A 57,671-nucleotide genomic window follows, 5' to 3' on the forward strand; every position below is an offset into this window, starting at 1 on the left:
GAGCGTACACCTAGCTTGTAAATTATAACTATAAATTCAAAACACTGTTTATAAATGAAGTGAAAAATTATTTTCTATTCATCAAGAAGTGATGGGAACCGTTGATACATTAATGTTTATAGAGGGAGGTTAGTTCAATAAGGGAACTCGACATATAAGATCAAGTGTTCTATAATGTATCTCCAATAACAAAAAAAATATTGAATGGACTTAGGAGGAATTATATATGTATGTAACGATTTCAGATTTTATCAAAGAATTGAATAAGGAATCTATGCTAACTCAAAACGTTTTGGATAGTTTGACAGATGATTCATTAGAACAATTAGTTTATCCAGAAGGTCGTACTTTAGGAAGAATTGCGTGGCATTTAACAACAAATATTCCGGAATACTTAGTTAATTTCGGGTTAAAAATCGATGTGGTAAGAAACGCGGAAAACGTCCCAACTACAGCAAAAGAAATTGCTGAGACATTTAAAAATGTAAGCTCGTATTCAGCAAAAATGATTGAAGAACAATGGACGGATGAAACTTTAAAGCAAGTGCAAATCGCATTTGGGAGAGAAGAATCAAATGCAATGATTATTATGGGACTAATCAAACACATTGTTCATCATCGTGGACAAGTTACAGTTCTTATGCGTCAAGCAGGAATAAAACCTTTTGGGGTTTATGGACCACCAAAAGAAGATTGGATTCATTTAGGTGTGGAAAATCCACCACTATAATCACATTGTGCTAATGCGTGCGTTAGTTACAGATCGTTGAGCTGCTTAGGCGGCTCTTTTTTCTTATTCAACTCCTATGAAAGAACTTAATCACCTTTCATATTTTGTGGTGAAGTGCTGATTTTTGCGCTTTATGGATGGCTTACGGAGGAGGATAGTTCGATAAGAAATAATATTAAAATATTGAAAATTTGTGGCAGCTAATATGCTATAATTAGGAAAAAAATAAGGAGTATTTTACAATGACTGTTATACTTAAAGAAGTTTTGGAATCAGAAAAATCTATTTTGCGTAACTTTTACTCATTGTATCTTCACGAGCTTTCGAATTTCACCACGAATCTAGATGTTGGAGAAGATGGTGTCTTTCATTATGAAGAATTGGATAAATTCTGGGGCGTAGATGGATTATCGCCCTATTTTATAAAGTTGGATGATGAAATTATCGGTTTTATATTACTATTAGAACGCCCATTTTTGAAAAAAAACAATGATTATGGAATAAACGACTTTTTTATACTCAATAAGTACAAAGGTAAAGGATTGGCTGTGCAGGCTGCAGGGAAAATATTTAAAGAGAAACCAGGGCAATATTTTGTAATGCAGGTTGTTGAAAATAAGCGTGCGGTTGCATTTTGGAAAAAAGTTTATAATGGATTAAATATTGAAACTCATGAAAGACAGGACCTAATTGATGATGAGCTATGTCTAATTCAAACGTTTAAAATTTAATTCAACTAATGGGTGCTTTACTTCAACAAGATTAAAAAAATCGGAATGTTTGTCAGTCGAAAATAAATATCGATGTCAAATTTACAAAAAAGACCGAATGAGATTTCTCAAACAGTCTTATATTTCCTACTAAAAACAAATAGTCAAACTACATAAAAGTAGGCATTCTTATCTTCTTTTTTTAATTAAGTCGAATATTTTTTTCAATTGAGCTTGCACTTGAGCTTCAAATTGAGCTTGTAACTGAGCTTGAGCTTCAAATTGAGCTTGCAATTGTGCTTGTAACTGAGCTTGAGCTTCAACTTGAGCTTGTGCCTGCGTGTCACGGTTTGTAATGTGTGGGTTTACATGAACTTTAATTTTAGGTTCATCATTCCAATCATTTGCTAGTCCCATTTTAAATCACCTCCTACAAAGTAATTGGTTTCAGTTAATTAAGGCATTATTGACAACTATCTAAGTTTGTCAATAATTTTTTTCAACTGAGCTTGTAACTGAACTTGGAACTGAGCCTGTGCTTCAAATTGAGCTTGCAATTGGGCCTGTAACTGAGCTTGAGCTTCAAATTGAGCTTGTAACTGGGCTTGTACCTGAGTGTCTACATTGTTAATAACTGGACTGACTATTACTTCAATATCTCTAGGATTATCATGCATATTAATCCCCCCTTTCTATAGTAATTTTTGTACCTCTTAACATAGTTAAGGAGGTATATCGGTGACTTTTTATCCAGAGGAAAAGTCTTTATATACTATGAGTTTTTAGAGAGTCGGACAAGGCTAATACAGTGTTTTATAAAAAAACAAACGATTATTCTTGAAGATAGGTTATAAACACCCATGAAAATAAAAGAACTCTTATTATTGATAATATCGCATAACAAAAAAGCTAAGAAAAGGTTTTTTAAAAAAGACTGAGCCTTGAGAATGTAATGTTGAATTGAAAGGTAAATCAAGAATCAGCTCGATTCTTCAGAGAATATAATCAAGGCTGGTATAGTAACCAGTATAGGATTAATCTCCCAAGTGCTACCCGTATTAGGTGCGACAGTCTGTGATGCGCCGTTGTCGTTGGAGTCAGACTAACAGATGGCTTCTATGGCACCATAGTTCATCGACCTTCTTCGCCAGCCGTAGTATCCAATACCCGATCTACACACATTTTTTTATCTTTTGAGCTACATGAATGGCTAACGGGGAGGTTAGTGAAATAAGGGATATTGTGAAATTAAAATAAAGGTCCGAATCCAATAAATTCTCGAGAATTCCTCTAAAGGAACTCGAGAATTTTTTCTTTTTTCAACACTAATGCAATTCTATTTATTTGTTGTAATTCGATAAATTTATATTGACTTACATTTTTATGAGCTTTATGCTGTAATCAGATGAAAATTTTGGAGGTGGATTAGGTTGAAAGTGAATATAGCGTCACTTATTTTAAAAATCTTATTAATTGTGTTTGCAATAGGGGTGATATTCTTTGCGGTATATGTTCTGCCGATTATTGCAGAACAGAATAGCGCTTTATATCCTGAACTTAATTATGCTAAATTACCTATCCTTATAACTTGTGAATTATTGTTAGCTCTATTATTAATCGGAATAGGAATCATCATGTATTTACTGATAATATTTGATCGTGGTTTGACATTTGGTTCAAGATTTATTAGTGGAGTAGAGATCTTAGTTGGCATGTGCATTGTAGCATCTATAGGAATCATCATTATATTCCAGTATATGAGAACTTTTGGAGGGCCTGGTCCATTGTTAGCATTAATTATGATAGGTATAACCTTTATCATTTGGATAGTAGCAGCGGTAATTATGCTCATTCGAGCTATAGTGAAAAAAGCCATTGTTTACAAAGATGATTATGATATGACAGTGTAGATGATCATAGTAAATGTAGATGTCATGTTGGCGAAGTGAAAGATGAGTGTCACTGAATTAAGTGAAAAAGTAGAGATTACTGTGGCCAATTTATCCATATTAAATAATGGTAAAGCAAACTTCGATGACCTCATCTTTATGGCGATGGACAATCAAAAAGCTAACTTATTTTTTCATTTGATCAATAGTAGTGGTGTGATTGCTGAACTAGCGGGGCATTTTAGTAAGAAGATTTTTTGGAGAACACCAGAACTTATAAACGGGAGGTAACTTAGTGGGAAGAAAGTATAATTTGTGGTCCTTCCTTTTATGTTTGTTAATAATTGTTTTTTCTTTACAGGCTTTATATGCGTCATATAACCGAACTTGGCAAGTGGCACCACCTGCTTTGACTTTATGGTTACTCACCGTAATTACTTTCGTCTCGGGTATTATTGGATTTAAAGACAAAAGTAGTAGGCGAGCGAGATGGAGAAGTTGGCTGACGGTACTAATTGCATTCCCACTTTCGGCAATTTTTCTATTAGGGGTAGCGGTAAATACTTTTGCGAGAGAACCTATTGAAACAGCACAATCACCTGACTCTAAAATTACCATCGACTTTTACACATTAAACGGTGGAGCCGCTACCTCCATTAGTGTAGAAGGAATAGTAAATGGTCCCCTTTGGTTTAAAAAGAGGATTTATTACGATGACAATATGGACAAAGCGGATGCGGCTTGGATAAATAACCATATTATCACAATCAACAATCACACTCTGAACTTAGATAAAGGGGAAACTTTTTCGGATTAATAGTTCTTTTTACTAAAGGGCAGGTAAATTCAATAAGGAAAGGTTAAATAGATAGAATAGAGTGGGGAGAAAAAATGGAAAGAAAGTTTAGTAAGTATTCGATCATGTTAGTTGTCATTGGAATTTTTTATTCCATATATGGCTTTCCCGCCGATTAATAACGATATTTTGGAGTATTGGGGAATATTTATTGGCTTTTGTGTCTATTTAACAGGCATTGTACTTGGTATAATCGCTTTCTTTAAGAAAGAAAAAGGGTTAATGAAGTATATCTCGTTACTTTCCATCTCATTAGGTATTTTATTGATTGCATTTCTTTATGCAATCGTTGGAAAAATTTAACGAACTTCATTGGATGACATAATTATACTAATGGGTGCGTTTCTACAACAAGTGGGGACGCTTTTTTACTACCGAGGGGGGAGTGGAAGAGTGTTATTGAATCGCGCAGGAGGTTATGGGGGGAAGATGAAGCGAACATGTAGAGCAAAGATGTTGGGCTTGTATGACTTGTTTTTGGCGACAGGTGCAATATGGATAGGGACTCAAATGGTTAGGTCAAGTAATGGAATCTTCGCCGAGGAATATCCTGCTAGTTGGGCAACCAGGCTCCCTTTTGATAGCTGGGTTATGCCTGGGGTTCTCGCAATTGTCATATTTGGACTGGGTAATATTATAGCGGCGGTGTTTAGTTTTAAGAAGAGACATAACAGTTCGTGGTATGCATCTGCCATTATGGGAGCAGTGTTCTTTTTCAGCTTGATTCTTCAGCGCATTATTTTAGAGGAATCCTATATCGTAACTAATCCGTTTTTAGCTTTGAGTGTTATTCAGTTATGTTTGAGTGGATACGTGTTTTGGGGTTCTAGAAAAGGGCTCTAATTGTGACTGGAAAATAAAATACGAAGGTGTTCACAAACTGCCGCACTTGTTTAATAAGAACAGGAGATGTGGTTTTCTTGTTGAATAAAGGAAGTAGCGTGGTTTTGAAGCAAATAGTGAAAGGGGTTATTACATTGACAGAAACTTTTCAGATACCCTATGGAGATCATCCGTCCCAATTTGGTGTATTGCGTATGCCTGAGTTTTCAGGGCGTTGTCCAGTAATTGTTACGATTCATGGTGGGTTTTGGCAATCAAAATACGGACTTGAAGAAAATACACCATTGGATGAAGATTTAACTCGTCGTGGTTATGCGACTTGGAATATAGAGTATCGACGAGTCGGAGAAGATGGTGGAGGTTGGCCAGGAACGTTTATAGATGTTATAGATGCTGTGAATCATTTCATCCAGCTAGAGGAACGCTTTCAGCTCGATCTCTCACGAGTGGTTATCCTTGGGCATTCAGCAGGGGGGCACTTGGCTCTCTGGTTGGCATCCCGAAGTAATAAAGTTCACATGGATGAAATCGGTAAAACTCTGCTTATACCTATACGGAGCGTAATATCTTTGGCAGGTGTCTTGGATTTGAGGAGGATGTGGGAAATCCATGAGGAAAAAGGGATGATAAGTCCCGTAGCTTCTTTTCTTGAGGGATCACCCCAAGAAGTATTTGAACGTTATAGGCTAGCTTCACCGATAGAATTATTGCCTTTGAAAGTCGAGCAAATTTTAATACATGGTGAATTAGACCGCCATGTCCCAGTTGAATTGAGCATCGAGTATTATCATAAGGCAATTGACAAGGGCGATAAAGTTCGCTTGGTAGTACTTCAAGATGTAGAACATTTTATGGTGATCGATCCGTCATCATCCGCATGGAAGTCAGTGATCGATTCACTGGAAAAGTTAAAAGAACATTCTTGTTGAACGAATGGGCGGTTGTTTTATAAGAGTTTGATAGCACATATGAATACAAGGTGTTTTTGGGGTAAGTTGAGTGTAATCATATTCATTGGTATATGAGCCACTTTCGAGGGGATGTACCGGGTTATCAGGTGAAAGTATCGTAAAAACTAGCTATTAAAAAAATGGAATACTATCTCTTCCTAATTTAATTATAGCAGATTAAAAATAGGTAATATAGACTGTTTATTCATATGTTCTACTGCTAAAATTCAATAGAACTTTACGTTAATCAGCAAGGCTGAGATACGACTGATTTATATTTGTTAAATGTAGTAAATATATCAAGGGGTATAAAAGAAATGTAATGGTTAGGGGAGAGATAGAATGAGTTCGTTGGTTCTCGGTTTTCAGGAAATGGAAAAAACGCAGCTTTTGCTCGTTGGCGGAAAAGGGTTGAATTTAGGGGAATTATCAAAAGTCGAGGGCATTCAAGTACCAGAAGGATTTTGTGTGACAACAGTGGGCTATCAAAAAGTCATCGATCAAAATGAAGCGTATCATGTTTTGTTGGATCAACTAACAGCCCTTAATGTAGAAGATCGCGATCAAATAGGTGTAATCAGCAGGAAAATCCGACAAATCATTATGGACGTAGAAATTCCTTCTGATGTTGTGAAGGCAGTTACTCACTATCTCACCCGCTTTGGTGAGGAACATGCTTATGCAGTGCGTTCTAGTGCGACTGCTGAAGATTTACCACATGCCTCTTTTGCTGGTCAACAAGACACCTATTTAAATATCATCGGCCTCGATGCTATCTTGCAGCATATCAGTAAATGTTGGGCGTCATTATTTACGGATCGCGCGGTCATCTACCGTATGCAAAATGGATTTGATCATAGTCAAGTTTATTTGTCCGTTATCATTCAAAGGATGGTTTTCCCACAGGCTTCAGGGATTTTATTTACCGCTGATCCGATTACTTCTAACCGAAAGCTGCTATCAATCGATGCTAGTTTTGGCCTTGGAGAAGCACTGGTCTCTGGCTTAGTCTCTACCGATTGTTATAAAGTACAGGACGAGAAAATCGTCGATAAGATGATTGCAACCAAAAAACTGGCTACCTATGGACTAAAAGAAGGCGGAACAAAGACCCTCCCGATTGATCCTGATCGGCAAAGGACTCAAACACTCACTGAACAACAAATTTTACAACTAGCGCGCATAGGAAGGCAAATCGAAGCTTATTTTGGTTACCCACAAGATATCGAATGGTGTTTGGTTGAGGATACATTTTATATTGTCCAGAGTCGCCCAATCACTACTTTATACCCGATTCCTGAAGCGAATGATCAAGAAAATCATGTGTACGTATCTGTCGGTCACCAACAAATGATGACCGATTCTATGAAACCACTGGGATTGTCTTTTTACCTATTAACGACTCCTGCACCTATGCGTAAAGCTGGTGGAAGGTTGTTTGTTGATATTACACATAGTCTGGCTTCACCTGCTAGTAGAGAAATGTTGTTGAATACTCTAGGACAATCCGATCCGCTCATTAAAGACGCACTTATGACCATAATAGACCGCGGAGATTTTATTAAATCATTACCGGATGATCACAATGAACTGGGTCCCAGCAAAAGTAATAAAGGTAAGTCATCTGCAGGTATTCAAGCACCAATCGAAAAGAATCCGACAATCGTTGCTGATTTGATTAAGTGTAGTCAAACATCGATAGAAGGGTTAAAACAAAACATCCAAACGAAATCAGGATCAGATTTATTTGATTTTATTCTAGAAGATATCCAGCAATTAAAGAAGATTTTATTTGACCCACAAAGTTTGGGTGTAATTATGGCTGCTATGAATGCTTCATCATGGATCAATGAAAATATGAACAAGTGGTTAGATGAAAAAAACGTAGCAGATACGCTTTCTCAATCTGTACCAAACAATATTACTTCGGAAATGGGACTGGCTCTATTGGATGTCGCAGATGTGATTCGTCCTTATCCAGAAGTAATTGCCTATTTACAACATGTAAAAGATGAGTACTTTTTGGATAACCTTGTGAAGTATGAGGGTGGACAGGAAGCCCAAGACGCTTTCTACGATTATCTCAGCAAATACGGCATGCGATGTGCCGGAGAAATCGATCTGACTAAAACGCGTTGGAGCGAAAGACCAACTACACTTGTCCCTATGATTCTGGGGAACATCAAAAACTTTGAGCCGAATGTCAGCAATCTGAAATTTGAGCAAGGGCGACAGGAAGCGTTAATTAAAGAACAAGAGTTATTGGAGCGATTGAAACAATTACCGGATGGTGAGCTAAAAGCCAAAGAAACAAAACAAATGATCGACCTAATCCGGAATTACAGCGGGTATAGAGAATATCCAAAATACGGCATGGTGAATCGCTACTTTGTCTATAAGCAGGCCTTACTGAAAGAAGCCGAACAACTCGTATTAGCCAGCGTGATTCATGAAAAAGAGGATATATACTATCTCACTTTTGAAGAACTTCACGAAGTCGTGCGCACAACTAAACTAGATTTCCCGGGTGGCTTGGTCAAGCAGCAAGCAGAGCTTGCGACCAGACAAATTATTAGCGATCGAAAAGACGAGTACAAATTCTATGAAAAACTATCTCCACCACGTGTACTCACGTCTGATGGTGAAATCGTTGTGGGTAAGTACAAACGAGAAAATCTCCCAGCTGAAGCTATTGTAGGTCTACCTGTTTCTTCCGGAGTGATAGAGGGACGAGCACGTGTCATCTTAAATATGGAAGATGCTGATCTAGAAGATGGAGACATATTAGTTACATCCTTTACTGACCCTAGCTGGACACCGTTGTTTGTATCCATAAAAGGTCTAGTCACTGAAGTTGGTGGACTGATGACCCATGGAGCCGTTATCGCACGTGAATATGGCTTACCAGCAATTGTTGGGGTGGAAAATGCTACCCAACTAATCAAAGACGGGCAACGAATCCGTGTTCACGGAACAGAAGGGTATATCGAAATCGTGTAATTGCTGAATGCCTTATCAAATTTTAATAAACGAACCTAGTATCGCTCTTCTTGAACTAATGCGTGCGTTTCTACAACTTGTAGAGACGCATTTTTACTATCGTGTAGTTCAGTTGAACAATCGAAAAAATATTGTTACAATAAAATAGAACGTACATTCCGTTCATTGGATAATCCTTCTTCAACGTGGCAGAAGAAGCAATAGGAGGTAGAGGTATGTCAACTAACGTAAAACAGAGAAGAATAATTTTAGATTTAGCTGTTACTTTAGATGGTTTTATTGAAGGGGAAAATGGGGAAGTTGATTGGTGCATTATGGACCCTGAAATGGGGTTCACTAATTTCCTAAATCAAATTGATACTATTTTCTATGGTAGAAAAAGTTACGATTTATGGGGACAATATATCCCGCAAACGGAAGAATCTGAAAGCGATAAAGAAATGTGGGAATTGGTTCATAGTAAAGAGAAATATGTGTTTTCCAGAACACAACTCGGGACTGATAATCGAGCAATATTTATAAATGAAAATATTCTAGAAGAAGTAAATAAATTGAAGAATAAGCCTGGTAAAGACATCTGGCTATATGGCGGAGCAAGTCTTATCACAACGTTTATAAATTTAGGGCTTGTTGATGAATTTAGATTATCTATTCACCCTGTTATTTTGGGGAAAGGAAAACCGATGTTCATGGATATCAAACAGAGGGTAAATTTAACAATGGTTGATAAAAGAACGTTCTCTTCTGGCGTGGTGCAATTAATCTATCATCAGGTTAATTATTAATACCATTGTTCATTACAGTGATAAATGGTAGTGAACAGAGCGGTTGCAATAAGAATGGGAAACCCTCATAAAAGGGTTTCCCTTAAAACGACCTTATTCAACTAACGGTTGTTCTAGTTGAAGTAGTAAACCTATTCAAAAATAGAAAGCATCGGTGCCAGTGTACCGATGCTTTTTTTGTCGTTGAAATAGTGTTTTTGTTCTCAATTACTCTCTTCGTTTTCAAAAATCTCTCGATAGTCATAGCCTTTTTGCACATATGAATCGATCGATAATTGAATGATGTCAAAGTCTTTGTCGTTCAATTCTCTCACGACTTTACCAGGGGAACCGACAACTAGTGAACGAGGCGGAATTTTTTTGCCGGGTGGAATAAGTGTATTGGCGCCGATAATACATTCTTCTCCAATTTCCGCATGGTCGAGAATGGTAGAACCCATTCCAATAATGGAGCGTTTGCCGACTTTGCAACCATGAAGGATAACGTTGTGGCCAACAGTGACTTCATCTTCAATCACGACGGGGGCATCTTCATATAAGTGGATGGTCGAATTATCTTGGATACTACATCGATTCCCGATGGTAATAGGCCCTTCATCGCCCCGCAGGACAGTATTAAACCAAATGGTAGATTCAAACCCAACTTGAACTTCCCCGATAATTTTAGCGCCCGGAGCGACGAAAACTGTCGGATCAAGTACCGGACGCTTCCCTTTAAATGTGATGATCAAAATGAAACCCCTCCCTCAACTATTAGATTTTTCTTAATCCTTTTTTAACTCTATCAAGCATACCATACTACCATAGGGGTGGAAGAAAAATGATAAACGTTTGTGAAATGCTACAGATTGCTTTTCCAATTATTCAAGGCGGCATGGGCAATATTAGTAATGCAAAACTGACAGCAGCTGTTTCAGAGGCAGGGGGGCTTGGCACAATCGGCTGCGGAACGATGACGCCGCGTGAGGTAGAACGAATCATCATTGAAACGAAACAACTCACCAAAAAGAAGTTTGCTATCAACATTGCGATCAGCGTTACACCATATGTAAAAGAGCTAATGGACCTCGTGATCCACCATAAAATTTCAGTTGTTTCGCTATCCGCAGGGAATCCAGCGCCTTATATTCCTGCATTCCACGACCAGGGCATCACAGTCATTGCGCTTGTTGCTTCGGTCAAACATGCACAAAAAGCGGAGGCAGCCGGGGCGGACATTCTAGTGGCTGAAGGTGTTGAAGCTGCAGGCATTAACTCTAATTTGGAACTGACGACATTCACGCTCATCCCCCAAATCGTGAAACATGTCCATGTACCGGTCATTGCGGCAGGAGGAATCGGTGACGGTAAAGGATTGGCAGCTGCGCTTCTATTAGGCGCAAGTGGTGTGCAAATGGGTACCCGTTTCATCGCAACAAAGGAAGCGCCATTTCATGACACGTACAAGCATAACCTTGTCAAAGCAAGTGATACGGAAACGTTACTCGTTGGACGCAGTGTAGGAAAACTGAGACGGATCTTAAAGACACCCTATGCCATGAAACTGTGCAACTTAGAAAAATCAGGCATGACTCCGGAACAATACGGTGAACTGACATCGGAAAAACAACATATCAAAGGTGCGATTGAAGGGGATATGGACAATGGATTTATCAATAGCGGTCAAATTGCCGGGTTGATCGATCACATTCCGACTGTGAAAGAGTTACTGGATAGCATGATGGAAGAAGCGGAAAGGCGGGTGAATGAATCGATAAAGGAGTTTAAAAAAATTCTGCACAACTAAGTCAAGTAAAGTAGTCACATAAATTGGTTTAAATTCTTTAGTCATTTTAGGCATACAGTAGAGAATACTAAACTATAAATTAGGTAGGGGATCAATCATGAAGCAAGGATTATGTGTGGGTCGAGAAGAAATGATAAAAATCATCGTGACAAAGGACATGTTTGCTTCGTTTGAAGGTGAAATTGTACATCCCGTCTATTCAACGGTAGCTATGACATACCATATGGAGTGGGTATCTCGGAAAATCATACTGCCATTTTTGGAAGACCATGAAGAGGGAATGGGTGCGGCCGTTCAACTGAAGCATCTTGCAGCCTCTCCACTTGGATCGACAGTGACCTTAACAGCCACTTTACTAGAATATCTGGACAATCGGGTAGTGACAGAAGTCGTGGCAGAAAATCATTTAGGGCTCATTGGCAAGGGTGTAGTGGTACAAGTAATCATGCCAAAGGAAAAAATAGCGGAAAGGTTGAAAGAGGCATCGTCTTAAAACAGACGTTGCATGACCTATCCTAAGGAGGAAATATACGTGATGCTAGCAGAAAAAGCGGCACTTACAAAGGGATTTGAAATTTTCGAACGGATGAGTGAACATGAGCAAGTTATTTTTTGCAATGACCCTTCAACAGGTTTGCGGGCAATTATCGCCATCCATGATACAACACTAGGACCAGCACTAGGTGGATGTCGAATGCAGCCGTATAGCAGTGTGGATGAAGCGTTAGAAGATGTTCTTCGCCTGTCCAAAGGAATGACCTATAAATGTGCAGCAGCTGATGTCGATTTTGGCGGTGGCAAAGCAGTGATTATCGGCGACCCCAAAAAAGATAAATCACCGGAATTATTCCGCGCATTTGGTCAATTTGTTAATTCACTAGGTGGTCGTTTTTATACAGGTACGGATATGGGGACGACGATGGATGATTTCATTTATGCAATGAAAGAAACCAATTTTGTCAATGGTCTACCGGAAGTATATGGAGGCGGTGGTGATTCGTCTATTCCTACAGCAGAGGGCGTTTTGTACGGGTTAAAGGCGACCAATCAATGGCTCTCTGGAGAGGACGACCTAGGTCAACATCGCTATGCCATTCAAGGTCTTGGGAAAGTTGGATTCAAAGTCGCAAGTGGTTTACTTCAAGCTGGCGCTCACATTTATGTCACGGATATTAACGCAGCCAGTCTGCGGGAAATTGAAGCAGTGGCCGCAAAAACAACGGGAAAAGTACAAGTTGTGGCAAACGAAGATATCTACGCGCAAGAAGCGGATATCTTTGTACCATGTGCATTTGGCGGGATTATTAACGACACGACAATCCCTCAGCTGACAGTAAAAGCGATTGTAGGTTCCGCTAATAATCAATTGTTAGAGGATAGACATGGAAAATTGTTGCGTGATAAAGGAATCTTATACGCACCAGACTATATCGTCAATGCGGGTGGGCTCATTCAAGTGGCAGATGAATTGTATGGCAGTAATCATGAACGCGTACTTGCGAAGACGAAGCATATCTACGACGCGATTTTAGAAGTATACAAGGAAGCTACGGGTAGTGGAAAAACTACGGAGGAATCGGCGAATGCGATGTGTGAGAAAAGGATAGCAGACGGGAAAAAACGCAATAGTTTTTACTCGGTCCCTGTCAAACCAAAGTGGTCGATTCGTACTCTATCTTGATTGGAGGCATGCCAAATGGAACAATCCTATCCTATAAAAAGAATAGTAGATGATGAAGGCTTTTTCGTAGATGCAAGTTTCGATAAGCAGATTGATGAGCAATTGGTTCAAGAGTTGTACTATCACATGCTGAGAATTCGTACGTTTGATAGAAAGGCGATTAACTTGCAACGACAAGGACGCTTAGGGACTTACGCACCTTTTGAAGGACAAGAAGCTGCTCAAGTGGGGAGCGCCCTTGCATTAAATGCCAACGATTGGGTTTTCCCAACGTATCGTGATCATGGCGCTACAATCACATTTGGAAAAAGTATGGCCACAACGTTTTTGTATTGGAATGGCAGAGTAGAAGGGTGTAAAGCCCCGGCAGATCGAAATGTTTTCCCGCCAGCCGTTCCAATTGCAACTCAATTACCTCATGCCGCAGGTGCCGCATGGGCAGAAAAGAAACGAGGAACCCCAAATGCAGCAATCGCCTACTTCGGAGATGGTGCTACTTCGGAAGGAGATTTCCATGAAGGATTGAATTTTGCGAGCGTTTTCAAAGTGCCAGTCGTCTTCTTTAATCAAAATAATGGATATGCCATTTCCGTTCCGATTGAAAAACAGATGAATTCTGCAACGATTGCACAAAAGTCAGTGGCCTATGGGATACCGGGATTTCGGATAGACGGCAATGACTGTTTTGCTGTTTATTTCACGACGAAAGAGGCCTTTGATAATGCTAGATGCGGAAATGGCCCGACATTGATAGAAGCGGTTACCTGGCGAAAAGGTGCCCATACGACCGCTGATGATCCGTCTAAATACCGGCCTGCACAACAAGGAAAGGATATCGTGGATCCTCTGACACGATTAGAATTATTTATGAAAAATTACGGCTACTGGAATGAGGAGTGGATTCAAGCAACTCAAGAGAAAACGACCCGTGAAGTCGAAGTAGCCGTTGAAGAAATGGAAAAGTTTCCTCCGCCAAACGTAGAAGATGTTTTCAATCATGTTTATGCTGAAATGCCAGCGCAACTAGCTGAACAAAAAGAAGCATACCTTGCACACTTGGGGAGGCAGTGATGGATGACACAATTGACAGAGACTGATCTACAAAACGTCACGACAAAAAAGATGACAGTCATTCAAGCGATTAATGATGGCATGCGTTTGATGCTTGAAGAAGATGATCGAACCATTATTCTCGGAGAAGATATCGGTAAAAATGGCGGCGTTTTTCGTGCGACAGAAGGACTTCAGGAAGCTTTTGGCGAGGATCGGGTCGTGGATACACCACTTTCAGAAGCAGGTATAATCGGCACATCAATTGGACTTGCCGTGAATGGTTTTAGACCAATTGCAGAAATCCAGTTCCTCGGTTTTATCTATCCTGCGTACGAACAGATTATGACGCATGTTGCGCGTATTCGTATGCGGTCGATGTCTCGTTTTACTGTGCCTATGGTGATTCGAGCTCCATATGGGGCAGGAATTCGTGCACCGGAAATACATTCTGACAGTACAGAAATTCTATTCACCCATATGCCAGGTATCAAGGTTGTCTGTCCATCTACGCCCTATGATGCAAAAGGGTTATTAATCGCAGCGATGGAAGATCCTGATCCCGTACTCGTACTCGAGCCGATGAAAAACTATCGTTCGCAGAGAGAAGAAGTTCCAGTCGGCAAATACACTGTCGAAATTGGGAAAGGGAAAATCGTACGTGAAGGTGCAGATGTCACGCTCATTGCTTGGGGCGCAATGGTGAGCATTGCGGAGAAAGCAGCTCAGCAAGCCGAAAAAAAGGGAATAAGTTGTGAAATTATTGATCTCCGCACACTGTACCCGATTGATCGTGACATGATTGCTGGGTCCGTTCAGAAGACAACAAGAGCAGTCGTCATTCATGAGGCGCATCATACGGGGGGACTTGGCAACGATATCGTTTCGATTATTAACGACACATCTTTTCTTTATTTACGGGCTCCAATCGAACGTGTGACTGGGTTTGATGTACCCGTTCCATTTTTTACATTAGAAGAACATTATCTTCCCACACCGGCACGCGTTGTTGAAGGAATCGAAAAAGTGCTTCATTTTTAAGGAGGAAATGAAATGCTCGAAGTAAAGTTACATGATATTGGTGAGGGGATGACCGAAGGGGAAGTCATCCATTACTTTGTCAAAGTTGGCGATGCAGTGATGACGGATCAGCCGCTTGTTGAAGTACAAACAGATAAAATGGTCGCAGAACTTACTTCGCCTTGCGCAGGTGTCGTGAAAGAAATTCGTATTGATGTAGGTGAAACCGTACAGGTCGGAACAAGTCTACTCTACATTGAACGTGATGAAGCCGTTCGGACAGAACAACCATTGCAAGTGGAACCGAAACAACTGGCCGAAAAGAAAGAAGATCCGGTTATTAAAAAAGATGGAAAACCGTCGCCCAACCCTTTTCAGCGGGTGCTCGCTGCACCTTACACGCGAAAACTTGCACGCGACAACAATGTAAATATTGAAGATGTTCAAGCCAGCGATCCTTCTGGAAGGGTTACGGAAGAGGACGTTTACCGATTCATAAAAGGGCAACAAGCTGAATTGGCAACGGTGAAGGATGTTAAGCAGGCAATGGATGGCCAAGAGATTTCACCTGATGAAATTCCTTTTAGAGGAATCCGAAAAAAGATTGCAGAAAAGATGACGAAATCACTCTTTACTATTCCGCATGTCACTCATTTTGATGAAGTCAATATGACGAATTTATTTACAGTGAGGGAGCAATTGAAAGCTGCGGGAGAATCGGTCAGTGTGCCAGCATTTCTCATTAAAGCACTCGTGATTGCATTGAAAGATTTCCCGATCTTCAATGCCGAACTCGATGTAGACAATAGCCGAATCCTCCTGAAGAAAAACTATCACATCGGTATCGCTACAAATACAGAAAGTGGACTACTTGTCCCTGTTATCCATGATGTAGATAAAAAATCAATTAAAGAAATTAACGAAGATGTCAAAGGGTTAATAGCAAGAGCAATCGCGGGTACCTTACAACCGTCTGACATGAAAAATAGTACATGCACGGTCAGTAATGTGGGACCACTTGGGAGTACAGGCGCAACCCCAATCATCAATTATCCAGAAACAGCCCTGATTGCTTTCCACAAAACGAAAAAACAACCCATTGTCAATGCGCATGACGAAATCGTTATCGGTCATATCATGACACTGTCCATGGCATTTGACCACCGCGTTGCGGATGGCGCGACAGCCGTTGCCTTTACGAACCGCTTTGCAAGCCTAATTGAACAGCCTCACAAACTGTTGATGGAGATGATATAAAATGGTCGTCGGGGAAATCAGCCAGCTCAGAAATCTGATCATCATTGGAGGGGGACCAGGGGGCTACACTGCTGCTATCCGTGGTGCGCAGCTTGGGCTTTCTGTCACGTTAATTGAACAGGCGGATATGGGCGGCGTTTGTCTGAATCAGGGGTGTATTCCCTCCAAAATCTATACACATGCGGCAGCTAAACGCTCGGAAACGCCGCATTTGCAAGAACTTGGCATGGGAAGCCCGGAAAACGGATTCAATCTGCAACAGCTACTTGCCTACAAGGATAAAGTCATCAGTCGCCTTAGGACAGGCGTAGAAAGGTTATGTCTAGACAACAAGATTGAAATCATCAAAGGGAAAGTGACATTTCTTGCAGTCGACAAAATCGGAGTGGAAAACGGACATCAATTCGATATTTTCGAATTTGAGCAAGTCATTATTGCGACCGGAAGCTCCCCAATGTTGCCTACTGCCATAAAAGAAAAAGGAGAACGAATTTTATGGCCGCATGAACTATTTACTTTGGAAGAGATACCAGAACATCTCATTGTAAGAGGTCAAGATTACATGGCACTGGAAGCTGCTTCAAGTTATGCAGCGTTGGGTGCGCAAGTCAGTCTAGTGATGGATGAACAAGGAGGCTTTCCCTTCGATGAATCCATTAATAAAGAATTAACTCGTTTATTTAAAAAACGTAAAATTAAGGTCTATAAAGAACGTGAATTCATCTCCATAAAGGAGACGGATACCGGTATTTCACTAACGATACAAACGGATAAAAACGTAGAAGAGACAATACGTGGATCACATCTATGTGTTTCCGGAACAAGAACCCCAAATTTGGATGCGATAGGTATTAGCCGATTCGGCATTGACCAAACAACTGAGGGTTTTATAAGAGTAGACGGAAATATGCAATCATCGATTCCTTCTATCTATTCAATCGGTGATGTAACGGAAGGCCCCATGGTAGCAGTGAAAGCGATTAAACAAGGGAAAGCTGCTGTAGCATCCATTGCTGGCGAACATGTAGAAGTCGATCTGACCTTTATGCCAGTTGTGGCCCATACGATTCCGCCGGCTGTTTCTGTGGGACTTACGGAACAACGTGCACGAGAAGCTGGGTTGGTGGTTCGTGTGAGTCAATTTACTCTTGGTGGCAATGGTTATGCAACCATTACGGGTAAAAAGGATGGGTTTATTAAAGTGATTGCTGATGCAACCACTGACATCATTCAAGGCATTCATATGATTGGGGAAGGAGCCATTGACATGTCGAGTTCCTTTGTCCAGTTGCTTGAAATGGCTGCGAAAGAAGAAGACATTACGTTTCCCCATTATGCACACCCAAGTTTTAGTGAAGGACTACTTGAAGCGGTAGAGGGGTTAGTTGGACAAGCGATTCATGCTGCGCCGGATAAAAAGAAAGATCTGTTAAGAATCTGACGACAGAACATACGGCGATTGCATGCATACCAAATGATGAAAATAACCTTGATTTTGATTCTAAGACATCATTATAAAGGGGGATATGGAATGAAAAACAGGTGGAAGAAACTATTGGCTGTTACTTTTGCTGCGACTCTATTACTTGGAGCATGTGGGGGAGCATCTTCGAAAAAATATAAAATCGGCGTCAGTCAAATTGTGGAGCATCCATCGCTCGATGCGGCTTATGACGGCTTTAAGCAGGCGATAAAAGATGCGGGGCTTGAGGTGGAATATGTTGTGCAAAATGCCCAAGGCGATAATAGTGCCAACACGACAATCGCCACGAATCTTGTCAGCGAAAATGTCGATCTACTATTCGCGAACTCCACTCCAAGTGCTCAAGCAGCTGCTAGCGCTACAACAGACATACCAATCATTTTCACATCTGTAACAGATGCAGTAGGCGCGGAACTCGTTAAATCTATGGAAAAACCCGGTGGGAATGTAACAGGAACGATCGATGCTCATCCGGATGCTATCTCGAATACGATGAAGTTTCTGAAAGAAGAACTGGGCGCTAAAAAAGTTGGAATGGTATTTAACTCAGGTGAACAAAACTCCCGTGCCCAAGTAGATGGAGTCAAAGAAATACTGGAAGCTATGGATATGTCGGTTGTGGAGGCGTCTGTTTCTACATCTGCTGATGTGAAACAAGCCACTGAATCATTGATTGGGAAAGTAGATTCGCTGTATATCATTACAGACAATACGGTTGTTTCTGCACTTGAATCCGTCATTTCAGTCGCCAATGATAACCAACTCCCAATGATGGTCGGTGAATTTGACTCCGTAAAACGAGGGGGCCTAGCTGCATATGGGTTCGAATACTTTGATATCGGTTATGAAGCGGGAGAGATGGCTGTCAAAGTCTTGAAAGGGAAAAGTAAACCAGCTGACTTACCTGTGCAAATTCCACAAAAATTAAAATTGATGATGAATAAAGACACAGCCACTACGTTAGGCCTCGATATTAAAGACCAATGGAAAGCCGAATTGAGTGAATAAATAGGGGGTGATTCTGTATGTTTGCAGCTATATTTGGCTCTGTAGAGCAAGGAATCATCTATGCCATTATGGCACTTGGGGTGTATATTTCATTCCGAGTGCTGGATTTTCCGGATTTAACAGTTGACGGAAGTTTTGTAACAGGTGCTGGGGTGGCTGCCATGATGATTATTTTCGGGTATCATCCAGTAGCTGCTACGGCGGTAGCCATCGTGATTGGTTTTCTCGCGGGTTGTGTGACGGGCCTTCTACACACCAAAGGGAAAATCAATGCGCTGCTAGCTGGAATATTAATGATGATCGCTTTGTATTCCATAAATTTACGCATCATGGGCCTGACGTCTGCCACTTCCATTGGTCGTCCGAATATCCCTTTATTAAATGCAGAAACGTTGTTTAGCAAGTTTCATGCATTTTGGGGATCCTTTGGAATTGACGCCGCCATGAAAGACTTCCTTAACACGCTAGGTATTCAACACCCACCTTCGACTTGGGGTACATTGTTCATCATGCTGATCATTGTGTTGCTCATTAAATTTGCAGTAGATTGGTTTTTGAAAACCGAAGTAGGCCTTGCGATAAGGGCTACTGGTGATAATAAGAAAATGATCCGAAGTTTATCTGCCAATACTGACACACTTGTGATTGTCGGCCTCGGATTTTCCAATGCGCTTGTCGCCTTCTCAGGAGCATTAATCGCCCAGTATTCGAAGTTCGCTGACATTGGAATGGGAATCGGGATGATCATCATTGGACTGGCTTCCGTTATTATTGGCGAGGCAATCTTTGGGACGAAAACGATTATGCGCACCACATTTGCTGTCATCGCTGGAGCTGTTATTTATCGAATTGTTCTAGGACTTGCACTGCGCGTGGACTTTCTCGATACAGGAGATATGAAATTAATCACTGCCGTTATCGTTATCGTCGCGCTGATATTGCCACAATTTGTTGAAAAAAAGCGTGAAAAAAACAGAAAAGCGAAGCGTCATGCCGAACGATTAACAGAGCATGAACAGTTACTAATGAAGGAGTGATGACTCGTTGCTGAAGCTCATTCAGATTAGTAAATTATTTAATGAAGCAACCCCTGACGAAAAAATTGCTTTAGACCAAATTAATCTGGAGTTGCATCCAGGAGATTTTATGACTGTGATTGGGAGTAATGGTGCTGGAAAATCGACGATGTTGAATATGATTTCCGGCGCTCTTTCACCCGATTTTGGTGTTATTAACCTTGCCAATAAAGACGTGACAAAATTGCCCGAATATAAGCGTTCGCAAATGATTGGCAGGGTGTTCCAAGATCCTATGGCTGGAACAGCCCCTACGATGACAATAGAAGAAAACCTTGCGATGGCCTATTCGCGAAATAAAAAACGTCAATTAAAAAAGGGTGTTGATCGGAAACGGCGCGAATTATTCCGTGAATCACTTGAAACGCTCCATTTAAACCTTGAAAACCGCTTGAATGCAAAGGTAGGCATGCTGTCTGGTGGAGAAAGGCAAGCACTTTCATTGTTGATGGCTACCTTTACACAACCTTCTATTCTCTTACTAGATGAACATACGGCCGCACTCGATCCATCGCGTGCCGAACTGATTACGAATTTAACAAAGGAACTTGTTGAAAAGGATCGCCTCACCACACTGATGATTACCCATAATATGCAGCAAGCATTGGACCTAGGGAACAGGCTTATTATGATGGATAAAGGACAAATCATTTTAGAAATAGAAGCCGAGGAAAAGAAAAAATTAACGATTCCACAACTGATGGATGAATTCCAACGCATTCGTGGAGAAAAATTAACGAGTGATAAGGCATTGTTATCCGTCTGAAAATGGGGTGACGGGCAGTATTTCTTGGGAAATAAGTTGTTTGTGCTATCGATAAATAGTCAAATAACTAAAGGAGTGAAACGTGTGAGCAGGGCAAGTTTGAGAGTGTTAGGAGCACGGGAATTAATTTCAGCGGATGTGAATATAGTCAACAATACAGTCACGATAGGTGAAGGTGTAGTCCATGCGAATGAACTACCACTAGATATCCCGGTGACAGGAATGGTGATAGGAACGTTGTTGAACTATAAAGGGGCACTTGAAAAACTAGGCGACACAGTACAAGCCAAACCCTATTGTTCGCCGCCAACCGCTCCTGTTCTTTATTTGAAGCCGGCTAATACCTTCAACCGTTATGGATCAACAATCCCTATGCCGGTAGGGGTATCGAAACTTGAAGTCGGGGCGGCACTCGGTTTGGTCATCGGAAAGCAAGCCATCGCTGTAGATGAAGAACACGCGCTAAATTATGTGGCGGGTTATACGATTGTCAATGATGTCAGTGTCCCTCATGTAAGTCTGTTTCGTCCAGCTGTTCAACATCGGGCACGAGATGGATTTTGTCCAATCGGACCATGGGTGATTGATCACCAGGAAGTACCAGACCCAGATAATTTAGTGATTCGTGTATTCATTAATGATGTACTGCGTCAAGAAAATACCACATCGAATTTGATTCGCCCAATTCGTCGTTTACTTGCGGATGTTACTGAATTCATGACGTTACGTCCGGGTGATGTATTGCTCGTGGGGGTTCCTGAGGCGGCGCCGCTCGCCGAGGTAGGCGATCACATACGAATCGACATTGCAGGTATTGGTAGTTTAGAAAATAGGATTGTGGATGAACAACAATTCAATTCGTGGGGGACAACATGAGAAAAGCAAGAATCGCATATGGGGGAGCCATTCATGAAGCTACTGAATGGCAAGGACAACTTCTAGTAGATGATGGACGAATCGTAGACGAAAACGAAGTCACTTGGCTTACGCCAATCGAACCGCGTACGGTGTTTGCGCTAGGACTAAACTATGCGGATCATGCAGCAGAACTTGCCTTTACTGCGCCATCAGAACCCCTCGTCTTTTTAAAAGGGCCGCATACATTTATTGGGCACCAGGGTTTTACGCGTCGTCCCGCCGATATCAGCTATATGCACTATGAGTGTGAATTGGCCGTCATTATCGGTAAAACAGCTCGAAATGTGAAAAAAGAAGATGCCTACAACTATGTAAAAGGTTATAGTGTTGCGAATGATTATGCCATCCGAGACTATTTAGAGAACTATTACCGTCCGAACTTACGCGTGAAAAATCGTGATGCAGCTACTCCTTTTGGACCGTGGATGGTCGATGCACAAGATGTTGTCGACCCGATGAGTTTAAAATTGACGACGCATGTCAATAACAAACTCGTTCAAGAAGGAACGACGTCGGATATGATTTTCGATATTCCGACGCTAATTGCGTATTTAAGTAGCTTTATGACGTTAAGTGAAAACGACGTCATACTCACAGGAACCCCTAAAGGGTCCGTAGATACGGCTGTCGGAGATGTTGTCGTCACCGAAATCGAGGGGATTGGCCGCTTAGTCAATACCATTATTGGGGATGAATCCTTTATCAATCGATAGTGTGGAAAGGAGGGCATCTACTTGCCACATTTTATTGTCGAGTATACGGATAATATTAAAAATGAAACCAATATCGCAAAGTTATTGGAAGAGATTCATAAAGTCCTGATTGCACATGACACGGTATTTCCGATAGGGGGTCTTCGTTCAAGGGCGATTGAGCTGAATGAGTACCGCGTGGCAGATGGGACGGAAGATGACGCTTTTGTCCATGCAACGTTGAAAATAGGGGCTGGACGCTCAGAAGCCATCAAGAAAGTGGTTTGCGATGCGCTATTTGAAGTTATCACCGAACATTTTTCTCGATTAATGTCCAAGCGTTATTTAGCTTTGTCAATGGAATTACACGAATTTAGTGAAGCAGGTACGTATAAGAAAAATAATATTCATGCGAGATTTAACAAGAAGTGAAATCTCCTTTATATATTATATATGAATATCTGTATGAACTGAGCGAAGGCGCCTTCCAAGGGGTAGCCGGAGCCATAAGACTGACGGCGAAGCTGTCTGGCTTGTGGTGGGAGGCAACCCCCTAGTGCCATAGCGGATTCAATGAAGATCCTATTTTTAAATTTATATAGTCAAGTAAACTTTCTAATTTAGAAGGAGGGAATAGAGTGGGCGCACGGACAGGGAAAGAATATATTGAAGGCATTAAAAAACGAAATACGGAAGTATGGATTCATGGTAAGAAAGTGGATGACGTTACCATACATCCTGCATTTAAAAATGTAGTGGAGAGTGTTGCAGGTCTTTACGATTTACAGCACGAGAAGCCAGAAAAAATGCTTTATACGTCTCCTACATCTGGGGAGAAAGTCGGACTTTCATATATTGCTCCTAAAACGAAAGAAGATTTGTTTAAAAGACGTGAGATGCATACCGAGTGGGCATCGTTTTCAGGCGGGATGATGGGACGTTCTCCTGATTATTTGAACACAAGTATTATGGCCTTTGGTACAGCCAGTCAGTTTTTTGCGCAAGTGGGTGGCGGAAGTGATCAATTTGCGAAAAACGCGGCGAATTACTATGAATATGCACGAGAAAATGACATTAGCTTAACCCATACATTAATCCACCCACAGGTAAACAGATCCATGCTCACGCAAGCCGAGCAAAAAGATCCATTTCTTTCTGCACGTATTACGAAAAAGACATCAGAAGGCATTATTGTCAATGGTTGTCGTCTGCTTGCAACTTTAGGAGGAATTACGGATGAGCTCGTCGTTTTCCCTTCCACCATTAACAAGACGCCGGGAACAACAGACGACCCCTTTGCCTTTGCCTTTGCGATCCCGAATAACACAAAAGGATTAAAATTCCTGTCCCGTGAATCCTTCGACTATGGGAAAAGCAAATGGGATCACCCACTAGGTGCTAGATTTGATGAAAGTGATGCCATTATTTCATTTGAAGATGTATTGGTTCCGTGGGAAAGGGTTTTTGTCAGTGAAAGTACAGATATCTGTAATCGGACGTATGCCGAGACAAATGCAGTTATTCATATGACGCACCAAGTCATCGCTAAAAACGTCGTAAAAACCGAGTTTATTTTGGGTGTTGTCATCAGTATGATGGAAGCAATTGGTATCGATAAATTCATACATGTCAAAGAAAAAGCAAGTGAAATCATGGTGATTTTAGAAGTTATGCGTTCTCATTTATATAAAGCCGAGCATAATGCAAAAATCGATCAATACGGAAATATGACGCCAGACTTTGGACCGTTAAATGCAGCGCGTAACTGGTACCCGAAAATGTACCAACGTATGAATGAAATCATCAAAATTCTGGGTGCTTCAGGATTGATGGCTCTGCCAACTGAAGCAGACTTTAGCAATACAGATGTTGGCCCGTTAGTGCATCGTTACACACAAGGTGCAAATATGAATGGCGAAGAAAAAGTACAGCTATTCCGCTTAGCTTGGGATATTTCCATCAGTGCATTTGGGAACAGACAAGCACTCTATGAGTATTATTTCTTTGGAGATCCCGTGAGAATGTCGAATGCTTATTATGATGGATTTGATAAGCAACCTTATAAAGATATGGTGACAAACTTTTTAAATCGAGCGAAAAAAGAAGCCGGCATAATAAATTGAAGATAAATCCACGTTTATTTCAAAGTAGGAAGGAGTATGTATGATGCAGCAAGCAAATCCCGAAATTGAAGACCGATTATTTCGAAATGCGATGGGCAGTTTTGCAACGGGTGTTACGGTTATTACAACAGAGATTGCTGAGGAGGTATATGGCATGACTGCCAATGCTTTCATGTCTATTTCACTCAATCCGAAGCTTGTTGCCATTAGTATTGGAGAACATGCAAGAATGCATCAATATATCAAAGATGCCAAACAATTCGCGATTAACATCTTATCGTCAGATCAACAAATGGTGTCGAAGCAATTTGCAGGCCAGGTCAACTTGGAGTCTAAGATACCGTTTGGTTCCTATAAAGGATTGCCAATTTTAGAAGATGCGCTAGCGGTTGTGACCTGCCAACTGCATTGCGATTATGTAGTCGGTGATCACACGATTTTCATCGGCCAAGTGACTGGCATTAAGCTCGAACAAAAGGAACCATTAGTGTTTAGTCAAGGTAAGTATCGAAAACTACAAAAACTTGAAGACGAATGACTTTAAAGGAGTAGATTCTATTGGCATATGAAGAAGCGAAAAAGAAGTTAAGAGGTTCCATTTGTCCGGTTGTTACACCTTTTACCGAAAGTGGTGTGATTGACGAACAAGCATTCATCGAGTTGATCAATTGGCAAATTGCCAGCGGAAGTCATGGTATTTCTGTGACAGGAACGAGTGGTGAACCAAGTTCATTAACGATTGCTGAAAGAAAAAGGGTGATGGATCTCGCGAAAAAGACGATAGATGGACGTGTGTTTTTTGCACCTGGGACAGGGTCTACCAATCACGATGAAACCATGGAACTTACGAAGTATGCAGAAGAAATTGGTGCTGATGCTGCGATGGTGATTGTCCCTTACTACAATCGACCGAATCAGGAAGCCCTTTACCAGCACTTTAAAACGGTTGCGGATTCCGTTACAACGCCAATCATCATTTACAATATACCAGGCCGTTCCGCCGTCAACATGGAAGTAAGCACTATGAAACGATTAGTAGAAGATTGCCCGAACATTATCGGTGTTAAGGAAGCCAATAAAGACTTTGAACATGTCAATCGTGTGCTGCTAAACTGCGGAAGAGACTTCCTGTTATATTCGGGAATTGAACTACTTTGTTACCCGATGCTTGCCATTGGCGGCGCTGGATTTATCAGTGCCACTGCGAATGTTGAGCCAACAAAAGTAGCAGATTTGTACAATGCATGGGAAGCCGGGGACGTGGCAAAAGCACAAGATCTGCATTTTGAATTAATGCCATTAAATGATGTCCTCTTCAAAGATACAAATCCCTCTCCAGTTAAAGTAGCACTAGGCATGATGGGGAAAATCACGCCGAAACTTCGCTTACCGTTAGGACTACCTTCAGCAGGCATACAACAAGAAGTTCGAGAGTCACTGATTGAACTTGCTATTTTACCTAAGGAATCCACTGTACTGTAATTAAAAATTTCAAAGAGAAAATGGGTGACAAATATGGTTTCTTCTCACGAGTTATCTTCTTATAAACATGAAACACAAAAGAATATTTCCCTCTATATCAATGGAGAATTCGTTCCTGCAGTGGGTGGGACGACTATTAAAAACATGAATCCTTTTACAAATGAACAAATTAATGAAGTAGCGGAAGGGCAATCTGCGGATATTGATAAAGCGGTTGCTGCTGCACGGCAAGCCTTCGATCATGGTCCTTGGAAAACAATGAAACTGACAAAAAGAATGGCATATATGTACCGTATTGCAGATTTGATTGATGAGGAAATAGAAAAAATTGCTTATTTGGAATCACTAGATACGGGACTGCCAATTAGTCAAACTAGGAAAATGGTGAGCCGTGCCTCAGAAAACTTTAGATTTTATGCCCGTATGGTAGAAAGCCGCCTGGTTGGAGATGTCTATCAAGTAGATGATGAATTTATCAACTACACAGTCCATGCACCTGTAGGCGTTGCGGGATTAATCACGCCGTGGAATGCGCCTTTCATGTTAGAAACATGGAAAATTGCACCTGCGCTTGCGACGGGCAATACCGTTGTGTTAAAGCCAGCAGAACTTTCTCCACTATCAGCGAATCTATTAGCGGAGGTGATTCACAAGGCAGGTCTTCCTAAAGGTGTGTTCAACGTTGTTCATGGCTATGGTGAGACGGCAGGGGATGCGCTTGTCAAACATCCGGATGTCCAACTGATTTCATTCACCGGTGAAACAACGACAGGTTCCACGATACTAAAAAATAGTGCCGATACACTGAAAAGTTGTTCGATGGAACTAGGTGGGAAATCACCCATCATCGTCTTTGAAGATGCTGATTTTGACCGGGCGTTAGATGCGTGTGTTTGGGGGATCTATTCATTTAATGGTGAGCGCTGCACGGCGAACTCGCGATTATTTGTACAAGAAGGGATCAAAGATAAATTTATTGATGCGCTAAAGATGCGTGTGGCGAATATTAAAGTAGGTGACCCACTCGATACGGATACGGAAGTGGGGCCGCTGATTGATAAAGGCCATTATCGTAAAGTGAAAAGCTACTTGGAAATTGCTAAAGAAGAAGGCACGGAAGTCATTACGGGAGACATCCCGAGTGCATTGGCAAAAGGGAACTTTGTAGCACCGACACTGATCCTGGGCGCTGACAATAAGATGCGGGTTGCACAAGAAGAAATCTTTGGCCCGGTGCTCACCGTGATGACATTTAAAGATGAGGAAGAAGTCATTACGATGGCAAACGATATCGATTACGGTCTTGCGGGCTATGTATGGACGAATGATATAAAACGAGGTCATCGCGTTGCGCATCAAGTTGCAGCGGGAATGCTGTGGGTGAATGCGCAAAACGTACGTGATTTGAGAACGCCGTTTGGTGGATCGAAATCCTCTGGAATCGGTCGTGAAGGTGGGCATTATGGCTTTGATTTTTATACGGAACAGAAAATTATTCATGTGTCCATTGCCGATCATCATATTCAACAGTTCGGGAAAAAATAAGGAAGGGGATGGTGAACGCGATGGACTTTTCAATCATACGAATCGCGAGAACGGTTCTACATGTAGTGGATTTGCAGGCGTCTCGTGCGTTCTATGTAGATGGATTAGGCATGATTGAAACCGAAAGTGATGAAAATCATGTTTATTTAAGAGGGTTAGAGGAACATTCGCATCATAGTTTATTATTGAAAAAAGCAGATAAGGCCGTTGTTGAAGTGCTGGGATATAAGGTAGAAAAAGAACAAGACCTCGATGAATTGGAAAAGCTATTCATCTCACAAGGGCTGAAAACAAAATGGGTGTCGAAAGGGGTTCAGCATGCAATGGGAAGGGCGCTTCGCGTACATGATATCTCCGGCATTCCATTGGAGTTTTTTGCGGAAATGACCACGGTTGACCGGATGCTCCAGCGCTATGAACTGTATCGCGGGGCGAAAGTTCAGCGGATTGACCACGTAAACTGCGCAGTGCCTGATGTGCAGAAAGCTTATGACTTTTATGTAAATCACTTGGGGTTTTCGTGTTCGGAATATACGGATACGGAGGATGGAGATTTGTGGGCGGCATGGCTTTATCGTAAGCCAACGGTTCATGACCAAGCATTTATGAGTGGTCCTGGACCCAAACTCCATCATTTCGCATACTCATTGACAGATCGATTGAGTATACTTGATTGTTGCGATATTTTAGCGAGTATGGGGTATGCAGATTCGATTGAACGCGGACCTGGTCGCCATGGCTTATCCAATGCCTTCTTTCTCTATTTACGGGATCCAGATGGCCACCGCATTGAACTGTATACGGGTGATTATCTGACTAGTGACCCTGATTTAAAGCCGAAACGTTGGGATTTAAATGATCCGCTCCGCCAAACGTTTTGGGGACACCAAGCACCAGATTGTTGGTTTACGGAAACAAGCACATTTATTGATATTGAAACGGGCGAAGAGATAGACTGTAAGGAACCGCTATTGAAACAAAGAAAACCTAGAATCATGGCTTAGTAGTTGTAAATAATGTAGAAATAAGCGCTCACGTGGTGGGGTGCTTTTTTTATTGTTTTGTGACACGTTCGTTGATCAACCAGTTACTTGCATAAAACATTGGCGGAAATGCCTCTACTCTTCATATTCCCTGAACGATATCCGGTCCGCTATCGGTACATGCTTCACGAAAGCCTTAGGGGAGGAATCAAATGCGATTCCTCCTGTCCGAGGGGCAAGCATTTCTAGACATGCTCGTTTTCATAATGCTGTTGTGCCTCATTACCTGTCGCGTACCTCCAATAGTTAAGTGAAGAATGCGGTTGCTTGGAAAGAAAAGAATAGTTGACTTTCTATAGGGAGAGTAAGTGCCCGAAGATACAATTTCGGGCACTTTTGTCCATTGTACAATGCGTTCCTTCTTTACTTGTAGCAAGGCTTAGACCTCTTAATATGGAAATCCTGGTAGAAAGTGAACCTTTCCTACAATAACAAAAGAAAAGACCATGGCGAAAGCTTCTGCGGCCAAAATTGTATCTTTGGCCGCCTCTCTAAGTAAGAGGTAGACTGCTCTTTCATCCCAAAAAGCATTCGCACTTTGTGTACTTGAGATTTTGGAGCGCGACGGATGAACAAAGACCATAAGATTAACTGGAAAAATGTGTCAGGACGCGACGAAGTCGCATCCTGACACATAGAAACATTTCGATCATAATGATATGGAAGTTTGTTTAATCCAAAGCCATCCAAAATGATTGTACACAGTATGCTAGTGCTAAATTTAGTTATTTTTTGGTTAATCAACAGACGTGGTTTTGTGAGATAGAAATGTGAATACCAATGGGGTACGAAGTCTTCGACAACTTTTGTGACCAAATGTAATATGAAGTAAAAGTGGTTTCGATTATAGTTTTTATAAGGGGGAGCTTGTTATGTTGGAGAGCAGGAGCTTGAATACATATGATCAATTAATGAAACTACAGCCCGTGCAGCTATCCTGGTTTATTGACATGCTGAACTTATCAGAGCGTCAGTTTCAATATGATGTAGAAAAAATTAATAGCTTCTTAATCAGTAAGGGGTTGTCCCCTATTCGAATTTCATCGGATCGAATTTTGATACCAACTGAGGTTATTGATTTTTGGAGAGAAAATAGCACAGGTTTTGCGGCAAATCAATTTTCATTTGACCAAGATGAACGTGTAATTGTTATTTTGTTATACACCTTTATTAGACGTGAACCTCTCTCTAATTTTCATTTTCAAAACACGTTTGGCATAAGTAAAAATACCGTTAGTGCAGATGTGAAACGGGTTAATCGATTTTCTATCGATTTCCGAGTTGAAATGCGGTATACACGTGAGCAAGGCTATCATTTAAAAGGATCGGAAGAGGATAAGCGTAATTTGATGCTGAAGGCAATTTCGATGTTGAAGGGTAAGCCACATGCACATGAGAAATTCACTTTTATCTTTCAGCAGCAACAGTTTGATAATCAATACGATCTTTATCAGCAAGTTTTGAAGGACTTTGAACGGGAATATTCATTCACATTTATTGAAGAAAGATTGGATGAATTTATTTACTTACTTCAAATGGTCCACATTCGCCAACAGCAACAAAAATGGGTGCGGATCTATCCGGATACGGTTAGTTTTTTAGCAAAGAAAAAAGCTTACATTGTTTCAGGATTGATTCAAAAGCGTTTAGGGTATACAACTCATACTGAAGAAGTTTCCTTTCTTACGATTCAACTACTAGGTATCTGTCAAGGGGAAGTGAGTCCTGCTGGGACTGATACGCTACTTGAGATTACAGAACAAATTGTTGTGAATTTTGAACGGTATGCTTGTATTCAATTAGGAGATCGAAACAAAGCCATTGAAACGTTATTCTTACATTTTAAACCGGCGTATTACCGAATGCTCTTTAAAATACCCATAACAAATGCATTGCTGGCGGATATCAAGGAAAAGCATCAAGACTTGTTTACGGTTGTCAAGGAAGTACTTAAACCGATTGAAGAAATGCTGAATATCAAAATACCAGAAGATGAGATTGGCTTTCTGACCCTTCATTTTGGAGGACTACTAAAGTTAGATAATGAAAGCCAAAGCAAAGTGTTCAGAGCGCTAATTGTATGTCCAAATGGGATTAGTTCAAGCATCATGCTGGAAAATCAATTAAAATCACTTTTCCCATATTTTCAGTGGACTTCATCGCTTTCGTCTTATGATTTTCAACATCTCGATGAAGCGAAGTACGATTTAGTATTTTCCACCGTTTTACTTAAAACAAACAAACCGTTGTATATGATTAGGCCGATTATGAACGAAATGGAAAAAAATGAACTCGTCCAATCTGTAAAAGGGATGACATCTCAACAGTCACACCATTATCCAACATCAGATGAGTTAATGAAAATCGTTCGTCAATATGCGGATATCAAACAGCCAGAGTTGTTGAAAAGCGCATTGCAACAGGCATTATTTCAAAATGATAGCGTGAATACAAGGAGGAAACAACCGGTGTTAAAAGAATTATTAATCGAAGAAAACATTCAATTTGTCGATAAAATCGACAATTGGAAAGAGGCTATTAAGAAAGTAGCAGAGCCATTATTGTTAAACGAGTCTATTACCAATCAATATGTTGACGTAATGATTGAGAACGTCGTAACAACTGGCCCGTATATTATCATTGGCGAGCAAATTGCCATCCCACACGCGCGTCCTGAGTTCGGCGTTAACAAATTGGGCATGAGCTTGTTAAAACTTAAAGAATCAACGCATTTATTAGATAGTGAAGCTAATGAAGTTGAAATATTTGTTTGTTTAGCAGCAATTGATAATCAGACACATTTAAAGGCGTTGGCACAATTGACAACGTTGTTGAGTGAACCTAGTAAATTACAGCTATTAAAAGAGGCTGAAACAAAACAGGATATTCTTGATTTAGTTTCAGAGTTCTCAGTTCATTAAGTTTGTAGCGTATTTTAATAGTAATTAGGAAATACAATTATATAAACAAACCTAGGAGGAATAGTAGATGAAAATTTTAGCAGTGTGTGGAAACGGTTTAGGAACGAGTTTTATTTTATCAATGAACGTAAATAAAGCACTAAAAGAAATGAATATTGACGCTGAATGCAAAAACATGGACTTAGCGAGTGCAAAAACAGAAGTGGCTGATTTCTACATTGGTACGCCTGAAATTATGGAACAATTGCAAGATGGTAACAGAAAAACAATTGGTATCGTCAATATGGTGAGTGCGGACGAAATCCAGAAAGCGCTAGCTGCAAATATCTTAGGGGAGAACTAATATGTTTGATTTGATCATGAAGGATATATTAGGAACGCCTGCCATTTTGGTCGGTTTGTTCGCTTTATGTGGATTACTGTTGCAGAAGAAAGCAATTACGGATGTTGTTTCTGGAACATTAAAAACCATAATGGGCTTCATTATTCTTGGAGCAGGAGCGACTGTATTAGTAGGCTCACTTGATATCTTCGGGAATATGTTTGAAAAAGCATTCAATATTCAAGGAGTTATTCCAAACAACGAAGCAATTGTAGCGATGGCGCAAAATGCTTTCGGTGCTGAGACAGCCATGATTATGTTAATCGGTATGCTTGTGAACATTGTTGTAGCGAGATATACGAAGTTTAAATACATTTTCTTAACAGGGCATCATACGATGTTCATGGCTTGTTTGCTTGCTGCTGTCCTTTCAACATCAGGCATGAATAGTGTATTAATCGTCATCGTAGGTTCCCTGATCTTGGGTACATTAATGGTTCTACTACCTGCAATGCTACAACCTACAGTAAGAGAAATTACGGGTTCGGATGATATCGCCGTAGGTCATTTTGGTTCATTCGGTTATTTCGCGGCGGCTAAAGTTGCGAAATGGACGGGTGATAAATCAAAATCGACTGAAGATGTGAAAGTACCAAAATCACTTGGATTCTTACGTGATTCTTCTGTAGCATTGGCACTAACGATGGCGATTATGTTTTTTGTGGTTGCTATGGTTGTTGGTCCTACATACATTGAAGAAAACTTAAGCGATGGCGCAAACTTCTTAGTGTTCTCATTGTTACAGGCAATTACGTTCGCTGCGGGTGTATTCATTATCTTGGCAGGTGTACGTATGTTAATTGCTGAAATCGTTCCTGCATTTAAGGGAATTGCCGATAAAGTGGTTCCTAATGCGAAACCTGCATTAGACGTTCCAATCGTATTCCCGTTTGCACCAAACGCAGTCATCATTGGATTCTTAGCAAGTTTTGCAGCAGGATTACTGAGTATGTTTTTACTTCCACTTGTAGGGTTAGCGGTTATCGTGCCTGGTCTCGTACCACACTTTTTCTGTGGAGCTGCTTCTGGGGTATTCGGTAACGCAGTGGGTGGACGTAGAGGTGCCATAATTGGTGCTTTTGTCCAAGGTTTATTAATCAGCTTCCTTCCAGCCATGTTGATGCCAGTTTTAGGTTCACTTGGATTTGAGGGGACAACGTTTGGAGATGCTGATTTCGGCGTCGTAGGTATTTTAATTGGATTTATCATCAGTTTTTTTAACTAATTTATTGTATAGCCCAAAGTACTCCTCTTATGGAGCGCTTTGGGCTATTTTCATTATCAAACATTTTTTGACTGGATAGGTAAATCAGGAGCAGCCTATACAAGCTATTATCATTTTCCCCAGTCATCTGTCAAGAATACTGAATCATAAATAAAAATTCTACGGGCATACTTTGAGTATTATTTCAAAATAGGAGGATTTTATTATTGAATAAAATAGAAAATAAATTATCTGTTTTCGCTCTTGGTGGTATTAATGAAATCGGGAAGAATATGTATGTTTTACAATATGAAGAGGATATCTTTGTCATCGACTGTGGTTCCAAGTTTCCTGATGAAAGTCAGTTAGGAATTGATTTGATTATCCAGGATATTTCTTATTTAAAGCAACATAGGGATAAGATTCGGGGATTAATCGTTACGCATGGACACGAAGATCATATTGGGGGTATCCCGTACTTTCTGAAACAATTAACTATACCGGTCTATTCAACAGGATTAACGCTGGGGTTAATTGAACTGAAGTTAAAAGAACATGGACTTCTTAGGCAAACCGAGCTCGTTCTGGTAAACTCGGAATCAAATTTGGAGTTTGGGTCGGTAAGCGTATCATTTTTCAAAGTAAACCACAGTATTCCTGATTGTCTAGGCGTTGTATTTCATACACCAGAAGGCTCGGTCGTACATACTGGTGATTTTAAGTTCGATTTAACTCCGCTGAATAATGACTATCCAGATATTCATAAAATGGCTGAAATCGGTAATAACGGTGTGTTACTTTTATTATCGGAAAGCACCAACGCGGAACGTCCGGGTTTTAATCCGTCTGAACGACTTGTCGGAGGGCATATTGAAGAAGCATTTCGTAAAGCTCGTCGAAAAGTGTTTATTTCCACTTTCGCTTCTAATGTTCACCGTGTCCAGCAAGTGGTCGATGCCGCGCAAAAAACAAACCGAAAGCTTGCGTTGTTGGGGAGAAGTATGGTGAATGTCGTAGCGGTTGCATCGGAACTCGGCTATTTGAAAATTCCTGAGGGGATGTTAATTGAGAAAAATGAAATCAAGGGTATGGATCCGGAGAAAGTTGTTGTACTTTGTACGGGAAGTCAAGGAGAGCCAATGGCAGCATTGTCTCGTCTGTCCACTTCAAGTTTTCGTGAGGTAGAAGTCCATCCTGAAGACACAATTATTTTTGCTTCAACCCCCATCCCGGGGAATGAAAAAAGTGTTTCACGTATCATCGATAATCTATTTCTTTTAGGTGCCAATGTCATCTATGGATCAGGGACTGTCACAGGGATGCATGTGTCAGGACATGCTTGTCAGGAAGAACTGAAGTTAATGTTAACCTTGATGAAACCGAAGTATTTTATTCCGATTCATGGTGAATTTAGAATGCTTTATCAACACCGCTTATTGGCTGAATCTGTTGGAGTGAAACGAGATAATATTTTCATTATTAACAACGGAGATGTCGTTGATATTACGAATCAAGTTGCTCGACAAACACGAAAAGTTCAATCGGGAAAGATTTTCGTAGATGGTATGGGTATTGGCGATGTTGGAAACATCGTATTACGTGACCGTAAACTACTTTCTGAAGAGGGGATGCTGGTCATTGTTGTGACCTTGAGTAAAAGGGATGGTCAGCTCATTTCAGATCCAGATACAATTTCCCGTGGATTCGTATATAGTCGCAATTCAGAGGAACTGATGAAAGAAGTGAACCAGTTAGTCATAGCTTCCATTAACAAATTGCAAGCAGCTAATGGAAATAAAAAGAATATCTTAAAACAGGAAATAAAAAAATCGACAGAAGCACTACTATTTACTCGAACAAAAAGAAAACCGATGATCCTTCCCATCATTATTGAAATTTAACATAGACTCACATGTGTTGATTAACCAAAATTAACCAGGGGATAATTTAGTCAAACACCGAGCGCTCCGTGTGTAGTGCTTTTGCAACACTTTGATTGAATGACTTCTATACGATTACCGAGATGTTTGGATGTGTAAGGATGCGACAAAGTCGCATCCTTACACATTTTTTTCGGTAATCGTATGGTGGTCCTTCATCCGTCGCTCTGCAAATGCACAGATACAGGAATTGCTGAAGCTTTCTCTATGGTTTTTTTTATTAATAAAATGTCGCTTTCTAAAAGGCATCATATTCCTAGCCATACTGGGCTCTCGGTAAAACTGACGAGCATATTTCGCCGAAAGTGGACCAGAAATGGTCAAGTGAAGCTGGAGGTTTTCATGTCTTCTTACTGGTGTTTCATGCATGGGCGCTCCAAATGACGATGAATCAGGATTTTTTGCGCATCGTATTCATAGAATGTCGAGAGGGGGGATCCTTTTGTCGGCATGGATCTGGGGATTGTTAATGATTCAATCACTACTGGGCGTTATCACCTATAGGTACCTATACAAGCGAAGAAAAAAGATTGATTTTCATCTTGGCATGAACATCGCCATGGTAGCGGGGGGAGCATTGGCGCTTGGAACGGGTGTACTTTTGATTTATGAGTTTCGACTCTATTATATGGAAGTTACTGTAGTCGCAACGTTAACAGGGATCGTAGCTGGGGGGTTATTTGGCAGGATGTTTGATAACCAAACGTTGCTGACAGGCTATATTAGCGGATTTATGACGGGCATGATGGCGCCGATGATTGGAGCGGCCGCGTCTTACAGTATTCCATTTGCCTTCATGATGGAATTTTTTGTTCTATGTTCATTTGCCATGCTCATCTTCGCCTCAAAGTCTTCTCAAAAAGTAGGGAGTGGCGGGCAATGAACATATTTGGGGTGTTGTTGCTCGTACTTAGTAGTTTGATGGGTGGCTATATGTATAGGTTAGTCTATCTTTCGCGGCATAGAATTAGTGAACGTGTCAGCTTTACTGTAGCTTTAGCCGCAGGGCAGTTGACCAGTTTCGTCATTGCAATGACTTTATACTGGGTTATACCAATGAGCTTCACAGTTATTTGTTCTGTGAACCTATGGCTAGGTATTGGAATAGGTGTTACATATGGTTCGATGACGGGGATGCAGTCAGTCGTTGCTGGTTTTTTTTATGGAGGAGTTGCTGCAATCATGGGGACGATGGTGGGCGCTGCAGCTTTCGATCCCACCCTTTGTGGATTGCCGGCATCGACCTTGGGTATACAAAATACAGGATTTGCTGTTGGAATCATTGGATTGTTGTTGCTTGGTGTCACTACATTGTTCGTGCGATTTTCGTTCACCCGTTAATGATGGGTATTAGGGATCAAAATTGTATCGTTGACGGCTGTCACTATATTCTATCTAGTCAGTTAAATGATATACTGATAGAGATGAGCGATTTCGATTGATGTATAAACGAGGAGGCCCACGATGATTAATTTTCCAAAACCGACTGTTGAGCAATTTTTTCGTACGTATGCTATTACAAACTTTGCAGTGAGTAGCGATGAAAAATGTTTAGTATTTAACGCCAATTTAAATGGGAAAATGAATTTATGGGCATTGGATTTGCCAGACACGTATCCCTATTTGTTTGCGCAGCGCGATGAATCATGTGATTTCATTAAATTTGATCCAGAGAACCGCTATGTGCTAGCAGGATTTGATAAAGACGGAGATGAAAATTATCAAATCTATGCGATTCCGAGTGATGGTGGACTGCCGCAGCCAGTTATTACAGGGGAGTCATCTGAGAAGTACTTTTTTAGTCATTTGAGTGCAGATGGCAAGCGGATTTACTATGTAACTTCTGAAGATAATCCATCCTTCTTGAATACACGTGTCCGTAACTTGGAAAATGGGGAAGATACGCTGTTAAATGAAGGCGAGAAATCTACTACTGAACTAGCAACTGTCTCCGAGAATGAACAAGCATGTGTTTATTTACAATCATTTGCTAACACGTATGTCGTAGGTTTTGTTAAGGTGGGAGAAGAAATAATTTACCTTACACCAGATTCGCAGAAGACCCACGTGGTAGGCGAGCCAGTCTTCACGGATAATGAAACAATTTACTTTGTGACGGATTATGATAGTGATGATATGTATTTGGCGAAGTTCGATTTGACAGCCAAAACGTTTTCAAAAGTCTTTGGTGTCGATGGTGAAAGTATTCAATCAATTGGCTGGGATAAAGAAAATGAACTGTTTTATTTAACTGCTGTCAAAGGGGTTACAGATGTGCTGTATCGATATGATATAGCCAACGACAGCGTTGAAAATTGCTTATTGCCAGTTGATATCATTGAACAACTTCATGTGGCGAAATCCGGAACGCTATATATGTTAGGACGAAGTGCAACCGTCCCACATAATATTTATCAATCGGCTAATGGACTAGAGTGGAAGCAATTAACGAATAACCGTGTCTTAGGTCTAAGTCAGGAAGATTTGGTGGATCCAGACATCGTTTCTTATACAACATTTGATGGAATGGAAATCGAGGCATTATTGTTCAAGGCAAAGCCAGAAAACGATAACGGTTATACGATTTTCTGGCCACATGGTGGACCACAATCAGCTGAGCGGAAAATGTTCCGTTCGATGTTCCAATGCTTTACTAACAGAGGCTATACGATTTTTGCTCCTAATTTCCGTGGAAGTACTGGTTATGGATCAGCCTTCACCAAGCTAGTGGAACAGGATTGGGGCGAAGGACCGCGGCTCGATTGTGTCGCCGGGATTGAGTGGTTGTTCGAGAAAGGGATAACGGAGCGAGATAAGCTATTCCTTGTCGGCGGCAGTTATGGCGGGTATATGGCACTCCTCTTACATGGTCGTCATCCAGACTACTTCAAAGCGGTTATTGATGTGTTCGGGCCATCTGATTTATTCACATTTGTCAACTCCGTGCCGCCACATTGGAAGCCAATCATGGAACGTTGGCTTGGGGATCCTGAGCGCGATAGAAAACGTTTTATCACCGATTCACCTGTTACGTATTTAGACGGTATGGTCAAGCCAATGCTCGTCATCCAAGGGGCAAAAGATCCGCGAGTCGTTAAAGAAGAGTCCGATCAAATTGTTGCCAAATTGCAAGAAAAGGGTCGCGATGTCGAGTATCTCGTTTTGGAAGATGAAGGACACGGATTCTCGAAAAAAGAGAATGAAATTAAAGTATATAGCATGATGTTGGATTTTTTGGAAAAGCATCAGGCATAGGATATTGATTCCATACGGATATCCGCCCTGAGAGAGGGGAAATCCAATCTCAGGGCGGCTATTTAATATGAAACTTTAATGTGGTACAAAAGAGACATACATATAATTGAGGTAGGATTTAGGAGATGATTTCGTGATTGAAGTTAAACGCTTGCAGTTAGATCCGACAAAACGTTCGATTGTCATTTCAGATATCCATGCAAATCTAGCGCTTTTTAAGCGCCTATTGGACAAACTAACCTATACACATGACGATTATTTATTTATCAATGGTGACCTTTGTGAAAAAGGGCCGGCAAGCCTAGAAGTAGTTGAGTATGTACGTAATTTATCAAAGGAGCCCAATCAAGTTTTTATCACAAAAGGAAATTGTGATGTTCTATTTCGTGCCGTTTTTAACGAAGTGCAAGGAATTATGTCATATATGAATAGACAAAAGCATTCCATTTTAAATGAAATGCTAGCGAAATACGATCAAACGCTCGATGATTTCTCCGATATGCAAGAGCTAGCACAATTTTACCGTCACTATTTTGGGGATGAATTGGAATGGCTCGAATCACTACCGGAGGCATTTGAAACCGATGATTTTATCATCATTCATGCAGGCATTGAAAATGTTGAAGATTGGAAGCTAACTGATGAACAATTTGCATTATCTACACCAGCATTCTATGAAAAAGAACATCAAGCTGAGAAACCAGTCATTGTAGGACATTGGCCAGTCGTTAATTATCGAGCAGAACAGATCAGCTCCAATAATCCATTGATTGATTTGGATAAAAATGTGATCGCATTGGATGGCGGAAACCAAATCAAAGAAGATGGCCAGCTAAATGCCTTAGTGATAGAAAATGGAAGCTATTCCTATACATATGTTGATGCGTTAACGCATGAAATGACTGTGCAAAAAGAGTATACGGATCCAATGAAAAGAATTGGAACTGTTACCTATCCAAATTACGAAATGAACATTATCGAAACAGAGGCCTATTTTACGCTTTGTGAAAATAGTAAACTCGGCATTCAACAATGGATTAAAAACGAATACTTACTTATGGAAGATAAGCAGGCACGATGCAAAAATGACTTGAGTACGACCTTTTTATCTGTTAAACAAGGGGAAACAGTGTTTGTCGTCGATCATACATGCGAAGGATATACGCTAATTAAAACATCAAACGGGGAAGTTGGCTGGATACCTAAATTTTGTTTGGATGATTAAATGAGCAATCCCCATAAGAAACACCTTTTATTTCGGTTAAGTAGAGTCCTACTTTAGAAATAGAAGGTGTTTTTCTATCCTGCGTTGTAATTCCATGATCATTATGATTCAGTAAATTTTAATTGATAGTGAGTGAGGGCAAGCAAAGGAAAGATATATTGATAGCTATGGTAGTGGACGTAGAAACCACCACCCATTAGCTGGCCAACTGGATAAGAAAGGGTCCAATCATCTTTATCATAGGCTTCGAGCAAATAAGCAATGCCCTTATTGATTTCCGGAGTTATCGTATTTGAAACCGCAATAAGCGCATCAAGTGCCCAAGCAGTTTGTGTTAAGTTGCTGGAGCCAAGAGGGACGTACTTAGAAGCGGTATCACTTTTGCAAGACTCTCCCCAACCACCGTCAGGATTTTGAATGGCGAGTAGCCAGTGTACTGCTTTTTGGATCATTGGTTTTTCCGCGCTTATACCTGCTGCCATGAGACCGGTAATAGCCGCCCATGTTCCGTAAATATAGCAAATTCCCCAGCGGCCGTACCATGACCCATCTTTTTCTTGATGATGAACTAACCACTCGATTCCACGTGCCATGACATCATGATAGTTAGACAAGTCGGTGTGTCCTCCAAAAAATTCGAGCGTCCTGCCGGTTAAATCCGCACTGCTTGGATCTGTCAATAAAAATTGTCCACCTTCAATGGGCAGCAAATTCAATAACTTATTATCTACATCTTTCTCAAAGGCTGGCCATCCACCATCGCTATTTTGCATCGACAGTACCCAACGAACGCCTCTACTCCAAGCTTCGTAATAGTGGTTATTCTTTTGAACGGCCTGTGAAATAGCTCTAAGTGAGGCTGTAGAGTCATCTATATCAGGGTTCATCGTATTACTATCTGAAAATCCCCATGCCCCTGGTAGGACACCGGGACTATGAATCGCCCAATCGCCATATGTCGTCTGTTGTCGCTCAAACAAGTATCCATTTGCCTTTTCGATTACGGAATCAGTGGAAGGAACGCCTGCTTTTTGAAGCGCGTAGCTTATTAAGGACGTATTCCAAACCGTCGCAGTTGTATATTGTATATGGGGATGGCCATTAATCGTACATTTCATCCCTTTCAGCCCTTCAACCGCCTTTAAAATGATGGGGTCGTTGGTAGAATGACCAAGTGAAAGAAATGAAAATATCATTAAGAACGTAGAACTAAAATAACTGTATAACGTTCCATCGGGCTCGATGTGATCAAGCATATATTGTTTTGTTCGATTGATGGCTAAAGAATGGATTGTTTGAGGGAAGCCCAGCAAACTTGTAAGGTCATGTTCAATCAATGAAAGAAATTCTTGGATATCCTGTAGGTTGAAAAAGTTATCTGCGGCTCCTGAAAGGGAAAGAGCAGATAGATTCGGGCTTCTTTTTGTTGTTCTTACGTATTTCTTATCGGCGACAATCATAATCGGCGCGAGATTAGCTCTTCCATATACGGAAAAATCATAGAAATTGATAGGGAAATGGAGTGGCAAAAGGATCATTTCAACGGGGATTGGAAAATGAGCCGGCCATGGATATTGACCCGTTAAAGCTAGCATGATTTTTGTTAACATATGCGTTTTCTCAAGACCGCCATTTGCCAAAATAAATTGTTTTGCTGCCAGTAATCTACTGTCTTCCTTGCTCACATAGCCAGAGTAGAGAAGGGAGTAATAGGCCTCCACCGTAGCTGATAGATTCCCATCGTCTTCATCATGAAAAAGTTTCCACGCGCCATTTGCTTGCTGCTTGCTCAATATTCGTTCCGTTAAATCATGAACTAATTGCTCATCATTCATTTCCAATGACCTGACTAAAATAATCATATAGGCATCAGTTGAAATACCAGTGTCAAAGGGATATGTCCATGTACCATTGGGGTTCTGATCATTTTTTAGCTGTTGAACTATTTGGCCGATCAACTGTTCTACACGATTTGTCAACGTATCACATCTCCTTCGTAGAGGTCACTCATATATGTATATCCCTCTTCATACTCCTATATGAAGAGGAATTTCGAGTAGGGAGGTGACCCGTGCTTAATTTACTGAGGAAAATAGGAGGGAAACAGCAACTCCCTGAACATTTGCTAGTTATTAAAGCTGAATTGAAGTACTATGTACCCGAAACTGCCCTGGAGGAACACTTATCCATTGAAGATCAGCAACGGCTTCAACGTATTCGATTAAAAACAAGGGAATTGAATGTAAATAACGTAACGAGAACAAAAGCTTATCTTGACTTTTATAGGCGCCATTCAGAAATTCACTGGGCATTTCTTGGACATATGGTGTCGAGAAACGGCGGATGGAATATGACAGATTTAAAAGGAGAATTCCTATCTAGACTCATGAATGAACAATCGCAACAAGATTTCTTTTCTTTCTTAGAACGTGGGAACTGGCTTATATTCCAGGATGCCTATCCGCAGTTTTTACTCTACGAAGAAAGCCTATTTCAAGGTCGAAATTTGTTTTATCTATTGCCTTACGTTCATGTTTCTACATTCATGGAGGTGATTTGGAGTTACTTTTGGGAGGTGGGGGATTCAACTCTGCTTGCGATAGCGCTCATTATCAATGAACAAAGTTATTTAGAAAACAGGATCGTGCAAAATCCTCTCTATAAGAAAAAAGTGTTTCAAACGTTTGAGTTCGTACTCCAGGATCTCCTTTCGTTTAATCAAATATTATTTCCGTATAATGCAGATGGGGAAGGGTCAAAAAAGGCGTCACTTACGGGGTTAACGCTCCATCGCTTTGGATCGTTACACGAGCGAATTATGCTTGGAAAGGATTTATATCGATTACTCTTTCGTGAGGCGGACCTGTTAGAGAAAGTGTACCGCTGGGCAATTCGACATCCGCATACAGGTTCACGAAAAGATTACTGGCCAGCTATTTTTAATGATGTCCATGAAGGGATACCGGGATTAGCTTTTACTAGGAGGCTAAAGTCTTGTCGGCTAAAAACGGGCGCACCAAGGTTGTATAGCCCTAGACTCGAGTATGCTTGGGGGAATGTTGCCCACTCAGCGGCGGAACCACAGGATTGGTTTAAACATTGGGATATTATCACTTATTTAGTGGAAGAAGAAGGTCCGATTAATGGAAAGATAGTAGGTGAATATTGTGAAACACTGGAAAACCTCGAACTCGCTGCCATCGCGAAAAAGGCGATTTTCACATAAACTTTTCGTGTATTTGCCCGCAATTTTGCTCGCCATGCTGTTGGCTACCTATTTAGATTTATATTTTGTTGGCAAACAACTTTATGAGTTCCCCGTTCGTCCTTTCTCTGACGTTTTTTCCATTAATATTGCATTTACAGTCATTGCACTTCCCTTATTCATGTGGATATTCCTTTGTTTGGTAGATAAAATGTCGAGATGGAGTAGGCTCGTTTTTACGTTATTCCTTAGTGCACTCGTGCCGTTCATTGAGATCATGTCGGAGCAATTAGGATTCTTCCAGCATGGAGATCAATGGAACCATATCTATTCTTTCATCGGGTATTTCCTTTTTCTGATGCTGATTTGGAAGATGTTTAAATGGCGTGAAAATGGAACTAGGTATACGAAGTAAGATCCGCGTGCCCGTCGCTAATCAATTATAATAGTGCCTGCCCCTCGCTACATTAATGGAGCGGGGGGCAGGGACCAAGCTACGGTTGATATAAACTAAAAACCTCATCCCATTCCCAGTGCTCGTAGTACCAGGTACCTAAATCAATTTCCTCAATCCATTTTTCCTGATTTTCGCCATTCGAATTCGCGATTAAAACACTTGCTTTATCACGATCAGTTCTTATCCATAATAACTTATGTCCATTTCTTATCCATTTAGGATAAAAGTCGCCATCTTTTGAAGGTGGTGAAGTTATTTTACTTTGTTTCTTAGTTTGTAGATTAATGTGGTAAATGCTGGGCATCGGTCTGAGTTCAACATCTACCCAATCGCTTTCCAAGGAGCGTGATACGAAAATTTGATTATCAGTTTTCCATACCAAATCACGATCAACATATCCATTCGGTGTGTATAGAAAATTAGAATTATTAAAGATGTTCTTGACCTTTAATTTCTTATTTTGTATCGAAAAACGATTGGATCCTTCTATATATCCTAAAGAATTAGTAGTTGGTGCCCACTGAAACCATTCATCATAATTTAACATCTCATCAATTTTATCGAAAAATATCCCGTCATTAGAAAGAATACTTATAGTATTACTATCGGCAGACAAAGATGCTGTTGGAACTAACTGAAAAGCGATCCATCTATGATCGTATGACCATTTAAATTGGCTTGTTCCATAAAAGTAATCATTCTTTCCAACGGTTATTGTGTAAAAATGATGAGGCTGATACTGGTTCTTTTCCTGGTTAAGTAAAACTTTGGATAACAAAATATCTGAAAAAACACTTTTACCTGCTTTAGAAGACGTTAAGAAGCCACTCCCATCCGGTAACCATGAAAAATTTTCAATACCAGATGTTATATTTTGAAGCAAATTTAACGATTGGACATTAATTGTTTTTAAATCGGCATCCGATTGCAAAGCAATGACATTGTTATTTGGTGCCCATTGAAAATTCTTGTTAACATGCGGTGAAACCTTAAAATGACGATTTTTCTTAACGTTATAAAGCCAAAGATCTCCTTCATATAACGGTACATATAGCTGGAGTTCAGTTTTTTTGGCCCCTCTAATATATGCAATCCAGTTACCATCAAAAGACCATTGCGGATATCTTATATATTCACCATTGGTAATTCTCGTTTCTTTTTCCCCAATTTGAATCCATAAGTCATCATTTTTTACAAATGCTGCTTTTAATACCTCGTTTGATTCTGCTGAAATAAGTGGGGAATATTGTATGCTGATAATAACAATAGTAAAACACATCAGAATCATTTTCATCATTGACTATATGATCTCCTTTCTAGTTCAAAACAAAGTGCACATAGTATCCCCAAAATAATCGTTTTTACAAATATTTTTCATTTCAACAATCGTTTTCATCCCGGATGTAAGGAGCGTCAATGCATAAATTGGAATAGCGAATCTAAGTGTGTAATGGTTGTCTGGTCTATGAGGGTTAAAGACTCGGAATACGATGAAAGGCAATTTGTTAAACGCGAAATTTAAATCAATTGTATTTGTTCAAAGTAACAGCGTTAATTTAGATATCTTTGTAAATGCACAATAATTGTATAGAGGGACTATGAAATCAGTCGTGTATGCAAGTGACTGATTTTTTTATTATGTTGATTTAACAGAACGAATCGTCCATCAGTTAATCCCTATTTTTCGGCATCAACTGGGCCTAATCCGGGACTTTTGCATACCATGTAAACAAGGCATTCCCCTTATCGTGCAAGTCGAATCTATGAAAATAAGGAGTAGATGTAGTGATGGGTAAAACAATACTGACAGGCCGGATTGTCTTGCCAGGCGCCACTGAATACAATCAAGCACGTATGGTCTATAATTCTCGGTTTTCTAAGTACCCGCTAGTGATTGTTTTTTGTCAATGTATGGAAGATGTCCTGAACGCTGTGAAATGGTCACGAGAGAATGATATTCCACTCCGTTCTCGGAGCGGCAGACATAGTTTTGCAGGGTTCTCTACAGTGGATAAAGGAATTATTATTGATGTGAGTGAAATGACACACGTGCATGTCGATAAACAAAAAGGAATAGCAAGAGTACAAACAGGCATTGCGCTTGGCGACTTGTATACGGAGTTATTTCGGTATGGTGTCACAATTCCAGCGGGTACTGCGCAAGATGTCGGTGTTGCCGGGCTAACACTTGGTGGAGGAATCGGTTTTTTACATCGTATGTGGGGTCTGACAATTGATAATTTAGTGGAAGTTGAGATGGTTGTCGCTTCTGGTGAGTCTGATGCTAAGGTCATTACAGTGAACAACTGTATGAACCGAGATCTTTTCTGGGCGTTGCTTGGTGGAGGGGGAGGGAATTTTGGAATCGCCACATCTTTTATTTTTAAGGTGCATCCGATTTGCGATGTTTCTATTTACGAGATTAGATGGGATTGGGAAGATATCAAAACAGTCTTCCAAACATGGCAAAATTGGGCGCCATTTATATGTAGACGACTCACTTCCGACATTACACTTGGTTCAAAATTGAATGGTACAATCATCTCAACAGGTCAACTACTTGGCCCGAAGGAGGAGTTAAAGGATTTTTTACAACCGCTGCTCCAAGCCGGCACACCGACAGAGGTAATGATTAAAACCGTACCGTTTATTGATGCTGTGAAGTTTTTCGCTGAGCCCGACGACCCAGAATTTCACAAATTTAAAAATACGGGTGCTTTTGGATTTCAGCGATTACCCCTTAAAGGTATTGAAACGATGATCGATTATTTAACAGACGCACCCAATCGTAATTCCGATGTCTGGGGGCAGAGTCTAGGTGGAGCGGTCAGTGAAGTAGCGCCATCGGAAACGGCCTATTACTACCGAGGCGCGAAGTACATTTTAGAGTTTGCATCCCGTTGGGAAAATGATCAAGAAGAAGCCGAAAATATTCAGTGGGTCAATCAATTTCGAAAAGCCATGCTGCCTTATATGAAAGGCAATTATGTAAACTTTCCTGATCTCGCCATAAAGGATTGGGAAAAAACTTATTATGGAACCAACATAAATCGACTAATAAGGGTTAAACGACAATATGACCCCTGTAACGTATTCAACTTCCCACTGAGTATTCCACTAAACTAGTCCGCTGTTATTTCAATTGTTGCCGTAATGGAGACGCCATTCAACGACTGTGTCGCCAGTCGATCTGCTTCTGCATTTAATTTTCGCTGGACCAGTTCGTACGTTGGCTGGATTCCAAGCGCCTTCAGCTTCACTTCTATACGGTCGGCCCAACCTGACAGAATCTGCTCAACTACTGCCCATTCCCCAGTCAGTTGGTTAATGACCACCTGAGAATCGCCAATGAACCGGACGGGCAAATGATGGACATTCAACAGCTCAAGCTCTTGAAGGCACAAGTGAAGTGCCGCATATTCTGCTTCGTTATTCGATGTAAGTTCGGCGGAGGATGCATTTCTCCGCAATCTGTAAGATTTCCCACTCTGCTCATAATAGATGACGCATCCCAAACCTGACCTCTTAGAAGCGTGGTCGAAGCCGCCGTCAAAATACACCTTGACATTATGTGGTTCGGTTTCGATTCCTTTTAAATAGCCCTTCATCTCCTTGACAGTCCACGTGCTGTCAAACTGGTCGATGAAGGCGATGTTTTTGGCTCGTCCAGTCCGAGATAGGTCATCCGCAAACAGCAGTGCTTGTGCAGCTGGCATCATCTCGGAACGAAAGATGGTTTCCGCGCCTTTTGGTATTTTGTATATCCATTCGATTAGTATGTTCATTTCTCGTCCTCCTACATTAGTGAGTCTATGTATACATGTCACTTAACTCTCGACAAATCAAATACAAGATGAGTGTGCCCAATGCTTGCCATCTTTATGAACCAGCAAAAATCAATAATGGCATCATTGATTTTACCTGTAAGAAGTGAAGGGTACCAGTATTTTCATGGAACGCTGAACTGTTTCATTCACTTCCAAGGATACGCTGGTACCTTTCAACGTTTCAATTCATAAGAATGGTAATAGTGATTCCAAGAATAAGCCCGACAATAATGGCGGCACCAAATATGAATACTCGTTTCAATATGTCATCCTTTCCGTTAGCTGATACTTGAAGTTTATGGGCAAGGGATGAAACATATTCGGTGAAAAAATACGTTCTTGGTTCTGGCTCCCTTCAGACCAGCTAGGAAGATGATATACCGCAAGTAGAATAGTAGGTGGGGATTTCTGAATTCTTATTTACTCCGGCGACTCTACGATGCCCTTATGAAACAAAGTACCTATGGGGGTTAAATAAAATACAACTAAACTATCAATTTGGATATTTTAGAAGATTACTGAATGAATACTCGAATATTTTTGGTTGATGTATGCTATATTACATTTACTACTAGATTCTCCACACGTAAAACTATTTTGCGCCCTACATTTCAAAAGAAATCTCCTCTTTGTGCAAGGAATCTTCCACATCACAGATTTACAAAAATTAGTTTCTCAAACAAAATAAGTTTTGCTATTGAATCTCTGATTAAACTGAGCATAAGCGTCTTACATATGGGAGTCTCTCGTCAAAATAGACTCAATGGAATTCTTTATTTCAACATATCTAGTCAACCAAGCTAGGGCATGGGGGGATGGAGTTTTTTTCGATTACACTACTCTCCTCACACGTAGTAGTTATATTAATATAACGATGCGTAGCCGCACCTTTTGAAAACTGTTGTAAAACTCTACTAGGAAACTTACGAGAGAGCAACCAATTAAGGAGGTGATACAAATGGATTAGAAAAAAGAAAAGCACTGCTTGAGCTGAACACTTATATGGAAAACCCATAAAAGATAAGCAGGCTTCAGTCTTCAGTCTGAAGTTAATTAAAGTAATTAACTTTAGATTCTACATGGCAATTTTAGATTCTACATGGCAATTTTAGATTCCACATTCTTCTTAGTCTTGTTTATGTCCATATCAAACGCTCTAGTAACATCCGATATGTAGAAAGAACCGCATTGACATACTACAAGCAGTTATTCCAATCTACGCTCAAGTAAACGGAACAATCCACTTTGGAAGCGTTGTCTTTCAGTGTGGGAATTACAGAAAAGAAAAAGAAGATAGAAGTGGGTGGGTATATGTTGAAAAAGGGTGGTTTCACACGCATGGCAAGAAAGGTTTTTGTGCCTGGATTGGCCATAATTATGTTAGCATCGATGGGCCTGAATAGTGAAAAGGTCAGCTATGCAAATGAAGGAGACAAGCTTGGGATTAACCCAACGCCACAAAGTGTGACTGAAAAAGGGGCAGGGTTTTCGCTCACGCCCGTCGTTAGTCTTGTGATCAGTAAGGAGACAGACGCTGCAGCGATTCGCGAAGTAGAGGCGGCATTACTGGCAGCAAATGTCGAGAAAGTTGAGCGTATCAATGCCGGCGAACCTCTGCCAAAGACAGGCGTAACTATTTGGATTGGGGGCCCATCCGAAAACCAAGCAACAGTTGAGGCATTGGAAAACTTGAACACTCCAGGGCCAGAAGAACTAAAAGACGAAGGGTATGTCCTTGTGTCTAAGGCTAATCAAAATGGCCATAACCAGATTATCCTTGCTGGTAAAGATCAGGTAGGGACATTTTATGCGGCACAAACATTTAAACAAATGATCCAGGAACGTTCCGGGGACAACTGGATTCCAGCGGTAGAAATACGTGACTGGCCGGAAATGCCAATTCGAGGTACGATTGAAGGCTTTTACGGTCCACCATGGTCACATGAAGACCGACTAAAGCAACTTCAGTTTTACGGAGAAAATAAAATGAATACGTACATCTATGCACCGAAGGATGATCCTTATCATCGAGATAGATGGCGCGAGCCTTACCCAGAAGAGGAGTTAAAGGCACTCAAAGAATTGGTGAAGAAGGCGAATGACGATCGCGTTAATTTTACATTTGGAATTTCACCAGGAAATACAATCTGTTTCTCAGATGATCAAGACTTCGAGGCGTTACTTGATAAAGCAGAGGCAGTTTGGGAACTAGGTGTTCGCTCTTATGCCATTTTTCTAGATGACATTGATCCGACTCTACGTTGTGCAGCAGACATTGGAAAGTTTCAGGGGATGCATAATCCATCAGCTGCCGCTCAGGCTTACTTGTTGAATCGTTTTAACGAGGAGTTTCTACAAACGCATGAAGGAGCCGAGCAATTGATTACGGTGCCAACGGATTATTCCGGCAATGGGACAACTGTTTATCGTGAGCAATTTGCTGAGTCAGTTCAGGAAGACATCATTATCATGTGGACAGGCGAGAAGGTGGTCTCTGATGAGATTACATCTGAAGGGGCGAAACAAGTGTGGGACGTTTTTCAACATGATTTGTTGGTATGGGACAATTATCCCGTAAATGATTTCGATCGTGAAAGCTTGTTCCTTGGTCCACTTGTTAAAAGAGATAAAGATTTAACAGATTTTGGTGTGGTAGGCTTGACGGCAAATCCGATGAATGAAGCGGAAGCCTCTAAAATCTCTTTATATACAATTGCTGATTATACATGGAACCCGATGGACTATGATCCAGACGAATCTTGGGAGCGTAGCATTCAATCATTGGGTGGAGATGCAGCAGAAATGTTAAGAACATTTGCAGAGAATTCTTTTTCTTCACCTATTAATAGAAAAGAATCACTAACGTTAACACCATTAATTAATCGATTCTGGGAAGCTTATCAATTAGATGGTGGGGAGGATGCAGCCACGCAGTTAATTGCTGAATTTGAAAAGCTTCAACGTATTTCGGATGATCTCAAACAAAACCTGAACAATGAAAAATTCTTGCTTGAAGTCGAGCCTTATATGGAAAAACTTCGACTGTATGGTGAGGCTGGTGAAGTGGCTGTCCGCTATTTGCAAGCAACAAAGGGCAATCAAACAGCAGAGGCAAGCGAATACTTGAAACAGCTCATTACTCTGTACAATCAATCGGAACAAATTCCGCAAAAAATGGGACAGGGTGTTATCAAACCATTTTTATTAGAAAGTGCATTAACTTTGGCACCGTTAGAAATGACATTACAGCCGTCCATTGATGCGTTTTGGACAGCATATGAATCCGGTAACATAAATGATGAAGCGAATCAGTTAATGACTAAATTTGAAGAGTACCAACAGATCGCTATCACAATTCGCAAGGATTTTGATAACAAAGAATTCCTACAAGCGGTTGAGCCATATCTACGCAATCTCGAAGTATATGGGGAAGCCGGTGAAGTAGCTGTTCACTATTTAATGGCTATCACTGAAGAGCAAACAGACAAGGCAGACGAATATAAAAGGAATTTACGAACTTTGATGGTACAAGCTTATAAAATGCCACAACAAATTGGTGAGCAAGTCATCAAACCATTCTTGATTAAAAGCATGTGGGATCCAAGTGTTTCTACTTATAGAATGCTAGATGGTGTTAATCGATCTCGTGGCGGTGGTCAGCTCATCCAATATACACCTTTCTTTGGAGAGCGTACACGCACAAACAATTGGGGTTATGAAGTGACTGTCGTGGATGATATTGTCGTCAGTAGTGGTGGCAACGACTCAGCGATTCCAAAGAACGGCTATGTGCTCAGTGTCCATGCAGATGATTGGTTAAGGGACTACGCAGTGATTGGTGCCCATATCCAAATTGAGGACGGTATGGTGCTAGTCAGAAGAGCTTCTGAAGAGGTCGATGTTGAACTCAGTTTGAAGATGAACGGCGAGGTAATGCCAGACGATGTAACCTTAGTTGATACGGAAACTGTTGAATTTACTTGGGAAGTCATAAGTGGTGGCAACGGTTCGGAAAAGGTGACCGCAACATTCGATGGTGTAGCGTATGAAGAAGGGACAATCGTCGACTTAGCAGGCAAACCAGGTGAACCCAAGTTGGTTGTAACAGTGACGGACAAGGCGGGGAACAAGCAGGAAGTGACTTACGTGATTAACGTGACAACGAGTGCAGCTGATATGAAGACACTCGTAAATCGTTATGAGGAATCTGGTGATTTCAAAAATTCTGAGGCTGCACGTGCCTTGAACATCCATTTGGTAGCTTTGGAACGCTACGAAGAACAGCAGGCAAAGGAGAAATTAGTCAAACATTTGACTGGGTTACTAGTATTGCTTAACCATCAAATTGACAATGAATTAATATCCCAAAAAGCCTATGATGTTTTGAAAGCGGATACGGACTATTTGTTAAAGAAGTGGAATTAAGTCACCATTACAGAAATTAAACTGAATACACTTACTATTAAGGATTCGCATCAACTTAACAGCAGCATGGCTTATCGAGAACAATCACTACGACTAAGATAACTATTCCAATAAAAAATCGGGAGGAATCATAGTGTCGATAAAAAAGAGCAATTTCAGACTTATGCTGAGAAAGTTTACTTTGCCTATGTTGGTCATTATGTTGTTGTTAGTAACGGGACTAACTGGTGAAAAAATTAGCTATGCGAATGATGGAGATAAGATTGTGATTAACCCAACACCTCAGAGTTTGGTTGAAAAAGGGGAAGGGTTTTCGCTACCGCCTGTTGTCGGTCTTGTGATCGGTGAGGAGACAGACGCCACAGCGATTCGCGAGGTAGAGGAGGCTTTACAGGCAGCGAATGTGAAGCAAATTGAACGTAGCAATGCCGGCGAACCACTGCCAGATACTACTGTAACCATTTGGCTTGGTGGGCCAAGCGAAAACGAAGCAACTGCTAAAGTTTTGAAAGACTTGAAAGTCGCTGGACCAGAAGAGCTGAAAGCAGAAGGCTATGTTTTGGTGTCTGATGTCGATAAAAACGGTCAGAACCAGATTATCCTTGCGGGAAAAGATCAGGTAGGGACTTTTTACGCGGTACAAACATTCAAACAAATGATTCAGCAACGTTCTGGGGACTTTTGGGTTCCTTCAGCAGAGATTCGCGACTGGCCTGAAATGCCAATTCGTGGGGGAATTGAAGGTTTTTATGGTCCTCCATGGTCGCACCAGGATCGTCTAGAGCAACTCCGTTTTTACGCCGAAAATAAAATGAATGCGTATATTTATGCCCCAAAAGATGATCCCTATCATCGTGATAAATGGCGTGAACCGTACCCGAATGATAAGTTAATGGAACTGCAATCGTTGCTGGATCATGCGAACGAACAGAAAATTACCTTTACGTTTGCGATTTCACCGGGGAATACCATCTGCTTCTCGGACGATGCTGACTTCAATGCGTTGCTTGATAAAGCTGAGGCAGTTTGGGATCTTGGTGTTCGCTCATACGCTATTTTTCTGGATGATATCGATGCGAGCTTGCGTTGCGCAGCGGACAGAACAAAATTCCAAGGTGAACGTAACGCACCAGCAGCTGCACAGGCTTTCTTGTTAAATCGGTTTAACAAAGAATTTATTCAAACCCATGAAGGAGCTGAAAGGCTGATAACGGTTCCTACAGAGTATTCGCAAGCGGGAACTTCCTCATATCGCCAAGTTTTTGCGGACAAAGTAGACCCGGATGTAATTGTGCAGTGGACAGGTGTTGGTGTGGTTGCACCGACGATTACATCAGCGGATGCGGAGAAAATGTCAGGTATCTTTAAGCATGATTTGTTAATATGGGATAACTATCCTGTAAACGATTATGATCGAAACAGATTGTTTCTACATCCACTTGTAGGCAGGGACCCAGATCTAACGGAGCATGGAGTTATTGGATTAACCGCAAACCCAATGAACGAGGCAGAGGCATCTAAAATTCCGTTGTATACGATAGCAGATTACGTATGGAATCCGGCGGTATATGATGCGAACAATTCTTGGGAGCGAAGCATTCAAGCGTTTGGTGGGGATGTTGCAGACGCATTAAAGACATTTGCGGAGCAATCCTATTCTTCACAATTAAATGGAAAAGAATCGCCAACATTGACGCCATTAATCGAACAATTTTGGGCTACCTATGGAACGGAAAATTTTGATGAAGCAGCACAGAAACTCTTGGAAGAGTTCGAACGCATCCAAGATGCACCAGCGATTTTGCGTAATGAATTGAAGAATGAAAGATTTCTAGAAGAAGTTTCCCCTTATCTCGATAAAATGGAGCTTTATGGAGAGGCGGTGGTAGCGGCTGTTCAAATGTTGACGCTTCAGCAGAATAAAGGGGACGAGTCGTCATGGGATCAACGAATGATTGTGCAAGAGCGTTTGGAGAAAACGTATAAAATTCCGCAAAAGATTGCGGTAAACGTGATTGAACCGTTTCTTAAGCAAGCAGTTGTGAAAAACGATGAGTGGATCGGTGTTTTAATGAATTGGACGAAGAACATCGCGGCCCATAAACCGGCAACAGCTTCTGCGAACGAGGTCAATTATCTGACCCCTAATTTAGCTGTTGATGGGGACGAGTCAACGCGTTGGTCTTCAGGCCTAAGTAATAACCAATGGATCTACGTTGACCTGTTACAGCAGTATCCAATCAATAAAGTCGTGTTGAAATGGGAAGCCGCCTATGCGAGCGGTTATAAGATTCAAGTATCGAATGATGCGGTGAATTGGAAGGACGTCTATGTCACGAATAGTGGAAATGGTGGCGTGGATGAAGTTTACTTTGCTGAAGAAAACGCTAGATACGTGCGTATGCTCGGGACACAGCGGGCAACAAGTTGGGGCTATTCATTGTATGAATTCGAAGTGTATCAACCAAACCGCGCGAAGGATATGAAGACTCTCCTTGTCGATAATTTCGTGCCAGAAGGAGAGTTCAACAATGAAAGTGCGGCTCGCTCCATAGAAGTTCACTTGACGGCTGTAGAGCTTTTTGAGAAGCAAGCAGCAGCCCAAAAGGTCGTCAAACATATGGAAGGCTTCAAAGTATTACTGGACCAACAGCTGCAAAATAAGTTGATCTCCAGGAAGGCGCATTATATTCTTTCAATTGGTGCCGATGATTTGATTAAGAAATGGAAATAATTTTGTAGGTTTTGAAGCACTCGCATGTGGCGGATGGATAACTCATCACATGCGGGTATTTTTAGATGTACGATTTTCAATTGTTATGACTAAAGACGTAATCAGAAAGAGGAAGGTGATTGGATGTTGAAAAAGAGTCGTTTCACAACAATAGTAAAAAGGGCTTGTTTGCTTAGCATGTCCCTTCTCCTGCTACTCATGGTCGGTTTGAATGGCGAACAAATCAGGGCTGCGAATGAATCTTCAGCATCTGACAACATAGGTAATCGCTTAGTTCCATTACCTCGCGATATAGTTAGTAAAAGCGGTACATTAGAAATAAGTTCCCGGGTCAACATTTTGGGACAAGAAGCAGCAGATCAAGACGCCTTGCGGATATTGACTGAATTTTTACACGAAAATAACATTGTGATCAATGAAGAATTCGACAAAACGTCAACGAACTTTGCTTTAGGGGAAGAAGGCAACCTCACGTCAGATGTTCAAAAATTAGTGGAAAGTCTTAAACTTCCTACCGTTTCAAATCTTAAAGAGGAAAGCTATATAGTGGCAGTTCATGCAGAGGCAAATGACATAAGCCAAGGGGGAACCATTGTCCTGAAGGGGAAAGACGGAGATGGTACCTTCTATGCTGTGAAAACGCTCATTCAATTAGCTGAACAGGTAGATGGGTCACTTGCCTTTAAAAATCTACTCATTACGGACGAATCATCCATGAGCGTCAGAGGTATTGTAGAAGGTTTTTATGGAAATCCTTGGAGTCATAATGATCGACTCGATCAAATTCGCTTCTATGGAGATTACAAAATGAATACGTACATCTATGCTCCTAAAGACGATCCTTATCATCGGAATAGATGGCGTGACCCATATCCAGAAAGTGAAATGGAGCGTATGAAAGAATTAATCAATACGGCAAAGAACAACAAAGTTGATTTTGTCTTTGCCATTTCTCCAGGTATTGATATCCGTTTTGACGGTCAGAGAGGGGAAGAGGACTTCAATGCGCTTCTAAAGAAGAGTGAATCCCTATATGAGATGGGGGTACGCAGTTTCTCCATCCTATTTGATGATATCAATAATAAAGATGGAGTTAAACAAGCACAACTACTCAATCGTTTTAATAAAGAATTTATAAAAGAAAAACAAGATGTGAAACCACTTATTACAGTTCCAACTGATTATGATACGCGGTCAATGGGCGTTATTGGTGATTTGAATACGTATACAAAGGCGTTCTCTCAGACACTTGACAAGGATATTAAGGTCATGTGGACTGGACAAGCCGTAGTTTCTGAAAAACTTCCACTGGAAAACGTGGAGTTTATGCGGGCAGTTTATGGCGATCAGATTGGTGTTTGGTGGAATTACCCAGTCACAGATTACCTAAAGTCAAAACTTGCTCTTGGTCCAATTGTCAATATTGACGAAAGACTGGAAGGAAAACTTGATTTCTTCACGATGAATCCAATGGAACACGCAAATCTATCCAAAATTTCCTTGGCGACAGGGGCCGATTACTCTTGGAATATCACAGGATATGATGCTGATAGGTCATGGAATCGTACGATTGAACTTCTTTTTGGTGAACTAGCTCCTGAGATGAAAACGTTTGCGAATCATTCATCTCGTATGGTTGCTTCGTGGAGCATTGGTCGTGAGGATGCCGGAAATGTCCGTGAAACAATGGATCAATTATGGGTAAAGTTGTCAAAGAATGTAGATGCGACACTGGAGATTGATGCATTAACGAAAGAGTTTTCTGATATGGCGAAGGCTGCAGACACCTTGAAAGAAAAGTTGCCACAGACCATTCTACGTGAAAGTTCAGCAAATCTTAACAAACTAAAATTGTTGGGTGAAAACGGCAAGTCGGCTTTGGATATGGTTTTAGCAAAAGTCAATGAGGAAGAGGATAAATATCATGCATTAAAAAATAAAGTTCAAGCGAATTTACCTGCACTAAGAGGCGGGGCTAGAGTTTCTGAAGAAACGGTTCTGGCATTTATTGAAGCGGCTGTTAATTATGACCCACTGCCAGTTGTGTCGTTTGAAGCATCTACCACTTTAATTGCTCCCGGAGGGGAAGTGACGTTTACAAATACAAGTTCACTAACTACGGAAGAATTAGAATGGACTTTCGCGGGGGCTCAGATCGAGAGCAGTACAGCGCAAAATCCTACCGTTGTTTATGAAAAAGAAGGGATTTATACGGTTCAACTGGTGGGTAAAAATCCACTTGGGAAAGATGAAGTGATTCGAGAAAATTTAATAACAGTTACTAATCTTGCTAAAAGTGGCACTAAAAATCTTGCACTTGGTAAAACAGCAACTGCATCGAGTTCTTGTGCTTCAAGTGAAGGGCCAAAATTTGCGATTGACGGTAGTTTGCGGACAAAATGGTGTGGGAATGGTTCTGGTACCCATACGTTAACTGTAGATTTAGGTGGCATTAATGTTGTAAGTGAAATTGTGATGAAACACGCTGAAGAAGGCCAGGAACCATCAGGTAGTAATACCTCGGATTATCGTGTTCTAATTAGTGCAGATGGTGTGGACTTCAAAGAGTTAGTCAAAGTAACAGGCAATAAAAATGGAATTACCAAGGATCAAGTCCCTGCTACAAAAGGACGTTATGTTCGCCTACTTGTTGATAAGCCAACTCAAGGTGATGATAGGGCTGCGCGTATTTATGAGTTTGAAGTGATGGGGCTTGAAGGGGATGTTGAATTACCACCTAAATATGAAAAACCGGAAGAGCCACAACTAGTGGAGTCTGCGGTGGAATTGAAGGTACTCGTAGAACAACTGGCGGCAGAGGGAGCACTAGATAAAACTACTGCGCGTTCCTTGATACTTCATTTGACGGCGGTAAGTCGCTATGAACAACAAGAGTTAGGGGAGAAAGTACTCAAACACATGGAAGGCTTTAGGTTGTTGATTGACCAGCAAAGAGATCACGGGTTGTTGTCTGAGAACGTGTATAGCGTTTTGAAGGCTAATGCTAATTTTTTAATTAAGAAGTGGCAATAAGTTTTAAACGAGAGGTACTCAATTGCCTTGTGATTAATGTGACCATTTGTATTTGAACTGAAACGAGCCTTTCCGCGGTAACGTTGGGGAAAGGCTCGTTGTTTTTCTTTATTGTTGTGACGCGACAATTCTTTTGGTCATTCAAGTGAGGCAGTACTATGGGGAAATTACGGTGAATGACAAGGGAGAGTTTATCCGAATTGTGAATCGCGCGAGTAGTACGGCTTATAAGGTAGGCATGTATACCCCAATTCGGCAAATTGAACGGCAAGTTAAGTGCTTCAATCGATGTTGGTCGATCATGATTTGATTTTCACCCCCCCAATCAGTTATGCGGTTGCATTTACCAATGAAAAAACGGTAATTGATT

The 57,671-nt window shown here is 40.9% G+C and carries 47 protein-coding genes and 1 pseudogene; 42 read left to right on the forward strand and 6 right to left on the reverse strand.

Going from position 1 to position 57,671, the window contains the following annotated elements; translation table 11 throughout:
• Positions 1-226: 226 nt before the first annotated feature.
• Positions 227-730 (forward strand): DinB family protein, encoded by a 504-nt coding sequence (locus tag ACIQ0H_RS16845; RefSeq protein ID WP_403417196.1) that lies wholly within the window; start codon positions 227-229, stop codon positions 728-730.
• Between the two features lie 242 nt (positions 731-972).
• Positions 973-1,461 (forward strand): GNAT family N-acetyltransferase, encoded by a 489-nt coding sequence (locus tag ACIQ0H_RS16850; RefSeq protein WP_403417199.1) that lies wholly within the window; start codon positions 973-975, stop codon positions 1,459-1,461.
• 168 nt (positions 1,462-1,629) lie between these two features.
• Here ACIQ0H_RS16850 and ACIQ0H_RS16855 read toward each other — a convergent pair whose 3' ends face one another.
• Together ACIQ0H_RS16855 and ACIQ0H_RS16860 are read right to left on the reverse strand one after the other, a co-directional pair.
• On the reverse strand, positions 1,630-1,857 hold the full coding sequence (locus ACIQ0H_RS16855; protein ID WP_403417201.1) for a hypothetical protein: 228 nt from the start codon (positions 1,855-1,857) through the stop codon (positions 1,630-1,632).
• Positions 1,858-1,913: 56 nt separating this feature from the next.
• Positions 1,914-2,117: a hypothetical protein gene (locus tag ACIQ0H_RS16860; RefSeq protein WP_403417204.1), complete on the reverse strand. Its 204-nt coding sequence runs from the start codon at positions 2,115-2,117 to the stop codon at positions 1,914-1,916.
• Positions 2,118-2,876: 759 nt separating this feature from the next.
• Between ACIQ0H_RS16860 and ACIQ0H_RS16865 the strand changes: the two genes are divergently transcribed.
• The 8 genes and pseudogenes from ACIQ0H_RS16865 (at position 2,877) to ACIQ0H_RS16900 (ending at position 9,763) form a co-directional block, all read left to right on the forward strand.
• Positions 2,877-3,350, forward strand: coding sequence for a DUF2975 domain-containing protein (locus ACIQ0H_RS16865; protein WP_403417596.1), 474 nt, complete (start codon positions 2,877-2,879; stop codon positions 3,348-3,350).
• Positions 3,351-3,467: pseudogene (locus ACIQ0H_RS16870) on the forward strand (helix-turn-helix domain-containing protein); the annotation flags it as partial.
• Positions 3,468-3,624: 157 nt separating this feature from the next.
• Entirely contained in the window at positions 3,625-4,146 is a 522-nt protein-coding gene (locus tag ACIQ0H_RS16875; protein WP_403417207.1) for a DUF5412 family protein, read from the forward strand.
• Between the two features lie 117 nt (positions 4,147-4,263).
• Positions 4,264-4,488 carry a hypothetical protein gene (locus ACIQ0H_RS16880; protein ID WP_403417209.1) on the forward strand — a complete coding sequence of 75 codons (225 nt, stop codon included), beginning with the start codon at positions 4,264-4,266 and terminating at the stop codon, positions 4,486-4,488.
• A 90-nt stretch (positions 4,489-4,578) separates the two neighbouring features.
• Complete coding sequence (locus ACIQ0H_RS16885; protein ID WP_403417212.1) at positions 4,579-5,028, forward strand: hypothetical protein; 450 nt, start codon at positions 4,579-4,581, stop codon at positions 5,026-5,028.
• 134 nt (positions 5,029-5,162) lie between these two features.
• Positions 5,163-5,957 carry an alpha/beta hydrolase family protein gene (locus tag ACIQ0H_RS16890; protein ID WP_403417214.1) on the forward strand — a complete coding sequence of 265 codons (795 nt, stop codon included), beginning with the start codon at positions 5,163-5,165 and terminating at the stop codon, positions 5,955-5,957.
• Positions 5,958-6,320: 363 nt separating this feature from the next.
• Positions 6,321-8,978: a phosphoenolpyruvate synthase gene (ppsA, locus tag ACIQ0H_RS16895; protein ID WP_403417216.1), complete on the forward strand. Its 2,658-nt coding sequence runs from the start codon at positions 6,321-6,323 to the stop codon at positions 8,976-8,978.
• Between the two features lie 215 nt (positions 8,979-9,193).
• Positions 9,194-9,763 carry a dihydrofolate reductase family protein gene (locus ACIQ0H_RS16900; RefSeq protein ID WP_403417219.1) on the forward strand — a complete coding sequence of 190 codons (570 nt, stop codon included), beginning with the start codon at positions 9,194-9,196 and terminating at the stop codon, positions 9,761-9,763.
• A gap of 203 nt (positions 9,764-9,966) precedes the next feature.
• Here ACIQ0H_RS16900 and ACIQ0H_RS16905 read toward each other — a convergent pair whose 3' ends face one another.
• Complete coding sequence (locus tag ACIQ0H_RS16905) at positions 9,967-10,494, reverse strand: gamma carbonic anhydrase family protein (protein ID WP_403417222.1); 528 nt, start codon at positions 10,492-10,494, stop codon at positions 9,967-9,969.
• 89 nt (positions 10,495-10,583) lie between these two features.
• On the opposite strand from ACIQ0H_RS16905, the gene ACIQ0H_RS16910 reads away from it, so the two are divergent.
• From ACIQ0H_RS16910 to ACIQ0H_RS17035, 26 genes are all read left to right on the forward strand, one after another.
• A complete protein-coding gene (locus tag ACIQ0H_RS16910) occupies positions 10,584-11,549 on the forward strand; it encodes an NAD(P)H-dependent flavin oxidoreductase (RefSeq protein ID WP_403417225.1) in 966 nt (321 codons plus the stop codon).
• A 97-nt stretch (positions 11,550-11,646) separates the two neighbouring features.
• Positions 11,647-12,042: a thioesterase family protein gene (locus ACIQ0H_RS16915; RefSeq protein WP_403417228.1), complete on the forward strand. Its 396-nt coding sequence runs from the start codon at positions 11,647-11,649 to the stop codon at positions 12,040-12,042.
• A 42-nt stretch (positions 12,043-12,084) separates the two neighbouring features.
• Positions 12,085-13,230: a Leu/Phe/Val dehydrogenase gene (locus ACIQ0H_RS16920; protein WP_403417599.1), complete on the forward strand. Its 1,146-nt coding sequence runs from the start codon at positions 12,085-12,087 to the stop codon at positions 13,228-13,230.
• 15 nt (positions 13,231-13,245) lie between these two features.
• On the forward strand, positions 13,246-14,301 hold the full coding sequence (gene pdhA / locus ACIQ0H_RS16925) for a pyruvate dehydrogenase (acetyl-transferring) E1 component subunit alpha (protein WP_403417230.1): 1,056 nt from the start codon (positions 13,246-13,248) through the stop codon (positions 14,299-14,301).
• A 3-nt stretch (positions 14,302-14,304) separates the two neighbouring features.
• Complete coding sequence (locus tag ACIQ0H_RS16930; protein ID WP_403417233.1) at positions 14,305-15,321, forward strand: alpha-ketoacid dehydrogenase subunit beta; 1,017 nt, start codon at positions 14,305-14,307, stop codon at positions 15,319-15,321.
• Between the two features lie 12 nt (positions 15,322-15,333).
• On the forward strand, positions 15,334-16,557 hold the full coding sequence (locus tag ACIQ0H_RS16935) for a dihydrolipoamide acetyltransferase family protein (RefSeq protein ID WP_403417236.1): 1,224 nt from the start codon (positions 15,334-15,336) through the stop codon (positions 16,555-16,557).
• Between the two features lies 1 nt (position 16,558).
• Positions 16,559-17,998 carry a dihydrolipoyl dehydrogenase family protein gene (locus ACIQ0H_RS16940; RefSeq protein WP_403417239.1) on the forward strand — a complete coding sequence of 480 codons (1,440 nt, stop codon included), beginning with the start codon at positions 16,559-16,561 and terminating at the stop codon, positions 17,996-17,998.
• A 90-nt stretch (positions 17,999-18,088) separates the two neighbouring features.
• On the forward strand, positions 18,089-19,048 hold the full coding sequence (locus tag ACIQ0H_RS16945; protein ID WP_403417242.1) for an ABC transporter substrate-binding protein: 960 nt from the start codon (positions 18,089-18,091) through the stop codon (positions 19,046-19,048).
• A 17-nt stretch (positions 19,049-19,065) separates the two neighbouring features.
• A complete protein-coding gene (locus tag ACIQ0H_RS16950) occupies positions 19,066-20,085 on the forward strand; it encodes an ABC transporter permease (protein WP_403417245.1) in 1,020 nt (339 codons plus the stop codon).
• A gap of 7 nt (positions 20,086-20,092) precedes the next feature.
• Positions 20,093-20,890 carry an ABC transporter ATP-binding protein gene (locus ACIQ0H_RS16955; protein WP_403417247.1) on the forward strand — a complete coding sequence of 266 codons (798 nt, stop codon included), beginning with the start codon at positions 20,093-20,095 and terminating at the stop codon, positions 20,888-20,890.
• 84 nt (positions 20,891-20,974) lie between these two features.
• Entirely contained in the window at positions 20,975-21,766 is a 792-nt protein-coding gene (locus ACIQ0H_RS16960) for a fumarylacetoacetate hydrolase family protein (protein ID WP_403417250.1), read from the forward strand.
• Positions 21,763-22,521 (forward strand): fumarylacetoacetate hydrolase family protein, encoded by a 759-nt coding sequence (locus tag ACIQ0H_RS16965; RefSeq protein WP_403417253.1) that lies wholly within the window; start codon positions 21,763-21,765, stop codon positions 22,519-22,521. The genes ACIQ0H_RS16960 and ACIQ0H_RS16965 overlap by 4 nt, the downstream gene beginning before the upstream one ends.
• A gap of 21 nt (positions 22,522-22,542) precedes the next feature.
• Entirely contained in the window at positions 22,543-22,932 is a 390-nt protein-coding gene (locus tag ACIQ0H_RS16970; RefSeq protein ID WP_403417255.1) for a 5-carboxymethyl-2-hydroxymuconate Delta-isomerase, read from the forward strand.
• A 206-nt stretch (positions 22,933-23,138) separates the two neighbouring features.
• The gene (gene hpaB / locus ACIQ0H_RS16975; protein ID WP_403417258.1) at positions 23,139-24,623 is read left to right on the forward strand and encodes a 4-hydroxyphenylacetate 3-monooxygenase, oxygenase component; all 1,485 of its coding nucleotides are present in this window, start codon (positions 23,139-23,141) and stop codon (positions 24,621-24,623) included.
• 64 nt (positions 24,624-24,687) lie between these two features.
• Positions 24,688-25,161 carry a flavin reductase family protein gene (locus ACIQ0H_RS16980; RefSeq protein ID WP_403417602.1) on the forward strand — a complete coding sequence of 158 codons (474 nt, stop codon included), beginning with the start codon at positions 24,688-24,690 and terminating at the stop codon, positions 25,159-25,161.
• Positions 25,162-25,181: 20 nt separating this feature from the next.
• Positions 25,182-26,105 carry a 2,4-dihydroxyhept-2-ene-1,7-dioic acid aldolase gene (gene hpaI, locus ACIQ0H_RS16985; RefSeq protein WP_403417261.1) on the forward strand — a complete coding sequence of 308 codons (924 nt, stop codon included), beginning with the start codon at positions 25,182-25,184 and terminating at the stop codon, positions 26,103-26,105.
• Positions 26,106-26,138: 33 nt separating this feature from the next.
• Positions 26,139-27,650, forward strand: coding sequence for a 5-carboxymethyl-2-hydroxymuconate semialdehyde dehydrogenase (hpaE, locus tag ACIQ0H_RS16990; RefSeq protein WP_403417604.1), 1,512 nt, complete (start codon positions 26,139-26,141; stop codon positions 27,648-27,650).
• A gap of 20 nt (positions 27,651-27,670) precedes the next feature.
• Positions 27,671-28,654 carry a 3,4-dihydroxyphenylacetate 2,3-dioxygenase gene (hpaD, locus tag ACIQ0H_RS16995; protein WP_403417263.1) on the forward strand — a complete coding sequence of 328 codons (984 nt, stop codon included), beginning with the start codon at positions 27,671-27,673 and terminating at the stop codon, positions 28,652-28,654.
• Between the two features lie 911 nt (positions 28,655-29,565).
• Positions 29,566-31,614, forward strand: coding sequence for a BglG family transcription antiterminator (locus ACIQ0H_RS17000; RefSeq protein ID WP_403417266.1), 2,049 nt, complete (start codon positions 29,566-29,568; stop codon positions 31,612-31,614).
• A 67-nt stretch (positions 31,615-31,681) separates the two neighbouring features.
• Positions 31,682-31,957 carry a PTS sugar transporter subunit IIB gene (locus ACIQ0H_RS17005; RefSeq protein WP_403417269.1) on the forward strand — a complete coding sequence of 92 codons (276 nt, stop codon included), beginning with the start codon at positions 31,682-31,684 and terminating at the stop codon, positions 31,955-31,957.
• Between the two features lies 1 nt (position 31,958).
• Complete coding sequence (locus ACIQ0H_RS17010; protein WP_403417272.1) at positions 31,959-33,221, forward strand: PTS ascorbate transporter subunit IIC; 1,263 nt, start codon at positions 31,959-31,961, stop codon at positions 33,219-33,221.
• 206 nt (positions 33,222-33,427) lie between these two features.
• On the forward strand, positions 33,428-35,101 hold the full coding sequence (locus ACIQ0H_RS17015; RefSeq protein WP_403417274.1) for a ribonuclease J: 1,674 nt from the start codon (positions 33,428-33,430) through the stop codon (positions 35,099-35,101).
• 481 nt (positions 35,102-35,582) lie between these two features.
• The gene (locus ACIQ0H_RS17020; protein ID WP_403417277.1) at positions 35,583-36,023 is read left to right on the forward strand and encodes a hypothetical protein; all 441 of its coding nucleotides are present in this window, start codon (positions 35,583-35,585) and stop codon (positions 36,021-36,023) included.
• On the forward strand, positions 36,020-36,481 hold the full coding sequence (locus ACIQ0H_RS17025) for a hypothetical protein (RefSeq protein WP_403417279.1): 462 nt from the start codon (positions 36,020-36,022) through the stop codon (positions 36,479-36,481). The genes ACIQ0H_RS17020 and ACIQ0H_RS17025 overlap by 4 nt, the downstream gene beginning before the upstream one ends.
• Positions 36,482-36,604: 123 nt before the next feature.
• Positions 36,605-38,395 carry a S9 family peptidase gene (locus tag ACIQ0H_RS17030; protein WP_403417282.1) on the forward strand — a complete coding sequence of 597 codons (1,791 nt, stop codon included), beginning with the start codon at positions 36,605-36,607 and terminating at the stop codon, positions 38,393-38,395.
• Positions 38,396-38,528: 133 nt separating this feature from the next.
• A complete protein-coding gene (locus ACIQ0H_RS17035) occupies positions 38,529-39,620 on the forward strand; it encodes a metallophosphoesterase (protein ID WP_403417285.1) in 1,092 nt (363 codons plus the stop codon).
• Between the two features lie 101 nt (positions 39,621-39,721).
• On the opposite strand, the gene shc is transcribed toward ACIQ0H_RS17035, so the two are convergent.
• On the reverse strand, positions 39,722-41,599 hold the full coding sequence (gene shc, locus ACIQ0H_RS17040; protein WP_403417287.1) for a squalene--hopene cyclase: 1,878 nt from the start codon (positions 41,597-41,599) through the stop codon (positions 39,722-39,724).
• Between the two features lie 92 nt (positions 41,600-41,691).
• Here shc and ACIQ0H_RS17045 point away from each other — a divergent pair, with 92 nt between their 5' ends.
• A complete protein-coding gene (locus ACIQ0H_RS17045) occupies positions 41,692-42,846 on the forward strand; it encodes a DUF2515 domain-containing protein (protein WP_403417290.1) in 1,155 nt (384 codons plus the stop codon).
• Positions 42,788-43,240 carry a CBO0543 family protein gene (locus tag ACIQ0H_RS17050; RefSeq protein WP_403417293.1) on the forward strand — a complete coding sequence of 151 codons (453 nt, stop codon included), beginning with the start codon at positions 42,788-42,790 and terminating at the stop codon, positions 43,238-43,240. The genes ACIQ0H_RS17045 and ACIQ0H_RS17050 overlap by 59 nt, the downstream gene beginning before the upstream one ends.
• A gap of 79 nt (positions 43,241-43,319) precedes the next feature.
• Here the strand turns inward: ACIQ0H_RS17050 and ACIQ0H_RS17055 are convergent, their stop codons facing one another.
• Positions 43,320-44,579 (reverse strand): TolB family protein, encoded by a 1,260-nt coding sequence (locus tag ACIQ0H_RS17055; protein ID WP_403417296.1) that lies wholly within the window; start codon positions 44,577-44,579, stop codon positions 43,320-43,322.
• A 491-nt stretch (positions 44,580-45,070) separates the two neighbouring features.
• Between ACIQ0H_RS17055 and ACIQ0H_RS17060 the strand changes: the two genes are divergently transcribed.
• Entirely contained in the window at positions 45,071-46,408 is a 1,338-nt protein-coding gene (locus ACIQ0H_RS17060; protein WP_403417298.1) for an FAD-binding oxidoreductase, read from the forward strand.
• Here ACIQ0H_RS17060 and ACIQ0H_RS17065 read toward each other — a convergent pair.
• On the reverse strand, positions 46,405-47,067 hold the full coding sequence (locus ACIQ0H_RS17065; protein WP_403417301.1) for a ribonuclease H family protein: 663 nt from the start codon (positions 47,065-47,067) through the stop codon (positions 46,405-46,407). The two genes, ACIQ0H_RS17060 and ACIQ0H_RS17065, sit on opposite strands and share 4 nt — an antisense overlap.
• A 1,308-nt stretch (positions 47,068-48,375) precedes the next feature.
• Between ACIQ0H_RS17065 and ACIQ0H_RS17070 the strand changes: the two genes are divergently transcribed.
• From ACIQ0H_RS17070 to ACIQ0H_RS17080, 3 genes are all read left to right on the forward strand, one after another.
• Positions 48,376-51,534, forward strand: a complete 3,159-nt coding sequence (locus tag ACIQ0H_RS17070) for a glycoside hydrolase family 84 protein (protein WP_403417303.1) — start codon at positions 48,376-48,378, stop codon at positions 51,532-51,534.
• 133 nt (positions 51,535-51,667) lie between these two features.
• Positions 51,668-54,268 carry a glycoside hydrolase family 84 protein gene (locus ACIQ0H_RS17075; protein ID WP_403417306.1) on the forward strand — a complete coding sequence of 867 codons (2,601 nt, stop codon included), beginning with the start codon at positions 51,668-51,670 and terminating at the stop codon, positions 54,266-54,268.
• Between the two features lie 123 nt (positions 54,269-54,391).
• Positions 54,392-57,301, forward strand: a complete 2,910-nt coding sequence (locus tag ACIQ0H_RS17080) for a beta-N-acetylglucosaminidase domain-containing protein (RefSeq protein WP_403417308.1) — start codon at positions 54,392-54,394, stop codon at positions 57,299-57,301.
• Positions 57,302-57,671: the final 370 nt, after the last annotated feature.

This window comes from Sporosarcina sp. NPDC096371 (assembly GCF_044762865.1).
Classification (GTDB): domain Bacteria; phylum Bacillota; class Bacilli; order Bacillales_A; family Planococcaceae; genus Sporosarcina.

Excerpts from the sequence above, each read along its gene's own strand:
- ACIQ0H_RS16845 (WP_403417196.1), top strand. The coding sequence starts at position 227 with ATGTATGTAACGATTTCAGATTTTATCAAAGAATTGAATAAGGAATCT.
- ACIQ0H_RS16850 (WP_403417199.1), top strand. The coding sequence starts at position 973 with ATGACTGTTATACTTAAAGAAGTTTTGGAATCAGAAAAATCTATTTTG.
- ACIQ0H_RS16855 (WP_403417201.1), bottom strand. The coding sequence starts at position 1,857 with ATGGGACTAGCAAATGATTGGAATGATGAACCTAAAATTAAAGTTCAT.
- ACIQ0H_RS16860 (WP_403417204.1), bottom strand. The coding sequence starts at position 2,117 with ATGCATGATAATCCTAGAGATATTGAAGTAATAGTCAGTCCAGTTATT.
- ppsA (WP_403417216.1), top strand. The coding sequence starts at position 6,321 with ATGAGTTCGTTGGTTCTCGGTTTTCAGGAAATGGAAAAAACGCAGCTT.
- ACIQ0H_RS16900 (WP_403417219.1), top strand. The coding sequence starts at position 9,194 with ATGTCAACTAACGTAAAACAGAGAAGAATAATTTTAGATTTAGCTGTT.
- ACIQ0H_RS16910 (WP_403417225.1), top strand. The coding sequence starts at position 10,584 with ATGATAAACGTTTGTGAAATGCTACAGATTGCTTTTCCAATTATTCAA.
- ACIQ0H_RS16915 (WP_403417228.1), top strand. The coding sequence starts at position 11,647 with ATGAAGCAAGGATTATGTGTGGGTCGAGAAGAAATGATAAAAATCATC.
- ACIQ0H_RS16920 (WP_403417599.1), top strand. The coding sequence starts at position 12,085 with ATGCTAGCAGAAAAAGCGGCACTTACAAAGGGATTTGAAATTTTCGAA.
- pdhA (WP_403417230.1), top strand. The coding sequence starts at position 13,246 with ATGGAACAATCCTATCCTATAAAAAGAATAGTAGATGATGAAGGCTTT.
- ACIQ0H_RS16930 (WP_403417233.1), top strand. The coding sequence starts at position 14,305 with ATGACACAATTGACAGAGACTGATCTACAAAACGTCACGACAAAAAAG.
- ACIQ0H_RS16935 (WP_403417236.1), top strand. The coding sequence starts at position 15,334 with ATGCTCGAAGTAAAGTTACATGATATTGGTGAGGGGATGACCGAAGGG.
- ACIQ0H_RS16940 (WP_403417239.1), top strand. The coding sequence starts at position 16,559 with ATGGTCGTCGGGGAAATCAGCCAGCTCAGAAATCTGATCATCATTGGA.
- ACIQ0H_RS16945 (WP_403417242.1), top strand. The coding sequence starts at position 18,089 with ATGAAAAACAGGTGGAAGAAACTATTGGCTGTTACTTTTGCTGCGACT.
- ACIQ0H_RS16950 (WP_403417245.1), top strand. The coding sequence starts at position 19,066 with ATGTTTGCAGCTATATTTGGCTCTGTAGAGCAAGGAATCATCTATGCC.
- ACIQ0H_RS16965 (WP_403417253.1), top strand. The coding sequence starts at position 21,763 with ATGAGAAAAGCAAGAATCGCATATGGGGGAGCCATTCATGAAGCTACT.
- hpaE (WP_403417604.1), top strand. The coding sequence starts at position 26,139 with ATGGTTTCTTCTCACGAGTTATCTTCTTATAAACATGAAACACAAAAG.
- hpaD (WP_403417263.1), top strand. The coding sequence starts at position 27,671 with ATGGACTTTTCAATCATACGAATCGCGAGAACGGTTCTACATGTAGTG.
- ACIQ0H_RS17000 (WP_403417266.1), top strand. The coding sequence starts at position 29,566 with ATGTTGGAGAGCAGGAGCTTGAATACATATGATCAATTAATGAAACTA.
- ACIQ0H_RS17005 (WP_403417269.1), top strand. The coding sequence starts at position 31,682 with ATGAAAATTTTAGCAGTGTGTGGAAACGGTTTAGGAACGAGTTTTATT.
- ACIQ0H_RS17010 (WP_403417272.1), top strand. The coding sequence starts at position 31,959 with ATGTTTGATTTGATCATGAAGGATATATTAGGAACGCCTGCCATTTTG.
- ACIQ0H_RS17025 (WP_403417279.1), top strand. The coding sequence starts at position 36,020 with ATGAACATATTTGGGGTGTTGTTGCTCGTACTTAGTAGTTTGATGGGT.
- ACIQ0H_RS17030 (WP_403417282.1), top strand. The coding sequence starts at position 36,605 with ATGATTAATTTTCCAAAACCGACTGTTGAGCAATTTTTTCGTACGTAT.
- ACIQ0H_RS17055 (WP_403417296.1), bottom strand. The coding sequence starts at position 44,579 with ATGATGAAAATGATTCTGATGTGTTTTACTATTGTTATTATCAGCATA.
- ACIQ0H_RS17060 (WP_403417298.1), top strand. The coding sequence starts at position 45,071 with ATGGGTAAAACAATACTGACAGGCCGGATTGTCTTGCCAGGCGCCACT.
- ACIQ0H_RS17065 (WP_403417301.1), bottom strand. The coding sequence starts at position 47,067 with ATGAACATACTAATCGAATGGATATACAAAATACCAAAAGGCGCGGAA.
- ACIQ0H_RS17080 (WP_403417308.1), top strand. The coding sequence starts at position 54,392 with ATGTTGAAAAAGAGTCGTTTCACAACAATAGTAAAAAGGGCTTGTTTG.